General features: G+C 37.7%; 64 protein-coding genes, 1 tRNA gene, 3 pseudogenes and 1 riboswitch. Of the genes and pseudogenes, 46 read left to right on the plus strand and 22 right to left on the minus strand.

Translation table 11 applies throughout. The annotated features are described in order from the left end of the window. The first annotated feature begins 71 nt into the window (after positions 1 to 71). Positions 72 to 207, plus strand: a riboswitch (FMN riboswitch). Positions 208 to 284: 77 nt separating this feature from the next. The 5 genes and pseudogenes from ACQRDX_RS04595 (at position 285) to ACQRDX_RS04615 (ending at position 4466) form a co-directional block, all read left to right on the plus strand. After that, positions 285 to 854, plus strand: coding sequence for an ECF transporter S component (locus ACQRDX_RS04595; protein WP_427894731.1), 570 nt, complete (start codon positions 285 to 287; stop codon positions 852 to 854). Beyond that, entirely contained in the window at positions 844 to 1497 is a 654-nt protein-coding gene (locus tag ACQRDX_RS04600) for a phosphatase PAP2 family protein (RefSeq protein ID WP_354369551.1), read from the plus strand. The genes ACQRDX_RS04595 and ACQRDX_RS04600 overlap by 11 nt, the downstream gene beginning before the upstream one ends. Positions 1498 to 1620: 123 nt before the next feature. Next, on the plus strand, positions 1621 to 2184 hold the full coding sequence (locus tag ACQRDX_RS04605; protein ID WP_354369553.1) for a class I SAM-dependent methyltransferase: 564 nt from the start codon (positions 1621 to 1623) through the stop codon (positions 2182 to 2184). Next, entirely contained in the window at positions 2174 to 2422 is a 249-nt protein-coding gene (locus ACQRDX_RS04610) for a hypothetical protein (protein ID WP_354369555.1), read from the plus strand. Before ACQRDX_RS04605 ends, ACQRDX_RS04610 begins: the two co-directional genes overlap by 11 nt. A 9-nt stretch (positions 2423 to 2431) precedes the next feature. Continuing rightward, positions 2432 to 4466, plus strand: a pseudogene (locus ACQRDX_RS04615) (cation:proton antiporter). 60 nt (positions 4467 to 4526) lie between these two features. Here ACQRDX_RS04615 and ACQRDX_RS04620 read toward each other — a convergent pair. Then, positions 4527 to 5306, minus strand: a complete 780-nt coding sequence (locus ACQRDX_RS04620; protein WP_427894728.1) for an ABC transporter ATP-binding protein — start codon at positions 5304 to 5306, stop codon at positions 4527 to 4529. 124 nt (positions 5307 to 5430) lie between these two features. On the opposite strand from ACQRDX_RS04620, the gene ACQRDX_RS04625 reads away from it, so the two are divergent. The 4 genes from ACQRDX_RS04625 to ACQRDX_RS04640 all read left to right on the plus strand — a co-directional run bounded on the left by ACQRDX_RS04625 (position 5431) and on the right by ACQRDX_RS04640 (position 9550). Next, positions 5431 to 6762: a hemolysin family protein gene (locus tag ACQRDX_RS04625; protein ID WP_427894736.1), complete on the plus strand. Its 1332-nt coding sequence runs from the start codon at positions 5431 to 5433 to the stop codon at positions 6760 to 6762. Positions 6763 to 7103: 341 nt separating this feature from the next. Further along, complete coding sequence (gene pflA / locus ACQRDX_RS04630) at positions 7104 to 7892, plus strand: pyruvate formate-lyase-activating protein (protein ID WP_354369897.1); 789 nt, start codon at positions 7104 to 7106, stop codon at positions 7890 to 7892. Between the two features lie 80 nt (positions 7893 to 7972). After that, a complete protein-coding gene (locus ACQRDX_RS04635; RefSeq protein ID WP_427894725.1) occupies positions 7973 to 8512 on the plus strand; it encodes a hypothetical protein in 540 nt (179 codons plus the stop codon). Between the two features lie 102 nt (positions 8513 to 8614). After that, positions 8615 to 9550, plus strand: coding sequence for a manganese-dependent inorganic pyrophosphatase (locus ACQRDX_RS04640; RefSeq protein WP_427894723.1), 936 nt, complete (start codon positions 8615 to 8617; stop codon positions 9548 to 9550). 195 nt (positions 9551 to 9745) lie between these two features. Here the strand turns inward: ACQRDX_RS04640 and ACQRDX_RS04645 are convergent, their stop codons facing one another. Next, the gene (locus ACQRDX_RS04645; RefSeq protein WP_427894721.1) at positions 9746 to 11194 is read right to left on the minus strand and encodes a UDP-N-acetylmuramoyl-L-alanyl-D-glutamate--L-lysine ligase; all 1449 of its coding nucleotides are present in this window, start codon (positions 11192 to 11194) and stop codon (positions 9746 to 9748) included. A 90-nt stretch (positions 11195 to 11284) separates the two neighbouring features. On the opposite strand from ACQRDX_RS04645, the gene ACQRDX_RS04650 reads away from it, so the two are divergent. The 21 genes and pseudogenes from ACQRDX_RS04650 (at position 11285) to ACQRDX_RS04750 (ending at position 28460) form a co-directional block, all read left to right on the plus strand. After that, entirely contained in the window at positions 11285 to 12946 is a 1662-nt protein-coding gene (locus ACQRDX_RS04650; protein ID WP_427894719.1) for a putative polysaccharide biosynthesis protein, read from the plus strand. Between the two features lie 142 nt (positions 12947 to 13088). Beyond that, positions 13089 to 14183, plus strand: a complete 1095-nt coding sequence (locus tag ACQRDX_RS04655; RefSeq protein WP_427894717.1) for a cystathionine gamma-synthase — start codon at positions 13089 to 13091, stop codon at positions 14181 to 14183. A gap of 1 nt (position 14184) precedes the next feature. After that, positions 14185 to 15345 carry a MalY/PatB family protein gene (locus ACQRDX_RS04660; RefSeq protein WP_427894715.1) on the plus strand — a complete coding sequence of 387 codons (1161 nt, stop codon included), beginning with the start codon at positions 14185 to 14187 and terminating at the stop codon, positions 15343 to 15345. Positions 15346 to 15438: 93 nt separating this feature from the next. Further along, positions 15439 to 16068 carry a uracil phosphoribosyltransferase gene (upp, locus tag ACQRDX_RS04665; RefSeq protein ID WP_354369637.1) on the plus strand — a complete coding sequence of 210 codons (630 nt, stop codon included), beginning with the start codon at positions 15439 to 15441 and terminating at the stop codon, positions 16066 to 16068. A 149-nt stretch (positions 16069 to 16217) separates the two neighbouring features. Next, entirely contained in the window at positions 16218 to 16808 is a 591-nt protein-coding gene (locus tag ACQRDX_RS04670) for an ATP-dependent Clp protease proteolytic subunit (RefSeq protein ID WP_354369638.1), read from the plus strand. A gap of 62 nt (positions 16809 to 16870) precedes the next feature. Beyond that, complete coding sequence (locus ACQRDX_RS04675; RefSeq protein ID WP_427894713.1) at positions 16871 to 17311, plus strand: YlbF family regulator; 441 nt, start codon at positions 16871 to 16873, stop codon at positions 17309 to 17311. Then, the gene (locus ACQRDX_RS04680; RefSeq protein WP_427894735.1) at positions 17311 to 17610 is read left to right on the plus strand and encodes a DUF2129 domain-containing protein; all 300 of its coding nucleotides are present in this window, start codon (positions 17311 to 17313) and stop codon (positions 17608 to 17610) included. The genes ACQRDX_RS04675 and ACQRDX_RS04680 overlap by 1 nt, the downstream gene beginning before the upstream one ends. A gap of 52 nt (positions 17611 to 17662) precedes the next feature. Next, positions 17663 to 18835 (plus strand): ABC transporter substrate-binding protein, encoded by a 1173-nt coding sequence (locus ACQRDX_RS04685; RefSeq protein ID WP_427894711.1) that lies wholly within the window; start codon positions 17663 to 17665, stop codon positions 18833 to 18835. 80 nt (positions 18836 to 18915) lie between these two features. Continuing rightward, entirely contained in the window at positions 18916 to 19785 is an 870-nt protein-coding gene (locus tag ACQRDX_RS04690; RefSeq protein ID WP_427894709.1) for a branched-chain amino acid ABC transporter permease, read from the plus strand. Between the two features lie 3 nt (positions 19786 to 19788). Continuing rightward, complete coding sequence (locus ACQRDX_RS04695; RefSeq protein WP_427894707.1) at positions 19789 to 20742, plus strand: branched-chain amino acid ABC transporter permease; 954 nt, start codon at positions 19789 to 19791, stop codon at positions 20740 to 20742. Continuing rightward, complete coding sequence (locus ACQRDX_RS04700) at positions 20742 to 21506, plus strand: ABC transporter ATP-binding protein (protein WP_354369644.1); 765 nt, start codon at positions 20742 to 20744, stop codon at positions 21504 to 21506. The genes ACQRDX_RS04695 and ACQRDX_RS04700 overlap by 1 nt, the downstream gene beginning before the upstream one ends. Continuing rightward, on the plus strand, positions 21506 to 22216 hold the full coding sequence (locus tag ACQRDX_RS04705) for an ABC transporter ATP-binding protein (protein WP_354369645.1): 711 nt from the start codon (positions 21506 to 21508) through the stop codon (positions 22214 to 22216). The genes ACQRDX_RS04700 and ACQRDX_RS04705 overlap by 1 nt, the downstream gene beginning before the upstream one ends. Positions 22217 to 22408: 192 nt before the next feature. Continuing rightward, positions 22409 to 23068, plus strand: coding sequence for a CBS and ACT domain-containing protein (locus ACQRDX_RS04710; protein WP_354369646.1), 660 nt, complete (start codon positions 22409 to 22411; stop codon positions 23066 to 23068). A 110-nt stretch (positions 23069 to 23178) separates the two neighbouring features. Further along, entirely contained in the window at positions 23179 to 23823 is a 645-nt protein-coding gene (tmk, locus tag ACQRDX_RS04715) for a dTMP kinase (protein WP_427894703.1), read from the plus strand. Continuing rightward, entirely contained in the window at positions 23814 to 24686 is an 873-nt protein-coding gene (locus tag ACQRDX_RS04720) for a DNA polymerase III subunit delta' (protein ID WP_427894702.1), read from the plus strand. The genes tmk and ACQRDX_RS04720 overlap by 10 nt, the downstream gene beginning before the upstream one ends. Continuing rightward, complete coding sequence (locus tag ACQRDX_RS04725; protein WP_354369649.1) at positions 24683 to 25477, plus strand: PSP1 domain-containing protein; 795 nt, start codon at positions 24683 to 24685, stop codon at positions 25475 to 25477. The genes ACQRDX_RS04720 and ACQRDX_RS04725 overlap by 4 nt, the downstream gene beginning before the upstream one ends. Beyond that, positions 25470 to 25790: a DNA replication initiation control protein YabA gene (yabA, locus tag ACQRDX_RS04730; RefSeq protein ID WP_354369650.1), complete on the plus strand. Its 321-nt coding sequence runs from the start codon at positions 25470 to 25472 to the stop codon at positions 25788 to 25790. Before ACQRDX_RS04725 ends, yabA begins: the two co-directional genes overlap by 8 nt. Positions 25791 to 25882: 92 nt before the next feature. After that, positions 25883 to 26599, plus strand: a pseudogene (gene rsmI, locus ACQRDX_RS04735) (16S rRNA (cytidine(1402)-2'-O)-methyltransferase); the annotation flags it as partial. Beyond that, positions 26573 to 26668 (plus strand): annotated as a pseudogene (locus ACQRDX_RS04740) (16S rRNA (cytidine(1402)-2'-O)-methyltransferase); the annotation flags it as partial. The pseudogenes rsmI and ACQRDX_RS04740, both read left to right, overlap by 27 nt. A gap of 198 nt (positions 26669 to 26866) precedes the next feature. Then, positions 26867 to 28108 carry an ammonium transporter gene (locus ACQRDX_RS04745; RefSeq protein ID WP_427894699.1) on the plus strand — a complete coding sequence of 414 codons (1242 nt, stop codon included), beginning with the start codon at positions 26867 to 26869 and terminating at the stop codon, positions 28106 to 28108. Positions 28109 to 28118: 10 nt separating this feature from the next. Further along, the gene (locus tag ACQRDX_RS04750) at positions 28119 to 28460 is read left to right on the plus strand and encodes a P-II family nitrogen regulator (RefSeq protein ID WP_354369653.1); all 342 of its coding nucleotides are present in this window, start codon (positions 28119 to 28121) and stop codon (positions 28458 to 28460) included. 48 nt (positions 28461 to 28508) lie between these two features. Here ACQRDX_RS04750 and ACQRDX_RS04755 read toward each other — a convergent pair whose 3' ends face one another. Beyond that, entirely contained in the window at positions 28509 to 29141 is a 633-nt protein-coding gene (locus ACQRDX_RS04755) for a copper homeostasis protein CutC (RefSeq protein ID WP_427894697.1), read from the minus strand. Between the two features lie 134 nt (positions 29142 to 29275). Between ACQRDX_RS04755 and serC the strand changes: the two genes are divergently transcribed. From serC to ACQRDX_RS04780, 5 genes are read left to right on the plus strand one after another with little or no spacing between them, the layout of a single operon-like run. Further along, positions 29276 to 30367, plus strand: a complete 1092-nt coding sequence (gene serC, locus ACQRDX_RS04760) for a 3-phosphoserine/phosphohydroxythreonine transaminase (RefSeq protein ID WP_427894695.1) — start codon at positions 29276 to 29278, stop codon at positions 30365 to 30367. Next, positions 30367 to 30861, plus strand: a complete 495-nt coding sequence (locus ACQRDX_RS04765; protein ID WP_427894693.1) for an N-acetyltransferase family protein — start codon at positions 30367 to 30369, stop codon at positions 30859 to 30861. Before serC ends, ACQRDX_RS04765 begins: the two co-directional genes overlap by 1 nt. 12 nt (positions 30862 to 30873) lie before the next feature. After that, complete coding sequence (locus ACQRDX_RS04770; RefSeq protein ID WP_427894691.1) at positions 30874 to 32049, plus strand: 3-phosphoglycerate dehydrogenase family protein; 1176 nt, start codon at positions 30874 to 30876, stop codon at positions 32047 to 32049. A gap of 16 nt (positions 32050 to 32065) precedes the next feature. After that, a complete protein-coding gene (locus ACQRDX_RS04775; protein ID WP_427894689.1) occupies positions 32066 to 32563 on the plus strand; it encodes a methylated-DNA--[protein]-cysteine S-methyltransferase in 498 nt (165 codons plus the stop codon). Further along, complete coding sequence (locus ACQRDX_RS04780; protein WP_427894687.1) at positions 32557 to 32910, plus strand: arsenate reductase family protein; 354 nt, start codon at positions 32557 to 32559, stop codon at positions 32908 to 32910. The genes ACQRDX_RS04775 and ACQRDX_RS04780 overlap by 7 nt, the downstream gene beginning before the upstream one ends. A gap of 153 nt (positions 32911 to 33063) precedes the next feature. On the opposite strand, the gene ACQRDX_RS04785 is transcribed toward ACQRDX_RS04780, so the two are convergent. The 4 genes from ACQRDX_RS04785 to tehB all read right to left on the minus strand — a co-directional run bounded on the left by ACQRDX_RS04785 (position 33064) and on the right by tehB (position 36021). Continuing rightward, entirely contained in the window at positions 33064 to 33729 is a 666-nt protein-coding gene (locus ACQRDX_RS04785) for a DNA alkylation repair protein (protein ID WP_427894685.1), read from the minus strand. Between the two features lie 90 nt (positions 33730 to 33819). Then, positions 33820 to 34191 (minus strand): VOC family protein, encoded by a 372-nt coding sequence (locus ACQRDX_RS04790; protein WP_427894683.1) that lies wholly within the window; start codon positions 34189 to 34191, stop codon positions 33820 to 33822. 66 nt (positions 34192 to 34257) lie between these two features. Next, the gene (locus tag ACQRDX_RS04795; protein WP_427894681.1) at positions 34258 to 35085 is read right to left on the minus strand and encodes an exodeoxyribonuclease III; all 828 of its coding nucleotides are present in this window, start codon (positions 35083 to 35085) and stop codon (positions 34258 to 34260) included. Between the two features lie 78 nt (positions 35086 to 35163). Then, positions 35164 to 36021 carry an SAM-dependent methyltransferase TehB gene (gene tehB / locus ACQRDX_RS04800; RefSeq protein ID WP_427894679.1) on the minus strand — a complete coding sequence of 286 codons (858 nt, stop codon included), beginning with the start codon at positions 36019 to 36021 and terminating at the stop codon, positions 35164 to 35166. 81 nt (positions 36022 to 36102) lie between these two features. Here tehB and ACQRDX_RS04805 point away from each other — a divergent pair. From ACQRDX_RS04805 to ACQRDX_RS04815, 3 genes are all read left to right on the plus strand, one after another. Then, positions 36103 to 36192, plus strand: a tRNA-Ser gene (locus ACQRDX_RS04805). Positions 36193 to 36327: 135 nt separating this feature from the next. Beyond that, entirely contained in the window at positions 36328 to 38331 is a 2004-nt protein-coding gene (gene metG, locus ACQRDX_RS04810; RefSeq protein ID WP_427894677.1) for a methionine--tRNA ligase, read from the plus strand. Positions 38332 to 38495: 164 nt separating this feature from the next. Continuing rightward, positions 38496 to 39500, plus strand: a complete 1005-nt coding sequence (locus ACQRDX_RS04815) for a sugar transferase (RefSeq protein ID WP_427894675.1) — start codon at positions 38496 to 38498, stop codon at positions 39498 to 39500. A gap of 764 nt (positions 39501 to 40264) precedes the next feature. Here ACQRDX_RS04815 and ACQRDX_RS04820 read toward each other — a convergent pair. The 14 genes from ACQRDX_RS04820 to ACQRDX_RS04885 all read right to left on the minus strand — a co-directional run bounded on the left by ACQRDX_RS04820 (position 40265) and on the right by ACQRDX_RS04885 (position 47412). Beyond that, on the minus strand, positions 40265 to 40417 hold the full coding sequence (locus ACQRDX_RS04820; protein WP_427897462.1) for a hypothetical protein: 153 nt from the start codon (positions 40415 to 40417) through the stop codon (positions 40265 to 40267). Positions 40418 to 40421: 4 nt separating this feature from the next. Continuing rightward, the gene (locus tag ACQRDX_RS04825) at positions 40422 to 40856 is read right to left on the minus strand and encodes a DUF1492 domain-containing protein (protein ID WP_427894673.1); all 435 of its coding nucleotides are present in this window, start codon (positions 40854 to 40856) and stop codon (positions 40422 to 40424) included. A 410-nt stretch (positions 40857 to 41266) separates the two neighbouring features. Further along, positions 41267 to 41767 carry a hypothetical protein gene (locus tag ACQRDX_RS04830; protein ID WP_427894671.1) on the minus strand — a complete coding sequence of 167 codons (501 nt, stop codon included), beginning with the start codon at positions 41765 to 41767 and terminating at the stop codon, positions 41267 to 41269. A gap of 66 nt (positions 41768 to 41833) precedes the next feature. Beyond that, complete coding sequence (locus ACQRDX_RS04835; protein WP_427894669.1) at positions 41834 to 42664, minus strand: ATP-binding protein; 831 nt, start codon at positions 42662 to 42664, stop codon at positions 41834 to 41836. A 15-nt stretch (positions 42665 to 42679) separates the two neighbouring features. Continuing rightward, positions 42680 to 43498, minus strand: coding sequence for a phage replisome organizer N-terminal domain-containing protein (locus ACQRDX_RS04840; protein ID WP_427894667.1), 819 nt, complete (start codon positions 43496 to 43498; stop codon positions 42680 to 42682). A 17-nt stretch (positions 43499 to 43515) separates the two neighbouring features. Beyond that, entirely contained in the window at positions 43516 to 43794 is a 279-nt protein-coding gene (locus ACQRDX_RS04845; protein ID WP_427894665.1) for an XRE family transcriptional regulator, read from the minus strand. After that, positions 43787 to 44146, minus strand: a complete 360-nt coding sequence (locus ACQRDX_RS04850; protein WP_427894663.1) for a hypothetical protein — start codon at positions 44144 to 44146, stop codon at positions 43787 to 43789. Before ACQRDX_RS04850 ends, ACQRDX_RS04845 begins: the two co-directional genes overlap by 8 nt. After that, positions 44146 to 44379 (minus strand): hypothetical protein, encoded by a 234-nt coding sequence (locus ACQRDX_RS04855; protein ID WP_427894661.1) that lies wholly within the window; start codon positions 44377 to 44379, stop codon positions 44146 to 44148. Before ACQRDX_RS04855 ends, ACQRDX_RS04850 begins: the two co-directional genes overlap by 1 nt. A 196-nt stretch (positions 44380 to 44575) precedes the next feature. Beyond that, entirely contained in the window at positions 44576 to 44734 is a 159-nt protein-coding gene (locus ACQRDX_RS04860; RefSeq protein WP_427894659.1) for a hypothetical protein, read from the minus strand. Next, a complete protein-coding gene (locus tag ACQRDX_RS04865) occupies positions 44731 to 45162 on the minus strand; it encodes a hypothetical protein (protein WP_427894657.1) in 432 nt (143 codons plus the stop codon). Before ACQRDX_RS04865 ends, ACQRDX_RS04860 begins: the two co-directional genes overlap by 4 nt. 323 nt (positions 45163 to 45485) lie before the next feature. Continuing rightward, on the minus strand, positions 45486 to 45776 hold the full coding sequence (locus tag ACQRDX_RS04870; protein ID WP_427894655.1) for a phage antirepressor protein: 291 nt from the start codon (positions 45774 to 45776) through the stop codon (positions 45486 to 45488). Positions 45777 to 45798: 22 nt separating this feature from the next. Then, positions 45799 to 46425, minus strand: a complete 627-nt coding sequence (locus ACQRDX_RS04875) for a Rha family transcriptional regulator (protein ID WP_427894653.1) — start codon at positions 46423 to 46425, stop codon at positions 45799 to 45801. 10 nt (positions 46426 to 46435) lie between these two features. Then, positions 46436 to 47194, minus strand: a complete 759-nt coding sequence (locus tag ACQRDX_RS04880) for a BRO family protein (RefSeq protein WP_427894651.1) — start codon at positions 47192 to 47194, stop codon at positions 46436 to 46438. 17 nt (positions 47195 to 47211) lie between these two features. After that, a complete protein-coding gene (locus tag ACQRDX_RS04885) occupies positions 47212 to 47412 on the minus strand; it encodes a helix-turn-helix transcriptional regulator (RefSeq protein WP_015647585.1) in 201 nt (66 codons plus the stop codon). Positions 47413 to 47616: 204 nt separating this feature from the next. Here ACQRDX_RS04885 and ACQRDX_RS04890 point away from each other — a divergent pair, with 204 nt between their 5' ends. From ACQRDX_RS04890 to ACQRDX_RS04900, 3 genes are all read left to right on the plus strand, one after another. Beyond that, complete coding sequence (locus ACQRDX_RS04890; RefSeq protein WP_427894649.1) at positions 47617 to 48141, plus strand: helix-turn-helix domain-containing protein; 525 nt, start codon at positions 47617 to 47619, stop codon at positions 48139 to 48141. Positions 48142 to 48199: 58 nt separating this feature from the next. Continuing rightward, the gene (locus tag ACQRDX_RS04895) at positions 48200 to 48715 is read left to right on the plus strand and encodes a hypothetical protein (protein WP_427894647.1); all 516 of its coding nucleotides are present in this window, start codon (positions 48200 to 48202) and stop codon (positions 48713 to 48715) included. 67 nt (positions 48716 to 48782) lie between these two features. Next, on the plus strand, positions 48783 to 49190 hold the full coding sequence (locus ACQRDX_RS04900; RefSeq protein ID WP_427894645.1) for an Ltp family lipoprotein: 408 nt from the start codon (positions 48783 to 48785) through the stop codon (positions 49188 to 49190). A gap of 596 nt (positions 49191 to 49786) precedes the next feature. Here ACQRDX_RS04900 and ACQRDX_RS04905 read toward each other — a convergent pair. Next, a complete protein-coding gene (locus ACQRDX_RS04905; RefSeq protein WP_125175730.1) occupies positions 49787 to 49879 on the minus strand; it encodes a type I toxin-antitoxin system Fst family toxin in 93 nt (30 codons plus the stop codon). 242 nt (positions 49880 to 50121) lie between these two features. On the opposite strand from ACQRDX_RS04905, the gene ACQRDX_RS04910 reads away from it, so the two are divergent. The 5 genes from ACQRDX_RS04910 (at position 50122) to ACQRDX_RS04930 (ending at position 53133) form a co-directional block, all read left to right on the plus strand. Further along, positions 50122 to 51267 (plus strand): tyrosine-type recombinase/integrase, encoded by a 1146-nt coding sequence (locus ACQRDX_RS04910; protein ID WP_427894642.1) that lies wholly within the window; start codon positions 50122 to 50124, stop codon positions 51265 to 51267. A 95-nt stretch (positions 51268 to 51362) separates the two neighbouring features. Further along, a complete protein-coding gene (locus ACQRDX_RS04915; protein WP_427894640.1) occupies positions 51363 to 51599 on the plus strand; it encodes a DUF2829 domain-containing protein in 237 nt (78 codons plus the stop codon). Then, on the plus strand, positions 51592 to 52290 hold the full coding sequence (locus tag ACQRDX_RS04920) for a 3-oxoacyl-ACP reductase (RefSeq protein WP_427894638.1): 699 nt from the start codon (positions 51592 to 51594) through the stop codon (positions 52288 to 52290). Before ACQRDX_RS04915 ends, ACQRDX_RS04920 begins: the two co-directional genes overlap by 8 nt. A gap of 9 nt (positions 52291 to 52299) precedes the next feature. Then, complete coding sequence (locus ACQRDX_RS04925; RefSeq protein WP_354368944.1) at positions 52300 to 52932, plus strand: SAP domain-containing protein; 633 nt, start codon at positions 52300 to 52302, stop codon at positions 52930 to 52932. Between the two features lie 36 nt (positions 52933 to 52968). After that, positions 52969 to 53133, plus strand: a complete 165-nt coding sequence (locus tag ACQRDX_RS04930) for a DUF3977 family protein (protein WP_427894636.1) — start codon at positions 52969 to 52971, stop codon at positions 53131 to 53133. The last annotated feature ends 28 nt before the right edge of the window (positions 53134 to 53161 follow it).

A 53161-nucleotide genomic window follows, 5' to 3' on the forward strand; every position in this document is an offset into this window, starting at 1 on the left:
TTAAAAATATAGCAAAAATTACTAATTAAAGATAAATGACTTGTCAAATTTTTATTTTTTTGTTAAGATAAAAGTGTCTTCAGGGCAGGGTGAAAATCCCGACCGGCGGTGACAAGTCTAGGATTACTAGATTTGAAGTCCGTGAGCGCAAGCTGATGTGGTGTAATTCCACAACCGACAGTATAGTCTGGATGGGAGAAGACCAAGTTTTTTGTGCTTGCTTTTTTAGTGTACAAAAATAGTTGGACCTTCTTTCAAATTGTAAAATTTGGAGGAATTTTTTTATGTCTAAGACAAGAAAGTTGGCCTATGTGGCCTTGTTGGGAGCACTTTCTTTTGTGCTCATGCTAGTAGATTTTCCTATTATTCCAGGAGCAGATTTCTTGAAGGTAGAACTTAGTATTTTACCTATTTTAGTAGGATTAACGCTCTTTGGACTTAAAGAAGCCTACGTTATCTTAGTATTGAGAACGCTTTTAAAATTAGTATTAAATAACCAAGGCATCTCGACCCTAATTGGTTTACCGATGAACGTGCTTGCTCTAGGAGTGTTTATCTTATTTTTTTCACTTATATGGAAAAAAGAAAAAACACGCTTACAGTTTGTACTGGCAGGTTTATTAGGAACCTTGAGTTTAACAGGAGTAATGCTTTTGTTAAATTATTTCTATGCGATTCCTTTATATGCGACGTTTGCAAACTTTGATATTGAAAAATTTATTGGTATTGGTCGGTATATGATCGGGATGGTCCTCCCCTTTAATCTGATTCAAGGACTAATTTTTACACTTTCTTTTGCTTTACTTTATCTTTCGCTTAAGCCTTTATTGCTAAAATATTCTTATGAAAAATAAACAACTTTATCTTACAAGAGCTTCCTTTGCTATTTTAGCCTTTGTGATGCTCGGTTATGTCGTTCGATTTTACCCAGAGCAGTTGGTGGTCTTTGATCAACCGATTCAATCTGCTATTCGAGGCTCTCTGCCTGACTTTTTAACCTCGCTGTTTAAAAGTATTACCCTTGTAGGAAATACGTCCACTCAGGTGATTTTAGTCCTAGCAATCTCTGCCTTTCTTTATTTTGTCAAAAAATGGAAAGTTGAAGCTGGGCTGGTTGCCTTAAGTGGCGTTTTAGCTGGTGTGCTCATTGTCGTTTTAAAAAATATTTACGATCGTCCTCGTCCTTCGATAGAACATCTTGTTCATGCAGATGGTTTTTCATTTCCAAGTGGGCACTCTTTAGGAGCCTTCTTGATTTTTGGCAGTCTTCTGATTATTCTTCATCAGCGTTTGGAAAAAAGCTGGCGCAAAACAGTGTTTGAAGCTCTGTTAGTCCTTTTGATTGCTTTTGTTGGTTTGTCACGGATATATTTAGGGGTTCACTATCCAACGGATGTTTTGGCAGGTTTTGTGATGGGGTATGGTGTGTTAAATCTCCTGTATCCTTTTTACGATCAAAAACGGTTTGAATGGCGTTTTCAAGCCAAACAAAAATAAGTCAGACAGGAGAGCTCAATAGATTTTTAAACAAAGGTTGGTACAGCCATCCTTTTTCTTTTGCTTTTTTTCCTTGCTGCAAAGTGCTATAATAATCCCTATGACAGAAAAAGTGAGGACGCTATGATAAAACGACCGATTCATCTTTCCCATGACTTTTTAGCTGAGGTCTTGGACAAAGAAAGTGTCGCAGTAGATGCGACAATGGGAAATGGAAATGATACGCTTTTTTTAGCACAATTAGCTAAAAAAGTCTATGCTTTTGATATTCAACAGCAAGCATTAGAAAGAACAAGGCAACGCTTGAAAGAGGCTGGTATTAGTAATGCAGAGCTTATCTTAGAAGGGCATGAAACCGTTGGGAACTATGTTGATCGTATTCGTGCAGCTATTTTTAATTTAGGCTACCTTCCAAGTGCAGATAAGAGCGTCATTACGGTTCCTAAGACAACCTTGTCTGCGCTTGAACAGATTTTGGAGCGTCTAGAAGTAGGCGGACGAGTAGCTATTATGGTTTATTATGGTCATGAGGGGGGAAGTTATGAAAAAAATGCCCTATTACATTATGTCGAGGATCTGCCGCAAGAATATTTCACTGTAATGGCTTACCAACCTCTTAATCAAATTAACACACCACCTTTTTTAATTATGATTGAAAAATTGAAGGAAACAGAAAATGGAAACTAATGTACTGGAAAAAATTACGCAGATGCGTCAAAAATACATTGAGAATAAACCTAAACATCACGTTGCCCAAGAAAGAGTTGCCTTTCAAGATAAAAAGATTTTAAAAATTCAAAAAAAGTTAGCAGCTTTAGAATTAGAAAAATGTCAGCGGAGATTGGAAGCGCGAGATGTCTCAGTGATTGAGGAAAAAATTAATAAACAAAGGGAACTCTATGGGCATTGTTGCCAAAAACGTTAGGAGGTCTTTATGCATTTTGCCATTATGTTGATCACTTTTTTATTGGCTTTGATTTTGTCCAATGTTATCAACAGGATGCTCCCTAAACTTCCTTTGCCCTTTATTCAGTTAGTTTTTGGACTTTTGTTAGGTTTATTCTACCAAGGCTCTGAGTTTAAACTAGACGGAGAGTTATTTCTAGCATTTGTGATTGCCCCTATTAACTTTAGAGAGGGGCAGGAAAGTGACATTGCTAGCTTTTTAGAGCACCGCTCTATTATATTGTATCTGATTCTCCCTACTGTCTTTGTGACCACACTGGTCCTAGGTTACTTTTCTGGTATCTTTCTTCCTATTGAGATGCCTTTAGCAGCTTGCTTTGCTCTAGGTGCGGCTCTTGGTCCAACAGATGCCGTGGCTTTTATTTCAATGGCAAACCGCTTTAATTTTCCAAAGAGTGTTGAAAATATTTTAAAGTCAGAAGGGCTTTTAAATGATGCGAGCGGCTTAGTTGCTTTTGAGTTTGCTGTGGCAGCCTTACTGACAGGGACTTTTTCTTTAGCACATGCTAGTTTACAACTATTATGGTCGATATTAGGTGGCTTTTTAATTGGTTTTAGCCTATCGTTGTTGAGTCGTTGGAGTTTATCTTTACTTGAAAAATTTGATGCAGCAGATGTTACAGGGGCACTCTTACTGGAGCTGTCTTTACCGCTTTTAGCTTATTTTATCGCTAGTGAAGTCGGTGTCTCAGGTATCATTGCAGTCGTGATAGCAGGGGTGATGCAGGCGAGACGCTTGAAGAAAATAACCTTATTTGATGCTCAAGTTGATAAGGTGTCCCATGTTGTGTGGGATACGGTGATTTTTCTTTTAAACGGCTTGGTTTTTATGGTCTTTGGATTTGAAATGACCCATATTTTGGAACCAGCTTTGACCAGTCCACTTTATAGTAATTGGCACCTATTAGGGATTGTCATTGCAGTGACAGCCTTGTTATTTTTGACTCGATTTTTACTTTTGGGAAAGCAGACGTTTAAAAAATTCGTTTTCATCTTATATTCAAGATATTTTGCTATTAACATTTTCTGGTGTCAAAGGGACAGTGTCTATTGCTACTATTCTTTTATTACCAGAGACAGACTCCCTTCAATACAGTTTAACACTTTTTACTGTTGGTGCCGTTACTCTATTGAGTTTTTTGACAGGCTTAGTTGTTCTTCCCTACTTAGCAGGAGAAGGGAGTGAGGAGGTTAATCATGTGTCTCAAATTTCCATTTTAGCTGATGTTGTTCAAATCTTAGAAGAAGATGTAAAAAATAGCACAGAAAAAGCCGCCTTATATACTGCTATTGACAATTATAAAGACCGTATTGAACGCTTGATTTTGGAACAAGAACCGAGTGAGGTTAAGCGTGAATTAGCCATCATCCAACTATTGATTATCGACATTGAAAGTGATGGCTTAGAGTATGCCTTGTCTAAAGGGCGTATTGACTTGAAAGAATACCGTATCTATCAACGGTATTTAAAAGTGTTAGAAGGTCAGGTTAATAGAGGATTTGTCTCAAATTTTGCATATGGTTTTCGGATATTCTTACGTGTTTTAAGAGCTGTCTTACATGAGGTGACTAGCTTTGGGTATCGCATAAGACAAGTTTTAAAAAAAGAAGAACGACAACGATTTCAGCTGAGTCAAGATAATCGTGACCATCTAGCAGATGTTTATCTACAAAATACGGAGCTTGTGTTAGATGCTTTAGAGGAGCTTGAGGGGGTTTATAGTCCAGCCCTAGTGAATTTCCTTCAAATGTCACGTCTTCAAGAGGCAGAAGTGATGGCATCAGGTGCTTTTGTTGAGAGGGTTTTAACACGAGCAAGACCAAATAATATGGATGAGCTTTTACGAGGATATTACTTAGAGCGAAAACTGATTTCAGAGTATCAAGACAAGGGCATCTTAACAGCAGAGGAAGCCAAACGTCTTAGAAAAAATGTTAATGAACTCGAAAGCTATTCCTTAAATGAGGTTGATCATAACTTTTTAGAACCCGCCCCTATCTAATTTTTATCCCCAACCAAACAGGACTTAACCACTCATTGAAGGAGTGGTTAAGTCCTGTTTTTATTTAGGCTGAATAAAATAGCGTTCATCACCAATTGGAATGAGTTCAACAGCTGTTCCGTAAAGCAGTTTAAGATGTTCAGGTGTCAGCACCTCTTCTTTTTTTCCTGCAGCGACTATTTGACCTTCTCGAAGGAGTAGTAGGTGGCTGATACTGGATGTTATTTCTTCAGCATGGTGAGTGACATAAAGGATGGTTGGGGCATGGGGGAGTTGTTTGATGTTTTCAACTAATTTGAGGAGTTTTTCTCTAGCAAAAAGATCTAGTCCACTGGTAGCTTCATCAAGGATGATGATGTCAGGGTTTTCCATGAGACTTCTTGCAATAAGTAAAAGTTGTTTCTCTCCTTGAGAGAGTGTGAAGTACCTGCGTCCGATAAGATGTGCGCCACCTAAGTGTTCTAACATGTTCTTGGCTTCGTTTAATTCTTTACTACCATAGGCTTTATATAAGATACTACTTTTATATTTTCCAGTTAGGACAATGTGTTCAGCAGGCATGTTTTTAGGAAGTCGTTCTGCAATAAAAGAGCCGACAATACCAATCTTTTGGCGGATGGGTGTAATATCGCCCTGTCCAAATTTGGCACCCAACACACAAACGTCTCCTCTACTTTGAAAAAATTCTGCCATCAATAACTTTAACAGCGTTGTTTTCCCAGAACCATTTAAACCTAAGATGGCCCAAGCCTCTCCTTTTTTGACCTCCCAATTAAGATTGTCCAGTAAGGTTTTTCCTTGCTTGATGACGCTGACATTTTCTAGTGAAATTAAAGTCATAGACTCCCCCCTCTCTTTTGCTTTCATTATATCATATTCTTAAAGGTCTTTTAAAAGATTAGTCAAAAGTTGAGAATTGTGCTATAATTGAAGGACTATATTAAATTTGAGGAGAATGATAACAATGGAAGACCCTGGTAGTCAGTCCTTACTGTTACAATTTTTATTACTTTTAGTTTTAACCCTTTTAAATGCCTTTTTTTCAGCTAGCGAGATGGCGATGGTATCCTTAAACCGCTCGAGAGTAGAACAAAAAGCAGCAGAAGGTGATAAAAAATTTATCCGTCTATTAAGTGTTCTTGAAAATCCTAACAACTTTTTATCCACTATTCAAGTTGGAATTACCCTGATAACCCTTTTATCAGGGGCTAGTTTAGCTGATACACTTGGTAAGGAGATTGCTAAGTATCTAGGAAATTCAGCGACAGCTCAGACAGCAAGTAGCATGATTTCTCTGGCGTTTTTGACTTATATTTCTATCGTTTTGGGTGAGTTATATCCTAAACGTATTGCAATGAATTTGAAAGAGAATTTAGCAGTTGTTTCGGCTCCAGTTATCATTATTTTAGGAAAAATTGTTAGCCCCTTTGTCTGGTTGCTATCTGTTTCAACCAACCTTTTGAGTCGCATTACCCCTATGACTTTTGATGATGCGGATGAAAAAATGACGCGTGATGAAATTGCTTATATGTTGACCAATAGCGAGGAAACACTAGATGCTGAAGAAATTGATATGCTACAAGGTGTCTTCTCCTTAGATGAACTGTTAGCGCGTGAGGTAATGGTTCCAAGAACTGATGCATTTATGGTTGATATCAATGATGAACCTAATGCTATTATTGAAGCTATTTTAAAAGAAAATTTCTCTCGTATCCCTGTTTATGATGATGACAGAGATAAGGTAATCGGTGTTCTTCATACGAAAAAACTGTTACACGAAGGGTTTAATCAGGGGTTTGATAAGCTTTCTATTCGAAAAATTATGCAGGAACCTCTTTTTGTTCCAGAAACCATCTTCGTAGATGATTTATTAAAAGCTTTGCGCAAAACACATAATCAGATGGCCATACTAAAAGATGAGTATGGTGGTGTGGCAGGGATTGTCACTTTAGAGGATCTTCTAGAAGAGATTGTTGGTGAGATTGATGACGAGACTGACAAGTCTGAACTAGAGGTGCGTGAAATTGGTGATCATACTTACATTGTCTTAGGGAGTATGACTCTTAATGATTTTAATGAATACTTTGAAACAGAAATTGAAAATGTTGAAGTTGATACGATAGCAGGTTATTATTTAACAGAAGTCGGTGCTATTCCCAGTCAAGAAGAAAAACATAGTGTTGACATTGACTCTAATGGAAAACATCTAACCTTGGTTAATGATAAAGTGAAGGATGGACGGATTGTTAAATTAAAATTGATCATCACAGAAGAAACAACTATTGAAGAAGAATAAGGTTAGGTGTCCCATCTAACCTTATTTTTATAAATATGTGGTAAACACCAGCAGTAAGGCAAACAAATAGCAGGTGATAGGGCTTTTCCATGCAGTTTTTTAACAATAAAAAACTAGAACAGCGATGCGACTGTCCTAGTTCTGGTTGATGAGAACCCTATCCCAATGGTTGCATTCATTAGAATAGGGTTAATTATATTATACACTAAATTTCATGTGATTTATTAAAAATTTTACATTTTATAGAAATTTTTTTATATTTTTTGAAAACCTTGTCAGTGTACTTTTTAGTAAAAGATGGTATAATACTACTATTAAAACGGTTACAAAAAGGGGAGCTTATGACAGATATAGACTATGGTCAGGTAACAGGTTTGGTTCATTCCACAGAAAGTTTTGGATCAGTGGATGGGCCTGGGGTACGCTTTATTATTTTTTTACAGGGCTGTAAAATGCGATGTCAATATTGTCATAATCCAGACACTTGGGCTATGGAATCAAACAAGGCCAAGGAGCGCACAGTGGATGATGTCTTGGCTGAGGCGCTTCGTTTTAAGGGGTTCTGGGGGAAAAAAGGAGGCATCACTGTCAGTGGTGGTGAGGCCCTTTTACAAATTGATTTTTTAATTGCCTTGTTTACCAAGGCACAAGAACTTGGTATTCACTGCACCTTAGATACTTGTGCTCTTCCTTTTAGAAATAATCCAGACTATTTAGTGAAATTTGATCGTTTAATGGCTGTTACAGACTTAGTTTTACTGGACATCAAGGAAATTAACAATAAGCAACATAAAAAGGTGACAGGTCAAAGTAATCAGACCATTTTAGATTGTGCCAAGTACCTATCTGATATTGGGAAACCAGTATGGATTCGCCATGTCTTAGTTCCTGGCTTGACGGATATTGATGAGGATTTGCTGGAATTAGGAAAATTTGTTAAAACCTTAAAAAATGTGGATAAGTTTGAGATTCTTCCTTATCATACTATGGGAGAATTTAAGTGGAGAGAGATGGGAGTGCCTTATCCATTAGAGGGAGTGAAACCGCCGACAGCTGAGCGCGTTAAAAATGCGAAAAATCTTATGGAGACAGAGTCTTATCAAGATTATTTGAAGAGGGTTAAAGCCTAGTACCTGTCTATTTCTTTACCTCATTTACTTTCTTGTAATTTCTTGCTATACTGATAAAGATAAGTGAGAAAGGAGAAGAGATGTTTACCGTTGTAAAAATGACCTCAGATAGTGTCTATTTGAGAAGCTCCGATGGAAGTATAAGAAAAGTTTTTCGTGAAACCTTGGATTTTAAGCCTGTCCTTGGAGATGAGGTAGAATTGTACACAATAGAAGACGAACTGTTGGTCGTAAAGGCTGGTGCTTTTTCTCCTTCTTCTAGTGAACGTGAGTTAAAAATGGGGTTGATTAGGGGAATTCTAGACTTATTTTTAGAAACACTAGCAATCCAAAATAATCATCTGTCTAACGTCAAAAAGGTATTATCTCAATTATGGGTTACTATTTTTATGACTTGGAGTTTAGTTGGGGTCATGCTTCTTAGTCTCCTTTTATTACTCGAATCCATCATTGTTTTGTGTTATCAGCTGCTTGTTAAAGCTTTTAGAAGTCTTAATTTGAGAGAAAAATTTAGAAACTTATCTCAAATGAGAAATGCTAACACTGATAGGATAAAAAAGGCAACTTTAGTTGAAGTGGAGCCTATTCCATCATCACAAGAAAAAAAAGACAACACTTGAAAAAGCATCAGTCGATCTGGTGCTTTTTTGTATGAGAAACGGTGGAAAAAACTTAACAGTTCTGTTAAAATAAGAAGGAAAAAGATTTATGAGGTAAAAGACATGTCTAAAATTTTAGTTTTTGGTCACCAAAATCCTGACACAGATGCTATTGCATCATCATATGGTTGGGCTTATCTTGAACGCACAGCTTGGGGACGTGAGGCAGAGGCAGTAGCATTAGGTACGCCAAATGAAGAAACAGCTTTTGTTTTGGATTATTTTGGTGTTGAGGCTCCTCGTGTAGTGACATCCGCTAAAGCAGAAGGAGTTTCTCAAGTAATCTTGACTGACCACAATGAGTTTCAGCAATCTATTGCTGATATCCGTGAGGTTGAGGTTGCAGCAGTTATTGACCATCACCGTGTAGCTAATTTTGAAACAGCTAATCCGCTTTATATGCGTTTAGAACCAGTTGGTTCAGCATCATCTATCGTTTACCGTGCTTCAAAAGAAGCAGGCGTTGAGCTTCCACGCGAGGTTGCAGGCTTACTCTTATCTGGTTTGATTTCAGATACGCTATTGTTGAAATCACCAACTACTCATGCATCAGATCCACAAGTAGCTAAAGAGCTTGCTGAGATTGCTGGTGTTAACCTTGAGGAGTACGGTATTGCTATGCTGAAAGCTGGGACAAACCTTGCAAGCAAATCAGCAGAAGAGTTGATTGATATTGATGCTAAAACGTTCGAATTAAATGGTAATGCTGTCCGTGTCGCTCAAGTTAATACTGTTGATATTGCAGAAGTTCTTGAACGTCAAGCTGAGATTGAAGCAGCTATGGTAGCAGCTTCAGAGGTAAACGGCTATTCAGACTTTGTTTTGATGATTACAGATATCATTAATTCAAACTCAGAAATCCTAGCACTTGGTCAAAATATGGATAAGGTTGAAGCTGCGTTTAACTTTAAGCTTGAAAACAACCATGCCTTCCTTGAAGGTGCAGTTTCTCGTAAGAAACAAGTTGTACCACAATTAACAGAGAGTTTTAATGCTTAATCTTAAAAAATGGAGTGGGCTATTTCCACTGCCATTACATTAAGCTGTTAACCAATAAAAAACTATTCCCACATTATACATGTGGGAATAGTTTTTTATGCTCGCTTTCTATTCAAATTATTTTTGCCAGGGAGAGGTTATTGTTGTTTAGCCTTGAATTGACTTGATGGCTTTGTGTCATCACTATTTCATTTGTTATGATAAATAACGTTTGGCAACAGCAATGTCGCCGTCGTAATTGGCATGCTTTCCTTTAATAATCTGATAAGCATCTGCGCCTTTTCCGGCAATGATAACGGCATCTTGCTCTGTTTTAGTTTGAGCTAGGGCTGTTTTTATTGCTTCTTCACGGTCTATTATGATAGTTACAGGTCGGTGGATGTGGCTTTGGATTTCTTGAGAAATGGTTAAAGGATTTTCAAAGTTAGGGTCATCTGCAGATAAGATAACCTTTAGTTCAGGGTATTGATTAATAATTTTGCCAAAATCTTTTCGACGGCTTTCTCCCTTATTTCCAGGTGCACCTAGGATGAGGGTGATTTGTCCTGTCTGATGCTCTTTGACGACTTTGATGAGATTATCAAGGCTGACACCATTATGAGCATAGTCAACAAAGACTTTAGCACCATTGGCTTGAGTTAACACTTCCATTCTTCCTGGGACAGTTGTTTCAGCGATTCCATTTTGGATAGCATGGTGTGATGCTCCTAAGCGCAAGCATGCTAAGGCTGCTGCGAGGGCATTTTCTTGGTTAAAACGTCCAATGAGTTGGATGTGATAGTGCCCAGCTAGCTTCCCCTCGACATCAAATGTAAAGGCTTTTGAGTGTGAAATAGGGTTTTCAGAGAATTTTCCATAGAAGTCATGATCTTTTGTCGCAACTTCCTCTTTTAAGAGATCAAAATGGTCCATCTCACTATTAATAATCACTGCTCGGCTATTTTTCATTAGGAGGCGTTTATGGTAAAAATAATCCTCAAAAGTGGGGTGTTCAATAGGCCCAATGTGATCGGGACTAATATTTAAGAAAACACCGACATCAAAGGTTAAGCCATAAACCCGTTTTACGAGATAAGCTTGACTGGAAACTTCCATGATCAGATGTGTCATTCCATTTTTGACAGCTTCAGCCATCATGGCAAAGAGGTCCAAGCTTTCAGGTGTTGTGAGACTTGATTTAAAGAATGTTTTTCCATCAAGCGTGGTGTTCATGGTAGAGAGCATAGCTGGTTTATGTTCTTGCTTTAAAATCTGGTAGGCAAAATAAGCAGCAGTCGTTTTACCTTTTGTACCTGTAAATGCCAAAAGTTTTAATTGCTCTTGAGGATTACCATAAAAAGCCATGGCAACCAAACTCATCGCCTGCTTCACATCGTTAACAAGAATAACGGGAATATCAACTTCATAATCTTTTTCAGAAATATAATAGGTTAAACCAGAGCTGATTGCTTTATCTAAAAATTCTTTTTTAAAATGAGCACCCTTGACAAAAAATAGTGTTTTTTGATCTATTACTCGGCTGTCATAACTTAATTGCTCAAAACAAATATCAGAAGCATGGTAATGATAGTATCCGTTAAAAAGAATTTCTCGAAAATTCTGGTCATTTTTTAAAATGTCTAAAACATGTTCAATTGTAATCATAGTAATATTTTAGACCTTATGTTCCTGTTTTACAAGTCAAAAGGAAAAGTTTATAATAAATTTGATTGAAAAAATTCTAGGAAGTAACTAATGGATAAAGAAACTACTCGTTCGTCGCTGTCTCAGTCGGCTCTTAGTCAAGAAGAAAAAATGTTACGCGGGACAGCATGGTCAACCATGAGTAATATTGTCAGCCGCCTATTAGGCGCCCTTTATATCATTCCTTGGTATATGTGGATGGGAGAGCATCGGGCAGAAGCTAATGGTTTATTTAATATGGGCTATAGTATCTATGCCTTGTTTTTATTGATTTCAACAGCAGGTATTCCAGTTGCGATCGCTAAGCAGATTGCAAAATACAATGCCTTAGGAAAAGAAAGCCATAATATCTATCTGATGCGGCACTTTATGCGTTTCATGTTGATACTAGGCATTATTGGTGCTTCTGTGATGTATTTTGGTGCAGGGATTTTTGCAGGCATGTCAGGTTCGGGTGCAGAACTCATTCCTGTGATAAAGAGTCTGTCACTGTCTGTTTTAATTTTTCCTGTCATGAGTGTAATCCGCGGATTTTTCCAAGGGTACAATGATTTAAAGCCCTTTTCTATTAGTCAAATTGCCGAGCAGATTATTCGGATTATTTGGATGCTATTAGCGACCTTTTTCATTATGAAAATGGGATCAGGTGATTATGTTGCAGCTGTGATTCAATCAACTTTTGCGGCTTTTATTGGGATGTTGGCTAGTATGCTGGTCCTGGGTTATTATTTATGGCAAATGGGTGTATTAGGGAAGTTCTTTTCAGAATTGGATATTGATGAAGAGATTGATTCTCTCCAAATTCTCATTGAGACAACGAAAGAAGCCATTCCTTTTATTGTAACAGGAGCTGCAGTTTCTATTTTTAGCTTGATTGATCAGGCAACTTTTATCAATAGCATGAAGTGGTTCACAAATTTTTCCGAGAAACAATTGGTCACCATGTACACGTATTTCTATGCTAATCCTAACAAGATTGTCATGATTTTGATTTCTGTTGCTTCCTCTATCGGTGGTGTGGGAATTGCATTGATTACCGAAAATTTTGTGAAAAAAGATAAAAGAGCGATTGCTCGTATGATTTTGAATAACGTTCAAATGTTAATGATCTTTATGATACCAGCTCTTACAGGTTCCGTGTTATTAGCTGAGCCACTCTATACAGTCTTTTATGGGCAGTCAGAGACACTTGCGATTCATCTCTTTATTGCTGTTTTGCTACAAACTTTAGTGGTAAGTTTTTACACCATGTTATCTCCGATGTTATTAGCCCTTTTTGAGAGACGTCGTGCGATTCGATATTTTTTAATTGGTTTAGCTGTTAAAGTGGTTTTACAGATTCCTCTTATTTATCTTTTTCACTCTTATGGACCAGTGCTTAGCACCACTATTGGTTTATTAGTTCCTGTCGTTTTAATGTATCAACGGATCCGTCAAGTGACTCACTTTAATCCTAAAATTATGGTAAAAAATGCTCTACTTATTGTACTGATGACAGGGATTATGGCGATTTTTGTGATATTAACAAAATTTATCTTAGGCTTTATTTTTGTTCCAAACGGCTATGTCCAAAGCGCCATTTATTTAGTAATTGTTGGATTTGTTGGTGTAGCGGTATATGGTTATTTAGCCTTATTGACCCGTAGTCTTGATAAATTAATCGGAAGTCGTGCACAACGTCTGCGCCAAATGTTAAAAATAGAGTCTGTTTAAAAATCTAGATTAATATCTAGATTTTTTTTGATACGTTATAAGTAAAAACTATAGCTAACTATCAATAAATGATATACAAGAAAAACGTTATAATGGCTGTTTAAGTGGTAGAATAATAAGAAAACAATATCAGGGGGAAATCATGACAAAATCTTATAAATTAGACACTATCTTAGCGCAGGCTGGTATTAAATCAGATGAAGCGACTGGAGCGTTAACAACTCCCTTACATTTTTCAACCACCTATCAGCATCCAGAATTTGGTCAATCTACAGGATATGACTATACTCGTACGAAAAATCCAACTCGAACGCAATTAGAAGAAACTTTAGCTGCTATTGAACAGGCAGAATTTGCCTTAGCAACAAGTTCAGGGATGAGTGCAATTGTACTTGCCATGGAAATTTTTCCTGTAGGAAGTAAGGTCTTGGCGGCCAGAGATCTCTACGGTGGGTCATTTAGATGGTTTAATGAGAAAGAAAAAGAAGGACGCTTTTCTTTTGTTTATGCCAATACAGAAGACGAACTTATTGAGCAGCTAGATGATACGATTGACCTTGTTTATTTAGAGACACCAACTAATCCCTTGATGGTAGAGTTTGATATTGAAAGTATCGCCAATAAAGCTCATCAACTAGGAGCTAAAGTGATTGTGGATAATACCTTTTATAGCCCTGTTTATCTTAATCCTATTCCTTTAGGAGCAGATATCGTGGTGCATTCTGCTACGAAATACCTTTCAGGCCATAATGATGTTTTGGCTGGGGTTGTCTTAACCAGTGATCAAGAGCTTTATGATAAACTTTTCTTTAATTTGAATACAACAGGAGCTGTTCTATCCCCATTTGACAGTTACCTTTTGATTCGAGGGTTAAAAACATTGAAGCTACGCATGGGAAAATCAACAGAGAATGCCAAAGCTGTAGTAGAAGCCTTGCGACAGTCTCCAGCAGTTAAAGAGGTACTTTATACAGGAAAAGGTGGCATGGTTTCCTTTAAAGTTAAGAACCAAGAAAATATTCCACAAATCATCAATACTTTGGAAGTTTTCACTTTTGCAGAAAGCTTAGGAGGGGTTGAAAGTTTGATTACTTACCCTGCTACACAGACCCACTTTGATATTCCAGCTGAGGTTCGTCATGCCTATGGTTTGACAGATGATCTCTTACGCTTATCAGTTGGAATTGAAGATGCAGAGGATCTGATAACAGATTTAAAGACAGCTTTGGAGGGATAAGATGACAAAATATGACTTTATCACTGTACCTGAGCGTTTATCAACTAATGCTGTCAAGTGGCAGGCGACAAAAGAAGATAAAAATTTGTTGCCACTTTGGATTGCTGACATGGATTTTGTGACCTTTCCAGAAATGACCAAAGCTTTAGAAGAATTTGCAAGGCATGGTGTTTATGGCTACAATGCGACACCAGATAGCCTGTTAGATAAAATTGTTAATTGGGAAAAGGAGCAGCACGGTTACTTTATCTCAAAAGAAGATATCACCTTGATTGAGGGAGTTGTTCCTGCTATTTCGGTAGCCCTACAAGCTTTTTCAAAAGAAGGAGATGCTGTGTTGATTAATACACCTGTATATCCCCCTTTTGCCCGAACAATTACCTTAAATCAGAGAAAACTGGTTAATAATTCTTTAATTGAAAAAAATGGCCACTTTGAAATTGACTTTGAGCAGCTGGAAAAAGATATTGTTGAGCATCAAGTTAAAATCTATCTTTTTTGTAGCCCTCATAATCCAGGTGGTCGTGTTTGGTCTAAAGATGAACTTGAAAAAATTGGAAAACTTTGCCAAAAATATCATGTTATCTTACTTTCAGATGAAATTCATCAAGATTTGGCTTTGTACGGGAATCAACATCATAGCTTTAATACCGTTTCGGAAGATTTTTCGGATTTTTCAGTGATTTTAAGTAGTGCTACTAAAACTTTCAATATTGCAGGAACAAAAAATAGTTTTGTCTTGATTAAAAATCCAGGGCTTCGCGCAGCTTTTCGTAAAATTCAGCTAAGAAATAATCAGCATGAAATTTCAAGCCTAGGTTTGATAGCTACGGAGACTGCCCTAACTTATGGAAAACCGTGGCTAGAGGAGCTCAAAGGTGTTCTAGAGGATAATATCAACTACATTGCTGACTTTTTGAGTAAAGAAGTACCACGAATAAAATTTTTAAAACCAGAAGGAACTTATTTGATTTGGCTTGATTTTTCTGACTATGGCTTATCTCATTCGGAATTGTTTGAGAAACTAGAAAAAGAGGCTGGTTTAATCTTAAATGATGGTTTAACTTTTGGTCGCGAAGGGAAATTACATGCTAGACTAAATGCAGCAGCACCTAGGTCTATCATTGTGGAGGCCTGTCGCCGTTTAGCTGAAACTTTTTAAAATCTTTTCTTTCTAGATGAAAACTCCCTTGAAGTTTGGTATAATAAGGAGAAAAAAATTTAGAAAGTAGGAAGCTCGAAAGAGCGATATTATATGGGAAAATTTCAAGTTATTTCGCATCCACTAATCCAGCATAAACTCTCTATTTTGCGTCGTACTAGTACCTCGACAAAAGATTTTCGTGAGCTTGTTAATGAAATTGCTATGTTAATGGGGTATGAGGTCTCACGTGATTTGCCACTAGAGGACGTTGAGATTGAGACACCGATTGTAAAAACTGTTCAAAAGCAGTTAGCGGGTAAAAAATTAGCAATCGTTCCAATTTTGCGTGCAGGTATTGGTATGGTTGATGGCTTACTTAGCCTTGTTCCAGCTGCTAAGGTTGGTCATATTGGGATGTATCGTGATGAGGAGACTCTTGAACCCGTTGAATATCTAGTGAAATTGCCAGAAGATATCGATCAACGTCAAATTTTTCTTGTAGATCCTATGTTAGCAACTGGGGGCTCTGCTATTTTAGCAGTTGATTCTCTTAAAAAACGTGGTGCAGCGAATATTAAGTTTGTCTGCTTAGTTGCGGCACCAGAAGGGGTTAAGAAATTACAAGATGCCCATCCAGATATTGACATCTACACAGCGGCGTTGGATGAAAAGCTCAATGAAAATGGTTATATAGTTCCAGGACTTGGAGATGCTGGTGATCGTTTGTTTGGGACAAAATAAGTTTTATCAAAGGTTGAGAGCGTTCTTTCAACCTTTTGCTTTTTCTAAAAAATAGTAAATTTTTTATTTGACCAAGATTGACCAAAAAGCTATAATGGTAATATCTTAATTGATAGAAGTAGGAACTTCTAAGAAAAAGGAGAAATTCTATGATTCCAGTAGTTATTGAACAAACTAGCCGTGGTGAACGCTCGTATGATATTTACTCACGTTTGCTAAAAGATCGTATTATTATGCTGACAGGGCCAGTTGAGGATAATATGGCAAATTCTATTATTGCTCAGCTCTTATTCCTTGATGCTCAGGATAATACAAAGGATATTTATCTTTATGTCAATACGCCAGGTGGCTCCGTATCGGCAGGACTTGCAATTGTAGATACGATGAACTTTATTAAATCTGATGTCCAAACTATTGTAATGGGTGTTGCAGCTTCTATGGGAACCATCATTGCCTCATCAGGTACTAAAGGAAAACGTTTCATGTTACCCAATGCTGAGTACATGATTCACCAGCCGATGGGCGGAACAGGTGGTGGCACTCAACAAACAGATATGGCTATCGCTGCAGAGCATCTTTTAAAAACACGTCAAAACTTAGAACAAATCTTAGCTGATAATTCAGGGAAAACAATTGAACAAGTTCATAAGGATGCGGAACGTGATTACTGGATGAGTGCGCAAGAAACATTAGAATATGGCTTTATTGATGATATTATGGCTAATAATGATTTAAAATAAAATCAAAAAGGTGGAAGTGGAGCAACCTAGTCTCCACTTCTTTTTTTTGATATAATCTTTATATGCTAGAAATAAATCAAGAATTAATAGAGATTGACGATGCGATTGATGCTTTAGTAGCGTCCATTTTGGAAACAAAAGAGGTCAAAAATTATAAAAACGTAAAAACTCGTTTTCAGGAGAATACTTCTTTACAAGAAAGGTTGCAACTGTTTTCTGCTTTAAATCAAGATTTTGAAAATCAAAAGGCTTATTTGCCTTACAGAGAAGACTTAAAGGTCTTAAAAAAAGAGTGGTTATTACAAAAAAGGCAACTTGATTTGGATCCCTTAGTTCAAGAAATGCGACAGGCAGAGCATGATTTACAAGCACTCTTATCAACAGTTAGTCATTATTTAGCCAAAAGTGTATCGGAGGATATTTTTGTAGATGAAGCCCTGCCTTTGTCGCCTCATAGACGTCCTCATGCTAAAGGCCATCATATTAGAGAAAGGAATAGCTAATCGTGGACAAAAAAGATCGGATAGGTGTGGCGGTCTATCTTTACTACAATCGTGATGCTAGAAAAGTGTCTAAATTCGGTGATGTTCATTACCATTCTAGACGATTGCGTTATCTTGTGTTGTATATTGATGTGGCTGACTTAGACGAAGTTGTGAGTTATTTGGAAAAACAGAAGTTTGTTAAAGATATTAAAGTGTCGTCCTACAAAGTGATTGATCAAAATTTTGTAGGGAATCTTCATCAAGAAGAACTGGATATCGAAAAAAATAGTCCCAATAGCTTGACAATTATCAGATAATTCAGTATTCTTATTAACGTATATTTTTAGATAACTTTAAGGAGATATAGAGATGAAAAAGAAATTAACATTAGCAGCTCTTGCTTTTGCGAGTACAGCTGTTCTTGCAGCCTGTGGGGCAGCGCCTAGTGGCTCATCTTCATCGACTGGTACAGAAGTTGGAGATACGATTAAAGTTGGTTTGAACTTTGAGTTGAGTGGAGCAGTTGCGGCTTATGGTCAAGTTCAAAAAAATGCTGCGGAGCTTGCCGTTGATGAAATCAATAAAGCAGGTGGTGTAGATGGAAAAGAGCTTGAAATTGTTTCAAAAGATAACAAGTCTGAAAACAATGAAGCGGCATCTGTTGCTAGCAGCTTAGTCACTCAAAATAAGGTTAATGTGATGATTGGACCTGCAACTTCTGGTGCCACAGCAGCAGCAACACCGGCAGCAACAAAAGCAGCAGTCCCTCTTGTGACACCTTCTGGTACACAAGACAACCTAACTTATGCAGATGGAAAAGTAAAAGAGTACGTTTTCCGTACGACTTTCCAAGATAGTTTCCAAGGTCAAGTCTTGGCACAATATGCTACAGAAAACCTTTCAGCTAAAAAAGTTGTCCTTTATTATGATAACTCAAGTGACTATGCCAAAGGTATCGCCAATGAGTTTAAAAACCAATATAAAGGGGAAATTGTTGTAGAAGAAACTTTCCAAGCAGGTGATAAAGACTTCCAAGCTGCTTTAACAAAAATCAAAGATAAAGAGTTTGATGCGATCATTATGCCTGGTTACTACACTGAAACAGGTTTAATTACAAAACAAGCGCGTGACATGGGGATTGATAAACCAATTCTTGGACCTGACGGCTTTAGCGATGAAAAATTCATTGAAAATGCTACAGCAGCAGGAACAAACAATGTTTATTATGTTTCTGGTTACTCAACAAAAGTTGATTTATCTGATAAAGCTGCTAAATTTGTAGAGTCATATAAAGCAAAATATGGTGAAGAACCAAACATGTTTGCTGCACTTGCTTATGATTCTGTTTACATGGTAGCAGAAGCTGCAGAGAATGCTGAAAACTCAAGCGAAATTGCTAAGAACTTTGCTAAGATTAAGGATTTTGATGGGGTAACAGGTAAAACAACAATTGATGAAAAACACAATCCTGTTAAGTCAGCAATTATGATTGGTCTCAAAGACGGTAAAGAAGATTCTGCAACTGTCGTTGAGGTTAAATAATATATCTAAAAATTACAGTATCTGGGAAAGGAAAGCTCCTTTTCCAGATATTATTATGTTATAGAAAGTTTGGTGAAAACATGCTTCAACAACTTGTCAATGGCTTAATTCTAGGAAGTGTTTATGCCCTCTTAGCATTAGGTTATACAATGGTTTATGGTATTATCAAGCTCATAAACTTTGCTCATGGTGATTTATACATGATGGGTGCGTTTATTGGTTATTATTTGATTAATGCCTTTAAGATGAACTTTTTTGTGGCTTTAGTCTTAACAATGGCCTTGACAGCACTTTTAGGTGTTGTCATTGAGTTTTTAGCCTATCGTCCACTGAGAAATTCAACGCGTATTGCAGCCTTGATTACAGCAATTGGGGTATCTTTCCTTTTAGAGTATGGAATGGTTTATTTTGTAGGTGCTAATACACGTGCCTTTCCGCAAGCCCTTGAAACAGTCCGTTATCATTTAGGACCTGTAACGGTAACTAACGTCCAGTTGACGATTTTGGCCGTTTCAATTGTCTTGATGCTTGGTTTGAACTTTATTGTTAAGCAAACAAAGATGGGAAAAGCCATGCGTGCGGTGTCTGTTGATAGTGATGCGGCACAGTTGATGGGGATTAATGTTAACCGTACAATCAGCTTTACTTTTGCTTTGGGATCAGCTTTAGCAGGGGCTGCGGGATGCTTGATTGGTCTTTATTACAATGCGATTGATCCTCTTATGGGGATGACACCAGGTATTAAAGCCTTTGTCGCTGCTGTATTAGGTGGTATTGGAATTATTCCAGGAGCTGCTATCGGTGGTTTTGTTATTGGACTTTTAGAAACTTTCTCTGTTTCAATTGGTTTATCAAGTTTCAAAGACGCGATTGTTTATGCTATTTTGATCATCATTCTTCTCGTTCGTCCAGCGGGTATCCTTGGTAAAAATGTGAAAGAGAAGGTGTAAGTAATGAAGAAAAATTTAAAAGTTAATTTAACTTGGTTAGCACTTATTCTAGCTACTTATGGTATTATTTATGCTTTAGCGATGGCTGGTGTTATTAATCTTTATTATGTACAAATTTTGATGCAGATCGGGATTAATATCATTATGGCTGTGGGAATTAACCTTGTTTTAGGTTTTTCAGGGCAATTTTCACTAGGTCAAGCTGGCTTTATGGCAATTGGGGCATATGCAACGGCTATTCTAACAACCTCAAATCCTACCTTTGCAGGATTTTACCTCTCTATGCTTGTGGGCGCTGTTTTGGCGGCTATTATTGCACTTATTGTAGGTATTCCAACTCTTCGTTTGAAGGGAGATTATCTTGCTATTGCTACACTTGGTGTTGCTGAGATTATTCGTATGGCCATTGTCAATGGTGGCGACTTGACAAACGGTGCGGCTGGTCTAACAGGGATTCTAGAATATACGACTTGGCCAGTTGTTTTTATCTTTGTTGTTTTAACAACTGTTTTAACCATCAATTTCTTGCGTAGCCCAATCGGACGTGAGGTGATTGCTGTTCGTGAAGATGAAATCGCAGCAGAGTCAATGGGTGTTAATACCACCAAGGTTAAGGTAATGGCTTTTGTTTTGGCGGCTATCACAGCTAGTATCGCAGGATCCTTACAAGTTGGTTATATCGGAACAGTCATGCCTAAAGACTTTACAATCATGAAATCAATTGAATTCTTGATTATTGCGGTATTTGGTGGACTTGGTTCAATGACAGGTACTATTGTTGCAGCAATTGTCCTAGGTGTTCTAAATATGTTCTTGCAAAATGTCTCTGATCTTCGTATGATTATTTACTCATTAGCATTAATTCTTGTTATGGTATTCCGACCAGGTGGTTTACTTGGAACAAAAGAGTTCAGTTTAATGAAATTCTTTAAAAAAGATAAGGAGGGCAAAAACTAATGGCACTTCTTGAAGTTAAAAATTTAACCAAAAACTTCGGTGGCTTGACTGCCGTAGGTGATGTGACAATGGAATTAAACGAGGGGGAGTTAGTAGGGCTTATTGGTCCTAATGGAGCTGGTAAGACAACTCTTTTCAACCTCTTGACAGGTGTTTATGAGCCAAGTGAGGGAACTGTTACGCTTGATGGTACTGTTTTAAATGGTAAAGCACCCTATACTATCGCCTCACTAGGTTTATCACGTACCTTCCAAAACATTCGCTTGTTTAAGGATATGACGGTACTTGATAATGTTTTGATTGGACTTGGAAATAATCGTAAACCACATATTTTAGCGAGTTTTTTACGTTTGCCAAAATTTTATCAAAATGAAGAAGAATTGCGTCAAAAAGCTTTGGACCTTTTGGCAATCTTTGATTTAGATGGTGATGCTGAGACATTAGCTAAAAATCTTCCTTATGGGCAACAACGTCGCTTGGAAATTGTTCGTGCCCTTGCAACAGAACCTAAAATCCTGTTTCTAGATGAGCCAGCGGCAGGGATGAACCCTCAAGAGACAGCAGAATTAACAGGTCTGATTCGAAAAATTAAAGAAGAGTTTGGAATTACCATTATTTTGATTGAACACGATATGAGCTTGGTAATGGAAGTTACAGAACGCATCTATGTTCTGGAATATGGTCGCTTAATTGCCCATGGAACACCAGATGAAATCAAAAACAATAAACGTGTTATTGAAGCTTATCTTGGAGGTGAGGCATAATGGCGATGTTGAAAGTAGATAACCTATCTGTAAAATATGGTGTGATTGAAGCAGTCAAAGATGTTAGCTTTGAGGTTAATGAAGGTGAAGTTGTCACTCTTATTGGGGCTAATGGTGCTGGTAAAACCTCTATTTTACGGACTATTTCAGGTCTTGTTCGTCCCTCGGCTGGAAAAATTGAATTTTTAGGACAAGAAATCCAAAAAGTTCCTGCTCGTAAAATTGTGGCAGATGGTTTATCACAAGTTCCCGAAGGACGTCATGTTTTTGCTGGTTTAACAGTGATGGAAAACTTAGAGATGGGAGCTTTCTTACGTAATAACCGTGAAGAAAATCAAGCTAATCTAAAGAAAATCTTTGCACGTTTTCCACGTCTAGAAGAGCGTAAAAATCAAGATGCAGCAACCCTCTCAGGTGGGGAGCAACAGATGCTTGCCATGGGGCGTGCGCTGATGAGCCAACCTAAACTTTTGTTGTTAGATGAACCGTCTATGGGACTTGCCCCAATCTTTATCCAAGAAATCTTTGATATTATTCAAGATATTCAAAAGCAAGGGACAACTGTTCTATTGATTGAGCAAAATGCCAATAAAGCATTATCTATTGCTGATCGTGGTTATGTTCTTGAAACTGGTAAGATTGTTCTTTCTGGTACAGGTCAAGAACTTTTAACATCAGATGAGGTTCGTAAAGCCTATCTAGGTGGTTAATGATTAGAAAAAAGGAGCAGTTAGTGGCTCCTTTTTTGCTATTATTTTCTTTTATCTAGCTTTAGCTCAGTTCTTGATGGCAGAAGAGGAAAGAAACAAGGTTTGATTTAGCCAAAATATTTTCATAAAGTTTTCGTAAACGATTACAAAATGTGATATAATAAAAGTATCAAAAAGATGGAGGCTAGAGAAATGTCAGTAAAAGATTTTATGACTAAAAAAGTCGTGTATGTATCTCCAGATACAACAGTTGCCCATGTTTCAGAAATTATGCGTGAGCAAGGGCTTCGTCGTTTACCTGTTATTGAAAATGATAAGTTAGTTGGTTTGGTAACAGAAGGTACTATCGCTGAGGCTAGCCCATCTAAAGCGACAAGTTTGTCTATTTATGAGATGAATTATTTGCTTAATAAGACAAAAATTCGTGATGTCATGATTAAAGATGTTGTCACAGTTTCTAAATATGCTAGCTTAGAAGATGCGATTTATCTAATGATTAAACATAGTATTGGTGTCTTGCCTGTTATGGATAATGATATGGTCTCAGGAATTATCACTGATAAAGATGTTTTTCGTGCCTTTTTACAAATTTCAGGATACGGTGAAGAAGGAGCTCGCCTTCATGTCTTGGCTGATGATAAGGTTGGTGTTTTAGGAGATCTTTTACGTATTATTGTAGAGGAAAACTTGAACATCAAGAGTACCCTACATCTACCTCGAAAATCAGGTAAGATTGCAATTGAGGTACAGTTAGAAGGTGACGTTGATTTAGAAGCTTTAAAAGCTAAAATCGAAGCTAAGGGCTTTGAAGTTGAGGCTATTGAGAGAACAAAAGCAAAAGTTGGTTTTTAAAAGAATGAAGGAGTGATAGTGGGATGGATTTTTCAAATAGCCCCTACTTTCACTCCCTTTTCTTGTAAAATTTTGGTAAAATAGGACTATTAACATGATTGAGGAAGAGGATGAAAAAAGGTAGTTTAATCTCATTTGAAGGGCCAGATGGTGCAGGAAAGACCAGTGTTTTACAAGCCATCCTGCCACTTTTAGAACAACAAGAGAAACTTGAAGTTATTTCAACAAGAGAACCAGGTGGTGTTAGGATCGCAGAGGCTATTCGGAATGTGATTCTAGATGTCGAACATACGGCTATGGATGATAAAACAGAGCTTTTATTATATATTGCTGCCCGTCGTCAACACTTAGTTGAAAAAGTTTTACCTGCTTTATCAAGAGGGGCTATTGTTTTAGTGGACCGATTTATTGATAGCTCAATGGCTTATCAGGGTTATGGGCGAGGCTTGGATAAGGAAAGTATTAATTGGTTGAATACTTATGCGACAGATGGTTTGAAACCTCATTTAACGCTTTTGTTTGATGTCCCTTCTGAAGTAGGATTGAGCCGTATCAAGCAAGCAGATGAACGTGAGGTGAATCGTTTAGATTTAGAGGCGCTTTCGATGCATCAAAAAGTACGACAGGGCTATCTTGAGCTCGCTAAAGATGATTCTCGTATCGTCATCATTGATGCGAGTAAGCCTTTATCAGAAGTTGTTTCAGAAGCTTATCAGACAATCCTTTCTTATCTTGAGGAAACAGGATGTCATTAAAACAATTACAACCTAAGCTTTTTAAACAGTTTCAACAAATCATTCAGTCCGACCAGATCAGCCATGCCTATCTCTTTTCAGGTGGATTTGGTAATCTTGATATGGCGATTTATTTGGCACAGAGCCGTTTTTGTCAAGATAAAATTGATAAATTACCTTGTCAGCGTTGCCGTTCGTGTCGCTTGATTACAAGCGAAGACTTCTCTGATGTTAAAATAATTCGACCAGTCAATCAAGTCATTAAGACTGATACTATTAGGCAACTCTTGCAAGAATTTTCTAAATCTGGCTACGAGAGTTCTTCTCAATTTTTTATTATCCAAGATGCTGATAAAATGCACCTTAATGCCAGTAATAGTCTCTTAAAGTTAATGGAGGAGCCTATTGCACAATCTTACCTTGTCTTATTGACAGATGATGAAAATAAGATTTTGCCGACCATCAGAAGTCGTTGCCAAGAGTTCCATTTTCTAAAAAATCGATCGCTCTTGGTTGGAGAATTAGAAAATAAGGGCTTTTTAAAGACGGAAGCCGAGATTTTAGCTGAACTTGTTTCTAATTGGGAGGATGTCGAACTTTTGTCTTCCAACCATAAAATCTTAGAACTGATTAAAGTTTGTCAACGCTGGGTAAATCTTTTATCGCTTGATGACTCACAAGCTTATCTTGAAGTGTCAAGGTTGGTCACTCTGGCTAGTGATAAGGGAGAACAAGAGTTGGTCTTTAAAATTTTGCCTATTATTTTTAATCAGTCTAGAAGTACGGCGAGTTTAAATTATTTATCTCGGTTGGTTGAAGCTTACAGAATGTGGCAACATCACGTTAATTTTCAAAATGTATTGGAGTATATGGTGTTAGTATGACAGTTATACTAGGTGTAAAATACCAAAATAAAGGAAGTTTATCCCTTGTTCAAACAGATAAAACATATGTTAAAGATACTTGGCTAGTTGTTGATACAGAAAAAGGTGCTGATTTAGCCAAAGTGGTTGTAGAAGCTGAGCAACTGACGCATTCTTTTCCTACTACTGAACAGGTACTTCGACTTGCGACCTCAGAAGATTTTAAACAAGCCGAACAAAACAAAAGTAGAATTGAAAAAGAGCTTCCCTTGGTAAAGCAGTTGGTGAGCGATCATCAACTAGGTATGAAAATTATCGACATGGCTTATCCCTTGGATTGTAGTCAAGTCTTGATTACCTTTACAGCTGAAAAGCGTGTAGATTTTCGTCAATTATTAAGAGAACTAGCTGCTCTTTTGAAAACAAGAATTGAGTTGAGACAATTAACTAACCGTGAAGAAAGTAAAGTTTATGGTGGTTTAGGCCCCTGTGGTCGTCCTCTTTGCTGTTCGACTTTTTTAGGAGAATTTCCACCTGTTTCCATTAAAATGGCAAAAAATCAACACCTCTCCTTAAATTCTGGGAAGATGAATGGTCATTGTGGGCGTTTGATGTGTTGCCTTAGCTTTGAAGATGACTTTTATCAGGAGGCGCGTGATAAATTCCCTGATTATGGTGAGAAAATAAAGACAGATATTGGTGTTGGTGAAGTTGTCGGCATGGATATTTTATCAGAAACAGTTCAATTAAAATTTGAGGATAGACAGGGGAGTTTAACCTACTCATTGGAGGACATAATAGTTAATGGATAAAAAAGATTTGTTTGATTTTTTTGATGGTTTTTCCTTAACCTTGGCTAAGAACTTAGAAGAAATCGAAGATATAAAAAAATATATTCAAGATTTAGTGGAAGAAAATACGACACTACGTTTAGAAAATAATAAATTAAGGGAACGTCTAGCACAAATTCAAGAAACAAAACCAGGCAAATCCCTCTTTCAAGGTCGAGAACATTTGGAAGGAATTTATGAAGATGGCTTTCATATCTGTAATGATGCTTACGGACAACGTCGAGAAAGTGAAGAAGATTGTATGATGTGCACTGAATTGCTATTTCGAGAGTAGGAGCGAAGATGAGAGTACAAAAAAGTTTTAAAGGTCAATCCTCTTATGGCACTCTTTATTTGGTGCCCACTCCTATTGGGAATTTACAAGACATGACCTTTCGTGCAGTGGAGATTTTGAAAAGTGTTGATCTGATTGCAGCAGAAGACACAAGAAATACGGGTCAATTGCTAAAACATTTTGAAATTGCTACTCGACAGATCAGTTTTCATGAGCACAATGCATTTGATAAAATTCCTGATTTACTTGCGTTTTTAAAATCTGGGCAGGATTTAGCTCAGGTTTCAGATGCAGGTCTGCCCTCTATCTCAGATCCTGGTCATGACTTGGTTAAAGCTGCCATTGAAGAGGAGATTTCAGTGGTTGCCTTACCTGGTGCTTCAGCTGGTATTACAGCCTTGATTGCCAGTGGACTTGCACCACAACCACATGTTTTTTACGGTTTTTTACCAAGAAAGCGTGGGCAACAACAACGATTTTTTGAATCTAAGTTACACTATCCTGAAACGCAGATTTTTTATGAATCTCCCTATCGTGTCGTAGATACTTTGGAAATGATTTTATCCGTTTATGGCGATCGCCAAGTGGTGCTTGTTCGTGAGTTGACTAAGCTTTATGAAGAGTATCAACGAGGAAAAATTACAGAGCTTCTTTCTTATCTTGAGGAACATCCGCTAAAGGGGGAGTGTCTCCTTATTGTTAGTGGTTATGCTGAGGAGTATGCTACAAGTACACTTGAGGGAGATCTGGATTATCTTAAAAAAATTCAAATGTTAATTGATGATGGCATAAAACCTAACCAAGCTATTAAAGCTATTGCTAAAGAATATAGTTTGAATCGTCAAGAACTTTATCAGCAATTCCATCAATTAAAATAAGATGTATTAATATATAAACAGCTCTATCCTTTGTAAAATAAGGGATAGAGCTATTTTTTTATTCTTTATTAGCTAACATATTATGATATAAATACAGAATTTTCTGTCAATTGTGGGTTTACAAGAGAAAAATGGAGTGTTATATTATATAACATATTTAACATCTTTCATTGCTTTTCTGAAAAAAGGAGTTTGCTTATGACATTAGATCATTCTAGTATTGCTTTTATTTTATTGTGTTCGGGCTTAGTTTTTTTGATGACCCCCGCTTTGGCATTTTTTTATGGTGGATTAGAGAGACGAAAAAATGTTATTTCAACCATGATGATGTCCATTGTGTCTCTTGCTATTGCAAGTTTGATGTGGGTAACAGTCGGCTATTCTCTATCTTTTTCTGGAGATGGTTCTATTATAGGAGATTTAGGGCATTTCTTTTTTAAAGGGGTAAGTGATACGACTAGTACAAGACATCTTACGATTCCAGATTCTTTATTTGCTCTGTTCCAAATGATGTTTTCTATCATTACAGTAGGGATTTTAACAGGATCAGTTGTAGGAAGGATGCGATTTAAACCACTCTTGTTCTTTATTGTTTTTTGGCTACTTTTAGTATATTATCCGTTTGCTCATATGGTTTGGGATGAGGGCTTACTAGCACAATGGGGGACTATTGATTTTGCTGGTGGTGATGTTGTCCATATCACTTCAGGTGTTAGCGGTTTGGTGTTGGCTTTAATTCTAGGTAAAAGACGTGATTTTGATCGTTTAGAGTATCGACCTCACAATGTTCCTTTTGTATTATTGGGAGCAGGATTACTTTGGTTTGGTTGGTTTGGATTTAATGCGGGATCAGCCTTAGCTGCTGATAGCTTAGCGGTTCATGCCATGCTAACAACTCATCTATCTGCAGCTGCAGCTATGTTTTCATGGATTTTGTTAGAGTATAAAGAAAATGGTAAACCTTCCTTGGTGGGAGCTTCAACAGGCTTAGTGGCAGGGTTGGTTGCTATCACTCCAGGAGCAGGTTTTGTATCAACTTGGAGTGCTTTATTAATTGGCTTGATGGTTAGCCCAGTTTGTTATTACGCGATTGGAATGGTCAAACATCGTTTAGGTTATGATGATGCTTTAGATGCTTTTGGCTGTCACGGGGTTGGTGGTATTTTTGGTGGTATTGTGACAGGAATTTTTACCACACCAGACTTAGCGCTTGATAAGGGCAATATTGGACTGATTTATGGTAACCCTAGATTGTTTTTAGTTACTTTAGGAGCGATTGTATTTACTATCGTGTGGTCAGCTGGAATGACCTTTATCATTATTAAAGTCGTTGGATTATTTACCCCTCTTCGTGTTTCTGATAAAGAAGAGGCGATTGGCCTCGATGATACAGAGCATGGGGAAACAGCTTATCCAACCTTTATGGGATTAGATTCGTAGGAGGATGAAGATGAAAAAAGTCGAAGCGATTATTAGACCTGAGAAATTAGAGGATTTAAAGACAACTTTGAGTAAGGCGGGGCTAGCAAAAGGAATGACAATCTCACAAGTCTTAGGCTATGGAAATCAAAAAGGTTTTGTAGAAATTGTTCGCGGGCAACGTGTAACTCCAACCATGTTGGCTAAGGTCAAAGTTGAGATCATTGTGAAAGATCATGCTGTAGATGATTTAGTGGAGTTGATTATTGCTACTGTACGAACAGGTGAAGTGGGAGATGGCAAAATCTTCATTCAACCTATCGATGATGTTGTTCGGATTCGTACAGGTGAGCGTGGTGGAGATGCTATTTAAAGAAGTTAAAACAGCTTAGTCCTGTCTAAAATAGGACTAAGCTGTTTTTTATACGATTTTGGTACCATGTACATAAGGGGTCTTGATGTCTTGTGATAAGTGTGAGCAGTTTTCTTTTGTGACTCCTCCAGCTAAAACAATTTCAATACGTCCATCAGCATGCTGGATTAATTTTTTTAAATGTTCACTATTTTCAGAGATGGGATTATCAGAAGCATCGCCATGGATAAGAAGGCGATGGAAGCCAAGGTCAATAAGATGATCCATAGCCTGAAATTGCTCATTTTTTGCAATCCTGTCAAAAGCTCTGTGGAAAGTTAAGGTCAATCCTTGAGTAGCAGGAAGGAGATACTCGAGACCTTCAAGATCTAATTGATGATCGCTGGTTAGGAGTCCTAAGACCAGCCCATCACTCTCTAATTCAACAGCTCTCAAGATATCTTCTTCCATGACTTTTAACTCTAAACTGTTGTAAACAAAGTTTCCTCCACGCGGTCTAATCATGGTTGATAGGGTGATGCCTTTTTCATGAAGATAAGCTGCGGCTTCTTTAATGGTACCATAACTTGGAGTGGTTCCGCCAACAGCTAGATTATCACATAGTTCAACACGGCTAACCTCTTTAGGATCTAGCTTTGCTAGGTCGGTCAAGTTTTCGGCACAAAATTCCTTAATTAACATGGTTTTCTCCTTTTATTTTTTATTATACCATTTTTGCCAATTCCTTTCTTTTTAATAGGTTGAGCCTGTGTAATAAGTTGCCAAAATTCTGAAAATTATGCTATAATGAAAGGACTTTATTTGGAGGTAAACTAATGACAATTTACAATTTTTCTGCAGGACCAGCTGTCTTGCCTAAACCAGTTCTTGAAAAAGCTCAAGCTGAATTTTTGGATTACGCTCATTCAGGGATGAGTGTGATGGAATTGTCCCACCGCTCCAAAGAATTTGATGCTATTATCAAAGATGCTGAAAGTCTCTTGCGTGACTTGATGGGGATTCCAGATAATTACAAGGTCCTTTTTTTACAAGGTGGGGCTTCTACTCAATTCTCGATGATTCCACTCAATTTAGCTAAAGGACGTAAGGCTTATTATGTGGTTGCTGGTTCTTGGGGAAAAAAAGCTTATACAGAAGCTGTTAAGTTGTCTAAAACCATTCCTTTTGAGCCTATCTTACTGGCATCATCAGAAGAAACAGTTTATGATCATATCCCAGAAATTGATGCCTCAAAAATTGATGCTGATGCAGCATATGTCCACCTGACAACTAATAATACCATTGAAGGAACAGCTATTTATGAGCTACCTGAGACTAACGGTGTTCCCATTATCGCTGATATGAGCTCAAATATCTTAGCGGTTGATTACAATGTTGCTGATTTTGGTATGATTTATGCAGGAGCACAAAAAAATATTGGTCCTGCAGGTGTGACGATTGTTATTATTCGTGAGGATTTGTTAAATGATGAGCCTGCCTTGTCTAGTATGTTGGACTATCGTATTCAAGCAGATAACGACTCGCTTTACAACACACCGCCAACTTTTGGTATTTATATGGCGAAATTAGTCTTTGAGTATGTTAAATCACTTGGTGGTGTTGCTGAGATGGAAAAACAAAACCGTCAAAAATCAAACTTATTGTATGATTTTATCGCTCGATCAGACTTCTACACTAGCCCAGTTAAAGAGATAAAAGATCGCTCAGTTGCTAATATCCCATTTGTCACTCCAAGCAAAGACTTGGATGCTAAGTTTAATGCACAAGCAGACGAAGCTGGCTTTAAAAATATTAAAGGACACCGTTCAGTCGGTGGCATGCGTGCTAGCCTTTACAATGCCTTCCCACTTGAAGGAGTGCAGGCACTTTTAGACTTTATGGCTAAATTTGAAGAGGAAAACAAGTAATGGAATTTCGTCTTGCTCATCCAAACGAGGTTGATACCATTATGATGATGATTCATCAAGCCAGAGAACACATTGCCTCTTATGGAAGTGATCAGTGGCAAAATGGTTATCCGAGTCAAGAAACCATAATGGAAGATATTCTAGAAGGGTATGGTTATGTGGCGGTTATTGAAGGTCAGCTTGCAGCTTATGTTGCTATGATAAAGGGATTTGAGCCAGCCTATGATGCCATTTATGATGGCGCATGGACCCATCCAGAAAATCATGACTACATCACTTTTCATCGTGTGGTGGTTCATCAAGATTTTCGCGGACAGCAAGTCGTTCAGACTTTACTAGAAGGCTTAATTGAGACACGTCAATCTAATGAATTTCGTGCAGACACTCATCCCAAAAACATGGCCATGCAACATATCTTAAAAAAATTGGGATTTGAACAATGTGGTAAGGTGACCTTTGAAGGGGAGCGACTAGCTTATCAAAAATTAAAGTAAGGAATCAGTAAAATGGTATTTAGCGTTAAAACATTTAATAATATTAACCAAATTGGGTTAAAAGAATTGGGCAATAAGTTTCAGATTGACGGAGATAAGGCAGAAAATCCAGATGCTTTTATTATTCGCAGTCAAAATCTTCATGAGACAGTTTTTCCTTCCAACTTAAAAGCTATTGCGCGTGCGGGGGCTGGTGTCAATAATATTCCAATTGAGCAAGCAAGCGCACAAGGGATTGTTGTTTTTAACACTCCAGGAGCCAATGCCAATGCTGTAAAAGAAGCTGTTTTAGCCTCAATTCTACTTTCAGCGCGTGATTATATTTCAGCTAATCAATGGACCAACACCTTGACGGGTGATGATGTGCCAAAGCAAATCGAAGCAGGTAAAAAGCAATTTGCAGGAACTGAGATTGCGGGTAAAACTTTAGGGGTTATTGGTCTTGGTGCAATTGGTGGTCGGATTGCTAATGATGCACGTCGTTTAGGAATGAATGTTCTTGGCTATGACCCTTATGTTTCTATTGAAACGGCTTGGAATATTTCTAGTCATGTTAAGCGTGTGGCTGATTTGAAAGAAATCTTTGAGCAATCTGATTACATTACTGTTCATGTTCCTCTGACACCTGATACTAAGCATACTTTCAATGCTGATAGCTTTGCTTTAATGCAAAAAGGCACAACAATTATTAACTTTGCGCGTGCAGAGTTGGTTGATAATCAAGCACTTTTTGAGGCGATTGAGGCTGGAGTGGTGAAAAACTATGTGACAGACTTTGGAACAGAGGAGTTATTGAATAAAGAGCATGTTACGGTATTTCCTCATGTGGGTGGTTCGACCGAAGAAGCTGAGCTGAATTGTGCTATTATGGCAGGAAAAACCATCCGTCGTTTCATGGAGACAGGTGAAATCATCAATTCTGTCAACTTCCCTAATGTTGTTCAAGGTCTTTCTGCACCTTATCGTATTACCTTGATTAATAAAAATGTGCCAAATATTGTAGCAAGTATCTCAACTGCTGTGTCAGACTTGGGCATCAATATTGATAATATTATCAACAAATCTAAAGGGGATTATGCTTATACCTTACTTGATTTGGATGAAACAGATGAAACTAAAGTAGCTGAGCTTGTTAATAAGTTTGAAACTAGCGATAATATTGTAAAAGTACGCTTAATTAAAAACTGAACAGAAGTAGGTACAGATGACACTCTATAAACAAGTTTATACGAGTCCTTTAGGAAAATTGTCTCTGGTGGCTTCAGATACTGCCTTACGTGGGATTTGGTTTGAAGATCAAAAATATTTTGAAAGAGGTCTTGAAAAAAGGCCTCTTTTAGAGACACATCCGATTTTGGAAGAAACCAAGCGGTTATTGGATCGCTATTTTCAAGGGGAAGCCATTGTCTATACCGACCTTCCCTTATCTCCTCTTGGGACACCTTTTCAACAAAAAGTCTGGTCTGTTTTATTGATGATCCCCTTTGGTGAGGTGATCACTTATGGTGATTTGGCAAAAGAGCTGGATTGCGCATCAGCCCAAGCAGTTGGGAATGCTGTTGGTAAAAATCCTATTAGTCTCCTCATTCCTTGTCACAGGGTTTTATCAAGATATGGAAAGTTGACTGGCTATGCTGGTGGTTTAGACAGAAAATTATGGTTATTAAACCATGAAGCACAAATAAAGGAGAAATCATGTTAGTATTTTATGAATACCCTAAATGCTCGACCTGTCGTAAGGCAAAAGCAGAGCTAAAAGAATTGGGATTAGACTTTGAGGCTATTGATATTAAAGCTACTCCTCCAAATGTGGAGAGTTTAAAGATGTTTTTTAAAAATTCCGATTTAGACTTAAAAAAATTCTTTAATACTAGTGGTCAGCGTTATCGTGAGCTAGGTTTAAAAGATAAGTTGCCTAGTTTGAGTCTTGACGAAGCCTTTTCTCTTCTTGCACAAGACGGTATGCTGATTAAACGGCCTATTCTGATTAAAGACGATTCCATTTTACAAATTGGATATCGAACAGCTTATAAAGAATTGAATCTTTGAGGAACATCATCTGATTGTTTTACTTAAAAGGTCTAATCTATAAAGAACTGTCTTCTTTGTAGCTATAGATAATATGATGAATAAAGTGAAAAATAGCTTGTAAAGTCAGATTTATAGAGAAGGTGATAGACTGCCATCAAGGAAGTTAATTTTTCAGATATATTTTGAAGCTTCTCTGATACTCAAAGGGGCTAATTGATCTTGATAGCGCCCTAAAAAATCACTTACCCAATTAGGATGGCTCTTGGAATAGTCTCTTAAAGCCCAACCGATAGCTTTATTGATAAAAAATTGATCAGATCCCAGATTGCGAGAAAGAATCTTTTCAAGAAGGATGGGGTCGGTCTTGTCTTTATAGCCTAATTGATGGAGAATAGCAATGCGTCTGATCCAAAAATCAGTATCTTGTGCCCAAGCCAGCATGGTGTTTTTAAATTGAGGTTCCTTTATGACCAGATAGCCAATAGTGCGTGCAAGATGGTCGATACTATCCCACCACTGTTTATCTCTGGCAAATTTTTCTAGCTTTTCTAAATCTTCTGTTGTCAAATAGGTTTTTAAGGAGCGGATATAGTCTAAAACAAAGTATTGCATTTCTCTCTCCTCTTCGCACCAAGCTTGATTTAAAAACTCCCAATCGATCTGTTTCTCTTTTTTATCGGCTTGGAGAAAGGGTTTGAAACAGTCACGTCTTTTTGTAGCAGGGATGCCGTAAAAAGAAAAGTGCTGTCGCATATAAGCTGACATTTTTTGGGCTTCATGTGGATTTTGTAATAAATTTAATTGTTGTTTTAGGATGTGGAGTTTAGAAGAAGTCATGTGCTTTTTTACCTCATTAAAATATGTTATCATCCTTGAAATTTAAGGATGAAAAAAGAGATTGGAGTGTCAATCCCAATCTCTTTGCGTTTACGGTTTCGTAACAGCGATATAGTTGCCTTCGTTGTCTGCAAAAGTAAAGTGAACCATTCCTTGGTATTCCATGATAGGGTTGGTCGTAACCCCCGCAGCTGTTAATTTGTCATACTCAGCTTCAAGATCGTCTGCTTCAAAAAGTAGAGATGGGAAGCCAACATTCATACCAGGGTTAGCTTTTGCGACCCATTCTTTGTCGTGAATGCCAAACTTTGTAGCAGAGTCTGTTGAAGGTGCAATTTCATAAGAAACAGCTTCACCGAAATCTTCAGTTTTTAAAAGGACAAATCCCATTTTTTCTGTCCAAAATTCCATGGCAGCTTTAGTATCTGTTACATATAACATCGTTGTTGATTTTGTAATCATGCTTATTCTCCCTTTTGTAGAAAATTCATTATAGTAGTAAAGAGGTGGATTGGCAATTGCTTTGTTTTAGAGGTTAATTTCTAGAAGGATAGGGGTGTGATCTTGGCGGTCACCAGAGTGAATCATGTCTGATTTTGTGACTTGAGATTTTAGACGTTCACTGACAAGCCAGTAGTCAATTCTCCATCCAGTGTTGTTGATTTTGCTCGTCTTACTACGTTGAGCCCACCAAGTATAGGCATCTTTAACATCTCCGTGGATATGGCGGAAAGTATCGGTGAAACCTTTTGCTAATAAATTGGTAAAGCCCTGACGCTCTTCATCAGTGAAGCCAGGTGAGCGACGATTAGAAGTAGGATTGGCAAGGTCGATTTCTTTGTGGGCAACATTATAGTCACCTGTTGCTAAAACAGGTTTTTGCTGATCAAGTTGTGCAAGGTAGTCGGCATACTTTTCATCCCAAACTTGACGTTCAGAAAGGCGTTTTAAACCATCTCCAGCATTTGGAGTATAGACTTGTGTGACAAAAAAATCTTCAAATTCAAGTGTAATGATGCGACCTTCGGAGTCCATAGTGGATGGTGCATCGATTTCTGGGAAGCTGATCACAGGATCAAGCTCTGCTTTATACAAAAACATGGTGCCAGCATAACCTTTACGAGCAGGTTCTACTGATGAGCGCCAAGTATTTTTATAGTTTGGAAAATAATGCTCAAGAATTTCTAAGTGTTTTTTTGTAGGCCCTTTGGCAGATAGTTTAGTTTCTTGAATAGCAATAATATCAGCATCTTCTGAAACCAGTGTTTCAATCACAGCACGTGACAAGAGAGCACGCGCAGAATCACTGGTTAAAGCAGCGTTTAGGGAATCAATATTCCAAGAAATGAGTTTCATAACAATATCCTTTACTATAAGTAGTCCTTTCATTTTATCAAAAAAAAGCCTGTCAGGAAACTGACAGGGCTTGAGGGGTTATTTTATTTTTTTGGCGAGTAAGGTGGCAAACTTCATACGAATAGGATTACCAAATAAATCTAGGCGGTGAAGGTTGCCAAGATTTTCATTATATTTGATGATTTCCCAGTCTTTATAATAGTGCTTTAATTCTCCTTCTTTGAAAGTAAAGGAAAAAGGCATGGGACAAGGATAATCCTTGGTATCCATTGCTGACACAATCAAGTGATGGCCACCTATTTTAGTTTGTTCCTGCATATTCTTAATGATAGAAGGGATGCGATCTGGATCTAAAAACATAAAAACCACGGTCGAGATGATGCTGTCATAGCTTTCTGTCAGTTTAGCACTATTAATGTCATAAGAGTTTACCGTAATGGCTAAATCCTCAGCTTCAGCAATCGTTTTGAGGTGTTCCAGACCATCTTGATTGAGATCAAGAGCAGTGACCTTACTACCTTTGTTGGCTAGAAACAGACTATTTCGACCATGTCCGCAACCCAGATCAAGTACATTTTCTTTGGCTAAGATTGGAGCAGCTTCCTTGACCTCAGAGTGAGGCTGGGTTTGATACTTTTTACTGATGTAGTCCTCATCTTGGCAGTAGAAGCTCAGACTCAGCTGTGTGTCATCTGTTAAGGCGGCCAATTTATACCAGGTCTGAGGAGAAATGAAAGGGACTTCTGAATCAGGAGTAAAGAGATGTCTTTCGACACTATTTCCCTCTTCATCAAGAAAGTCACATTGTAACTCGCCTGACAAGATAGTCAGTTTTGACCAAGTTCCTTCGGTTGTTTGGTATTTTTCAAGTAGAGCCTTTGGGATGGTTTTTCTTTCCCAAGTTGGTAGAGTATCGTATAAACGTAATGCTGTCATGGTTGTCTCCTTATCTTCTTATATTTTATCAAAAAAGCCTTGCAATATGATAAAAAATGAGATAAAATAAGAAAGTATTTTGGAGGATTACCCAAGTCCGGCTGAAGGGAACGGTCTTGAAAACCGTCAGGCGTGTAAAAGCGTGCGTGGGTTCGAATCCCACATCCTCCTTTGATGATTAAAAAAGCTGAGTATAGAATTTGCTCAGCTTTTTTCTATCTCAAACTAGCTCCCCATAGCATAAAATATGATATAATGAAGTGTTACTAGAAAACACCTTTCATTAGGGTGACATAGGAGAAGAAAATGACAAAACAACCATTTTACATTACAACACCAATCTATTATCCATCCGGTAAGTTGCATATTGGCTCTGCTTATACCACTGTTGCTTGCGATGTATTAGCACGCTACAAACGAATGATGGGGCATGAGGTTTTTTACTTAACAGGTCTTGATGAGCATGGTCAAAAAATTCAACAAAAGGCAGAGGAAGCAGGCATCACACCTCAAGCCTATGTTGATGGGATGGCAGTAGGTGTCAAAGAGCTTTGGCAATTGCTTGATATTTCATATGACAAATTTATCCGTACCACAGATGATTATCATGAAGAAGTGGTGGCGGCTGTTTTTGAAAAATTGTTAGCACAAGATGACATCTACCTAGGAGAGTATGCGGGTTGGTATTCTGTTTCTGATGAGGAATTTTTCACAGAAAGTCAACTAGAGGAAGTTTTCCGTGATGAAAATGGTCAAGTCATTGGTGGGATTGCACCATCAGGACATGAGGTAGAGTGGGTTTCAGAGGAATCTTATTTCTTACGCCTTAGCAAGTACCAAGATAAGCTTGTTGCGTTCTTTAATGCCCATCCAGACTTCATCCATCCAGATGGTCGTATGAATGAAATCATGAAAAACTTTATCGAGCCTGGTTTAGAAGATCTTGCGGTTTCACGGACATCCTTTACCTGGGGAGTACCTGTTCCATCCAATCCCAAGCATGTGGTTTATGTTTGGATTGATGCTCTACTAAACTATGTGACTGCTCTAGGATATGCTCAGGAAAATCATGCCAACTACGATAAGTTCTGGAATGGCACAGTTTATCATATGGTCGGAAAAGATATTCTGCGTTTCCACTCGATTTACTGGCCGATTATGCTCATGATGTTGGATATGAAGCTTCCTGAGCGTTTAGTGGCTCATGGTTGGTTTGTCATGAAAGATGGTAAAATGTCCAAATCTAAAGGGAATGTCGTTTACCCAGAGATGCTGGTGGAGCGCTATGGTTTAGATCCACTACGTTATTACCTCATGCGAAGTTTACCTGTTGGTTCTGATGGGACGTTTACCCCAGAGGATTATGTCGGTCGTATTAACTATGAGTTAGCTAATGACCTTGGAAACTTGCTCAATCGTACAGTTGCCATGATTAACAAGTATTTCGATGGCCAAGTCCCAACATTTGTATCTAATGTCACAGATTTTGACGCTGACTTGTCAGCAGTAGTGGCTGACAACTTGGCAAGTTACCACAAGTACATGGAAGCTGTGGATTACCCACGTGCTTTGGAAGCGGTGTGGAATATCATTTCACGCACTAACAAATATATTGATGAAACAGCGCCGTGGATTTTGGCAAAAGATGAAGCAGATCGTGACCAGTTAGCAGCTGTAATGGCGCATTTAACAGCGAGTCTGCGTGTAGTAGCCTATCTCATCCAGCCATTTATGATGACAACTTCTAATGCTATTATGGAGCAGCTCGGTTTGGGTGCGACATTTGACCTTGAAAACCTTGACTTTGCAGGTCTTCCAGCAGGATTGACAGTGGTCGCAAAAGGGACACCAATTTTCCCACGTCTTGATATGGAAGAAGAGATTGCCTATATCAAGTCTCAAATGGGTGGTGGCTCTGCTATTTCTCAAGAGGAAGAAAAAGAGTGGAACCCAGCTGATGTGGAACTCAAAAACGAGAAAGCTGCGATCAAGTTCGAGGACTTCGATAAGGTGGAAATCCGTGTAGCAGAAGTCAAGGAAGTCTCAAAAGTAGAGGGATCTGACAAGTTGCTCAAGTTCCGTCTGGACGCAGGTGATGGGGAAGATCGTCAGATTTTATCTGGTATCGCTAAATACTATCCAAACGAACAGGACTTGGTCGGCAAGAAAGTTCAAATCGTTGCCAACCTTAAGCCGCGTAAAATGATGGGCTTACTTAGCCAGGGCATGATCCTCTCAGCCGAGCATGACGGCAACTTGACCCTCTTAACAGTCGATCCATCTGTGCCAAATGGCAGTCAGATTGGGTAAGATAAAAGCTGATAAAAGGCGGAGCGTGGCTCTGTCTTTTTTCTTGCTCAAGGCTGACTTTGGTCTTCTTGCTTATTCAAAGGGGATATGGTAGAATTTTACCAGCTAAGAAAGATTTTATAGGGTTATTGAGATAAACAGGAAAAAATTAGAAAGTTAAAGACATGAGAGTACACATTACAAATTTATATGGGCAAGCATCAACTAGCGTTGCCTTAATTGCGCAAAATATGGTAGCTAAAATTGCTAAGGAATTAGGTTATTATGAAATTGGTATTTATAGCTATCCTATTCATGTAGACTCACCATCTGAATTAGCTAAGCGTTTGGATGGGATGTTAGCAGCTGTTGGAAATGATGACATTGTTATTATTCAATCCCCATCTTGGAATACAACAGAGTTTGATAGTAAGTTTGTAGACAGGTTAAGACTTTATTCTAATTTAAAAATCGCTATCTTTATTCATGATATTGTCCCTTTGATGTTTGTTCCAAACGAGTATTTAATTGAGGAGACAATTGCCATTTATAATAAAGCGGATCTTTTGATTGTTCCCTCTCAATCAATGTTAGATGAGTTGAGAAGACGAGGACTGAGAGTGGAGAAAATTATTATTCAAGGTATGTGGGACCACCCAACAAGCCTGAATTTGCCAGAGCCATCAATTAGTTCTAATATCCAATTTGCGGGTAGTCCCAGTCGTTTTCGTTTTATTGATAATTGGACCTACCCTAATAAGTTATTAGTTTACAGTGATGGTGAAATGTCATTGGATAAAAATATTGAATACTTGGGTTGGAAAGATAATGTAGATTTGTTACAAAATTTATCACAACGTGGAGGTTTTGGTTTAGTATGGTCGGAACCTGGAGGTGTAGATGGAAAATATTATGAGATGAATGTTTCTTATAAATTGAGCACCTATTTAGTAGCAGGACTTCCTGTCATTGTACAAGACACTTTGTCTAATCATAGCATTATTGCCAAAAATGGTTTGGGGTTAGTTGTGAGCTCTTTAGAAGAAGCAAATGAACGCTTACAATCGTTAACAGCTGATGATTATAAATTTTTTGTGCAAAATGTTAAAAAATTTAGGGAGCTTCTTATAAATGGCTATTTTACTAAAAAACTTTTGATTGATTCTGTTTTTCAATTGTTACAGGAATAGAGCTTGATATTCTTTATCTAAATTATATTCGGAAACTAGCATTTATTAATAAAGAGTAAATTGAGACAAACCATAGAGGAGAAAATCATGACATTTGAAGAGATTTTGGAAAATGTCTAGGAACGGCTTGAAATAGGCGTTTATAGCCTCTAAATTTGTGGACTTTTTGAAAAATCATAGTCACAAATGACCTTTAATATTCTCCCAAAGTCCACAAAAAGGGGAGTAAAAAAAAGACCTAAAATAGGTCAATAATTTACGAGTTCAGCAGGCAAGAACTAGCGTAGTCATCAGCTACGCTTTTTTAGTTGCTTTTGCTTATCTGATAGGTTTATTATATCAAAAAAGATTAGAGAAACCGACCGCCAATGGGCGAACGACCTCTCTAACCTTAATTAAGTTATACAACAACAGCAACTAAATATCAAGGAGTAACATATGATTTTTTGGCAGTTAACGTTATCACAAAATCGGTAAACATAAAATCAATAAGCTACGAGAAAGCAAAAAGACATGACACAATAAAATAAAAGTTATACAAAGTAAGTAAGGAATAGTAGTAGAGAAATCGGGAACTACGCACCCGTCAGGGTATCTGAAAAGTGGGGAAATCCCGTCCCACCTATTCAGGCACTTAGATTTTATCTAGGTGCTTTTTTGTTGTTCCTTGATATTTAGTTGCTGTTGCTGTATAATTTAATTAAAGGTAGAGGCCTTCTAACGCCCATGAAGCAGTTTTTACTGTGGAGGCGGTGGGAGCGTCTCTATTTTTCTTTTTTACCAAAAATACCAACAATTTTTTCCTTATCCTTAATGGTGGATTTCTGCAAACCTCTTCTGTCTTGTTGATACACTAAATCTAATTGCCTCAATATCTCTTCGTGAGATAATGAGGTTTTAGTTATATCAAAAATAATATTTTCAGCTTGTTTTTTTGCTTTCCTCTGTTAGAATTTCAGCAAGATTTTTCAATGCTGCTCTTCTCGTGCGATAAATAAAGCTTTGTCCACGATCAATCCGATCTGTGATGTCACATGTTCTCAAATGGTTTACAAATAACAGTCTCAAGATCGTTCGCTCCATTGGATTTTTCAATAAGTTTATCAGATTGACTAGCTTCCTACGTTTGTCGAGACACTGATTATGCGCGTGAGCAATCTTCTCTTTTTCTTCTAACTGTTTGATTAAAGCTAATTCATGGCTATTATATTTACTAGATGAGACTTTAGGGCTTGTCGGATTAACTACCTGATGACAACCGTCACTGAGATGATCCAATTCCATCCGTAAAGATACCAACTCGTGATCTAAATCGCGTATCTGCTTCAGCAATTCTATAACTTCATCTGACGTCATAACGGCTCCTTTTGTGGTATAATTCTAGTAGCGATAACATTTAACACAAAAGAGCGGAAATGCTCTTTTTTATGTTTTCAATGTGATTAAGTTGAGTTTGTTGGTCTTCCTCTGGAAGAGTGGCGATCAGGTAGAGGGCGTTGTCACTCAAATTAGGCAACGTTGCCCATTTTGGACTAAGTTCATCAAGAGAATGATTTAGCATATTTATTTCGTCAATCCCCTCTTTGGTTTTTGTTTATTCTTTAAAATCAATTCTAAGGGATTTTTTAGCTATTCTCAGCGCGTTTGAAACATGTTTAGTATAATTATATCAAATGATATAAAAACAGCTCAAAAACGATTTTAGGGCTGTTTTTATATTATTCCAATTTCGGAAGAATATTTATTTGTTTTGTAAATGCACCCTGTTATTTTAGTCCACCCAGCCAATACCTCATCCCTTTATCTAAGTAGTTTATAAATTTTATACGATGCTTATAATAGGTCTTAACCCTCATTCTTTTAGGACGGCTGGGGAAGTTATCATAATCGACGTAGCCTTTTTTAGGATAGTAACTAGGATCTATCTTTCGAGCTTCTTTAAAAGCTAAGGTAAAGTAGTACTGACAATCTGTTTTGCTATGGTTTAATGTGTTTTTATGTACTTTTTGACACGTCCCGCAACTGAAATAAAAATACTGTTTAAACAGTTTCCTGCACTGCCTGCCACAATCAGGACAAAGGAAAAAGTAGCGGACACCTCCAAAAGTCCCCGATATGCTAGCTAGATCTAGCTGTTGGAATCCATAGGTAACAGTTAGATTATTAAGGTCAATAGTGATAGTCTGACCTCTAAATTGTCCACATTCTTTTGATACTCCTTTTTCTTTAAGTGGTTTGACTAGGCTTTCTACAGTTAATTCAATCATCTCACCCTACCTTTCTAGAGATAACCCAAATTTATTGGCTAAACAATATTCAAAAAAACTAGACCGTTAAAATGCCCGTCTGCGTTTACTGATAGCATCTTCTGGAAATTTAAAAACTTGTGAGGGGATACCCCTCTGATCATCTTTTTCCACCCCTTTTAAAATTCTATCTAGTAAACGTGGGGTATAATTCTGAGCCAACTCTCCACTTGTTGCATTGGTTGTGATGATGGTCTTATCTCTGTTATCCAATATATCCGTTAGAACTTGCTGTTTCCATTCGTTGTTAGCATTCTCTACACCTAAATCATCGAGGAACAAAAAATCAACCCTAGTCAATAATTCAACGGCTCGATGCTCAGTGAAATCATTTCGATGATTAAAACTGTCTTGGATTTTGCTGAATAGACGCGACACGGGAATAAAAATAACACTCTTTGGCTCGTTTATCTTTTTGAAATCCTCGTTTAATTGTTTAGCTATACTAACTGCTAAATGGCTTTTCCCAACCCCAGCCTTACCTGAAAAGATAGTATTACCTAAACCACCTTTGAAATAGTGTCGGTGCATTCTCTTTGCAAAGTTTAAGGCTCTTTGATCTAACTCATTTTCTACTGCGAAATTCGTAAAATCTGCCCTCTCCATTTCCTTGGATAAAATGCTGTCACGCTGGAACACTTTGTAGGAGTGTAGGTCTAATCTGTTTTTCAATCCTCTAGCCACTCCCTGTTCTTCTTGTTTATTGATTTGATCTTTTTGACAGGATAGGCAAAACGGCTTGGTTAGTCCGTTTGGGGTTTTCCGTTGATAATATTCTTGCTGATGTTGTTGGCAAATTTCCCCTGTTGAAACTAAAATACCTTTGCGGATCATGTCAGTAATGCTTAAAAAATCCATTTCTACCTCTCTATCTTAAAAACCTAGATTTTCATCAATCGTTGAGGTGGTCTGTTTCTGTGCTTTATAGCTGATTTTATTTTTCTTAATCTGTTCGATGGTATTTAATCCTTGTCCTCTCCAACGCTCAAGGATAGAACGTGTATATCTAATAGATCTACCGCTGTTTAATATTGTTTCATCAAGTGCATACAGGACGAGATCTTGACCATGTGTTTTCAGTAAGTCCTCAACCTCCTGTACAATCGTCCCATTGATTGCCATTTCACCAAAAGCAGATTTTAACTTTTCAAAGATGGGATTTTTACCAGCTCCAGCAACTGCATTTTTTTCTTCTTGCTCTAGCTGTAGCTCTATATCTATCTCTATACTCTTACTCTTACTCTTATATTCGGGGACATTTCGGGGACAATGATGGGACATCTTTGGGACATCTATGGGACAATGTCCCATTTGTTCCGTTTGCTTATCGTTTAAGATTTTATATTTTGCTCTCTGTTTTCGTTTTCTTCGGGCATCATAAGTGTCTGTGCCTATCATCTCTTGAATTTGAGACATGAAAAGCTCGCCTGTTTCTTTTTTCTCAATAAGTTCAATTTCTTCAAAAATTTTCATAGCCGTTTCAACTATTACAACATCTGTACCGGTCATTTTGGCAATAGCTGTTGTGTCATAAGGTATTAACTTTGTTCCGACATACCTAATCAATAACCCCTCATCTTCTAATGACTTCAAACATAATTTTAAGTACAAAATAATAAAGTCTTTCCCGAACTCTTGCTCCTCAAGGTATTTTATTGTGTCATCGTCAAAAAAATCTTTATTGATTTTCATGTATATAGTAAGTTTTGTTATCTGCCATTATCCACCCCCAAAAATATTAAAATATCATCAATTTTATAAAAGACTTTGCGTGTATCCTCGATAGGAGGGGAGTAGCGCTGTAGTCCAGCACGCTCCCAACGTTGCAAAGTTTTATAATCTACGTCCAGTTCATCTTTTATCTGTTTGGGAGTGATTAAGCCTGTGATACGTGGTTTTGGTTTCTGATATTCCTTTAGAAAGCTAGATAATAGCTTTAATACCCCACGTTTTAGGCTATTTTCGCTCTCTTTGCTTAAGCTAAACATTCAACTCAGCCCCTTTCAGTAGTTCCTTATAGCTATCAAGATCAGCATTTAACAAAACACTCAGGCGTTTTTGCTCTTCTTGTACTTGGTTGTAAAAGGCTCTTGCCCCATCTAGTAACTCAGCCTTATCTGCTGGGATAAAGTACCCTCGGTTAAATCCGTGTCTTACACCGATGATAGGAACGCCGTAGCGCGTGATCAAGCGACTGATGATGTTTTGCACTGTCCGTTCTTCTAACTTCAAAATAAGGGCTATCTCAGCCCCTGTGGTTGAGTTGTCAGCTCCTGTCTTTATCAGATTAAGCACTCGTTTATAATTCTCTGGTAGCGGTGGTAGTGGCGATGCTGTCATTATTGCTCCTCTCTTTTCTTGCTAATCGTGATAATTTGACCATTTTCCCACATACTTGAGAAAATGGTTAAAATTTCCAATACGCGTTCTAACTGATTTTGTTCCTCGATACTGTAACAGTCAAATTTATCTTCTAGGGCGAAATCTAGCATGATTTCAAAAGCTTCATCTACCCATTCACCAAAACGCTCAGCCTGTTCTTTAGCAAGATTAAAGTTCGTTTTCTCTGCCATCTTTACACCCCCTAGTTATACAACCTATCTTCAAACGTAATATAAGCCTTGTCACGCTCGTTTAACAGGTCGCTAGTATTATTTATCACATCATCATGTAAAAGCTCTATATGGCTTTCCTGTTGGCTCTCAACGTGCCATATGTAATAAAGCACGCGCAATAGTAGTCCTATCAAAATAAAAGTTTGTGGTATTGTCAGATTGATTTCTTCAAACATTCCTCTACCTCTTTCTTATAACGTTCTATCTCATCGTTGGTCAGATAATCTGCGACAAATAGGGTATTTAACTCCTTACAAAAGAATGCCTCAGCATCTAAATTAACTTGTGGTTTAAAGGTTGCTGTGATTATCATTTTGAAATACCTCTTTTTTTAAAGTCTTGTTTGATAAGGTTGAGTAAATATTGTTCTATATTCCCTTCTGGTGCTGTTGCACAATTCCCTTTTAAAACTTCGCGAGAAACTTTATCCAAGGTATCGAATAAAATATAATTAGGTTTTCTTTTAAGTATTTCTCCTATTTTTTCATCATGGCGCTTCATCTCTCCCAGTAAGTATTCAACATTACTTTTCACAATCTCTTCATGACTTGCTTCAGCTTTTTTATAGGCTTCTGATAACTGATGAAACTCTATCCAAAGAGATGTTATAGCTGTTCTACAGTCCTCAGCAATTTCAGTAGCTCCATTGTGTCCTTTTGCGATATGCCACTCGCTCAGAATGTCTAATTTTTCTTCTGCAACTTGTAACTGGTCTTCAAATTTTTTAAAATAGTCTTTCATTGTTTTCCCTCTTGTTTAATAATTTTGTCTGTGTAGTGACCTGATTCTTTATTTACCTGTTTCTTTACTGTACGAGATAACGTATTTCAAACGCTGGGCGATTGCCCTAAGTTGGCCGGCTGTTTGAAATAGTGTGCTAGTTTTAAGAGTTAGTGCTCCCAATGTCTAGTCAAGATACCTAAATCATGGTATAATCTAAGTATCGAATATTTACTAAAATCCCTTTAATAACGGCTTGCCTGCCTATTAATTGTATTTTAGTTAGTTGGTTAAAGGCTTGGAAGTTTGGTCGCTCTCAAAGCCTTTTTTGTTACTCTTTAATCTCAATTTTCTTTCTTGATACGATCTAAACGTGATTGCTCACGTTGTCTGTCATAGACTAATGTTTTGTCATCGAGCATGATGGAGACACTCTCTAAGACGTTAAAAATCTCTTGGCTTAAACCTTGGTATCTTTCGCGTGCATTAGCTGGAATACATTTATCAAAATCTTGGATCATTTCTGCATAATCTACAGCATCATTAATCCAGTCTTTCAGCTCTTTAAATGTCATAGCGGTATAATCTGGTTTAGGTTCTCTTGCTCGTTCTAATTTGATAATCTTGTTTGTCATAAACGTTCTCCTTTAGTATTTCTCACGCGCCCTGTGGTGCGTTTTTTCTTGGTCTAAATACCATTTCCTTAATGTCCTGATAAGTCATGTTCAAGTTAATTAAAGCAATAGCCATGTCTTCTAGTGCTTGGTATCTGATCAGTTCTTGACTGGTTAGGTTGTCAATACCTGTCTTACCGCCACGTTTTGCCACTAGCTGGCGTTTGTTCATCCCAGTAGTACCCTTTAGTAAAAGGTTTGTAACAGTGCTGTGCGCATGTTTTGGGGCTTGTTCCCAGTTCTCAATGCTATCATACAAGGTTTTGCGCTTGGGCTTTTCTAGAGCTCTCTGATAGCGAAACTCTGCCACCTCGTCACGCATCTCAAAGAATGCTTTGACTAGATGTTCTTTAAAGTTTGCGACTTGCTCGGTATTCTTTAAGAATGTGATCAGCAAAGTAGCCTGTTGTTCGTTTAAGATATAATCTTTTGACTGTTGCCCACTCTCCATAACTTGGATTTTAAATCCAACCTTACCGAAACGTTCAAAGCGTTCAAGATTTTTTCTGATTATGCGTGTAACAGTGTGATGCTGTACTCCAGCACATTCTGCGATAATCTCGCTTGTGGTGTACGGCTCTTTTCGTCCGTCCATGTTAACAATGTTCATAGCTTGCCTCCTAGTCTTCCATAAGCTCAGCAATTCTAAATGTTTTAATCAAACCTTGTTTTATGTCTGCCATATTATCCATATTCTGCAACTCTGCTAACCTACTCTTGATATAAGCTAGGTCTGAGTTCAGCTCGATAGCTGTTTGCTGTTGGTCTTGGATTAGTTCACCTTCCATGTAATAGCCTTTTAAGCGGATTTCTTTTAAGATGTGTTTGACTGTTTTTCTAAATTCTTTTGCCTTGGGCTTACTTGACCGCATAAGGACTTCATATAGACCGTGTTCAGTTAAGAACCATACTTGCTGACCACTACGGAAATTTTCCGTAGTACCTTCTAAAGGCGTTCCCTTCAGCTTTTCATCTTCATCTACTTTTCTTAACATAGATTGAACGTCATAATAACCTTTGCTGGTTTTACTATAATCAATCATTTCAGCAACTGCCCTAGCTAAAAATAGCGGTTCTTGTGTACTGCCGTAAATATCTAACGGCTGACCGTGGAATGTCGTAGTAGTTACAATTTGCATGATTTGCCCTGTGTTGTCGTTTACTGCTTCAAAAATGTTTACTTGTGTCACCCTGTTACTTCTGACCTCTCTATAAAGTTTGTTCAGCTTCTGCCTGCTCTTTGGGCTAGGGATGTTCTTCCCCTGCCACCATTTGCCAACCGTCCTAGGGTCTATTCCGATACGTTGGCCAATAGCAACCAAGTTTAGCCCGTGAATGGTTCGCATTTCTTCAATGACTTTAGAATAGTTTCGCCTCATTGTTTGCCTGCCCCTTTCTAGCTGTAAAATAGTTCATCGATGGTGATGTCTGGCTTAACCTCTGCGACAATGGTCTTGATTGCTTTCTTTTCCTTGTCATTGAATGGCGTTTTGCCTGTTTCTTTATTGTTGTATGACTGTAAAGAAATATCAAGCTTGTCCGCCATAGCTTGCTGGGTTAGTCCTAACATGACCCGATAGCCTTTGAGTTTGCTCATGCCGTTCTCCTTTCTTTGAAAAATCCCCCTCCATAGATTGAAAGTGTGAAAGGTCTTGGAGGGAGGTAGCACATTTTTGTTGTGCTTGATTTGAATAATACACAATAATTTTATTCTTGTCAACTGTTTTTTGATAAAATACACAAAAAAAGTGTACTTTTTTCAAATTATGATATATAATCACTTTTGAAAGGTCGTGAAATTATGAATAGATTGAAAGAATTAAGGCAAGAAAAAAAGCTATCTCAGAAAGAGTTAGCTAAAAAAATTGGCGTACATTATAGAACTTTACAAAATTGGGAAAATGGAGAAAGCCAAATCAAACCAGACAAAGCCCAGGCACTCGCTGACTATTTTGGGGTGCCTGTCGGGTATCTGTTGGGATTTTTGATAGATGATGTCTCCGAGAGAGAAATCGAACTCCATAACGAAGTAATCTCTGGCGTAAGAAAAACAGCTTATATTGGATTTTTAGATTTTCTCGCGACAACGGGCCTCGTATTATCAAATCATCAAATTAACGCCATCTTTAACCAAATGTATTACTCATCAGAAATAAACGAGGAATATCGATATCTTGAAAAAGATATGGGCAAAATTGATACCTTGTTTTCAATTACGAGGAATTATATACCTCAAGAGGCTGTTTTGAGATTCACGAATCACATATATACTTCAGAAATAGTAAATGAGCAAATAGAAAAAGTAGAGAAAATTCTAGAGGATTAACCCTTCCTATACGCAATAGAACTCCCACGCGCCACAAACACTCAAAGGAGATGATATTATGAAGAAAATAAAATTAGTTGCAGGAATCCTATTAATCTTAGCCCTTTTTAAACTCATGTTTGGCCCTTCAGATTCTGAAACCACAACTGAATCATCACAAAGATCCACTCAAAGTTCTACGACCAAACAGAGTTCTACAACTACAGAAACGGATCAAAGTTCTGAAAAGGTTAGCTATGATGTAGCTGAAATGAATACTAAGATTACAGAATCATTCAATGAGTCTGTGCAATTCAATCAAGAGGGGCATGATGGCTACGAGTGGTCAGCATACATCTATGAAATTAAGTTGAAAGATAATGGGGCTATCAATGCTATCGTAAATGATAACTTTTCAACATTGTCTGACACTGATAAAACCGAGGTGTTAAATAGCGTGAGTAGAGCTGTTAATATGGTTGTATTCTTAAAGACAGGAGAAGATAAGTCTTACTTTATTACAGCTTATGATCAGTCAGGGAATAAAGTGGCTCAATCTCATATGTTTGATGTACTAAAATATGATTTTGAGTAAAATTCAAACTAACTCACGCTCCACAAACACTCATCGACAATTACCCTTATCACATAGGAGATAGAATATGAAAAAGAAAACCGCTATTGTAGTTGCAACAGCCTTGTTGTTTGTTGCTAGTCCAGTTGCAGAAATAATTATTTCCCCTCGAACTAATACAGTATATGCCGTATCTAAAGAGTATGAAAATGCCCTTGAATATGCTGGATATTTCAAAGATGCTAACTTATCAAAAAAAGCATTTTATGAAGCGCTGCAAGATGAGGGTGGTTTTGAGAAAAAAGCAGTAGATTATGCTGTTAAAAAACTCAAAATTAGCTGGAAAAAGAACGCGTTAGCAGCTGCTAAGAGTTTACAGGATTTTGGATTATCAAAAGCAAAAATTAAAGAAAGTTTACTTAGCGATGGCGATGGTGGTGGATTCACTAAATCAGAAGTTAACTATGCTATGAAGCATTTAGAGGATGAAGACTAGATAAAGGATGTTACCAATCGTAACTCCTTTATTGGTAGTAGCCGTCATCATGCACTGATCTTCAGTTCGTTCAGCATTGAATGAACTGCGAAACTTCTCAACGTTGAAGAATTTGAAAATTCCTGATATCGGAGAATATGAAACAGACTGTAAATCTGACAACGTTGTCAGATTTGGTAGCTCATCCCTAAATGTTGCCACGTGTCAACATTTGATAGTTCGTCCCTAAATGGTGTAACGTTGCCCAATTTGAAAATGATCTGGCTATCTCCTTCGCGGTCTGTGTAGAGTTAAAAAAGTCAAGTTTTTTCAAGTTGGATATTTTAGCAATCGGCGCGTGATACTATCATCATCTAACAATCGCTAAAGCAATGTAATTCCGTGTTATTCTGATACTTTGCTACGTTTTAACGCTTCTAGGGTGGTCTATGACCATCAAACGAAAGATGAAACCATTTGACAACTTAATAAAGGGGTGCTATACTTGGGGTAACGATGATAAGTAGTTCCAAAAGAACACAAAAAACCCCCAACGTTGCAGCGTTGAGGGTTTTCTTTTGGCTCTAGCTCTTTCAAGATATGCTATGCCCTAGAGGTTATTTGTTGCGTGAGTTGAGCCAATACTCAAACAATGCTGTTAGGATAGATACCAGCAATGGAGCAACAAACGTGATGATAAGTAATTCCATTAGAACACTTCACCCCCTTTCTATCCCAAAGGGGCGGTACTATCATATCAAAACATTTTAATCCCTGTCAAACGCTCTAAATCGCCCATATTTGCCTTTTATGCTCGACTGGTATAATTTACCCTACCAAACCAAAATAAACAAAAATAGGGCTATTCTCGTAAGCCCTCGCATGATATAAACCCAATTCAATCTAAAATCTTTTTAATAACGGCTTGCCTGCTGATAGAAAGGTTCATATCATGAAAATTACAGAAGTCAAAAAGAAAAACGGTGCGATCGTGTACCGTGCTAGTGTTTATCTGGGAGTTGATCAGGTAACTGGAAAGAAAGCTAAAACTAGCGTGACGGGTAGGACAAGAAAAGAGGTCAAGCAGAAAGCAAAGCACGCGCAAGATGATTTTATCTCTAATGGCTACACGGTGACAAAAGTAGTACCTGTTAAAAATTATCAGCAACTAGCTGAATTATGGTTAGAGAGTTACCAGCTTACAGTAAAGCCTCAAACATTTATAGCCACAAAGAGAATGCTCTATAATCACTTAATCCCTGTCTTTGGTGCTTTGAAATTAAACAAGCTATCTGTTAGCTATATTCAAAGCTTTATCAATGACTTATCAACTCAGCTAGTTCATTATGCTGTGATTCACTCGATCAACAGGCGTGTTTTACAATATGGCGTATCTCTCCAGCTCTTGCCATTCAATCCAGCTAGAGATGTCATCTTGCCAAAAGTACCGAAACGTGAGAATAAAGCTATCAAGTTCATAGCTCCAGATGACTTAAAAGCATTGATGGCTTACATGGAAAAACTAGCCAATAAGAAATTTAGCTATTTCTTTGATTATGTCTTATACAGTGTCTTACTTGCTACTGGTTGTCGTTTTGGTGAAGTAGTGGCTCTAGAGTGGCCAGATATTGATCTAGAGAACGGAACTATCAGTATCACCAAGAATTACAGTAGGTTGTTAGACTTGGTGGGTACGCCAAAGAGCAAAGCAGGAGTTAGGACAATCAGCATAGACAAGAAAACGGTCAATATGCTAAGATTATACAAGAATAGGCAACGACAATTGTTTTTAGAGACTGGGGCGCGTGCTTCGTCTGTGGTGTTTGCGACACCTACGAAGGAATATCAAAATGCTGCGACTAGACAAGAGGCTTTGGATAGGCGATTAAAAGAAATAGGTTGCCCTCGCTTTACTTTCCACGCTTTCCGTCATACTCACGCTAGTTTATTGCTAAATGCTGGCATCAGCTATAAAGAATTACAATACCGTTTAGGTCATGCTACCTTAGCCATGACCATGGATATTTATAGTCACCTATCTGCTGATAAAGAAAAAGAGGCTGTTTCTTATTATGAAAAAGCCATAAATTCTTTATAAGTCCACAAAAAGGTGAACAAATTTAAATTTTAGAACTCATAGGCTGATTAAAAATCCTATTAAATCAACGTTTATAGACAATAAAGGAGAAAATCATGACATTTGAAGAGATATTGCCAGGCTTAAAAGTTAAGAAAAAGTATGTGCGTACAGGTTGGGGTGGTGCTGAAAACTATGTTCAGCTCTTTGATACAATTGAAGTAAATGGTCAGAAGTTGGAAGTCACGCCTTATTTTTTGATTAATGTTTCAGGTGATGGGGAAGGTTTTTCGATGTGGAGTCCCACTCCGTGTGATGTTTTGGCGACAGACTGGGTTGAAGTTCATGACTAAAAAGGTATTGGTTACAGGTGTGTCATCGGGGATAGGTCTAGCGCAAGCTAGGATTTTTCTACAAGAGGGCTATACGGTGTATGGTGTAGATCGCTCAGATTGTCCAGTGTTAAAGGGAAAGTTTCACTTTTTGAAACTTGATTTACTAGAAGATCTAGAGCCGCTTTTTAACTTTATTGCAGAGGTTGATATTCTTTGTTTAACAGCTGGTGTGCTTGATGATTTTAAACCTCATTTAGAGGTTAGTGAAGAAGAGTTTGAAGCCGTTTTTTTAACGAATTTTTTTGCGACAACCAAGATTTGTCGTTATTATTTGGAAAAAATGGTGGAGAAAAAAGATGGCATTATCATTACGATGTGTTCTATCGCCTCTTTTTTAGCGGGCGGTGGAGGATCTGCTTATACAGCATCAAAGCATGCTTTAGCAGGTTTCACGCGTCAATTGGCACTAGATTATGCTAAAGATCACATTCAAGTTTTTGGAATTGCTCCAGGTGCTGTCAAAACTGCTATGACACAAGCAGATTTTGAGCCTGGAGGCTTAGCAGATTGGGTTGCTAGTGAAACGCCTATCGGACGTTGGAGCTTACCTGAGGAAGTTGCAGAGTTAACTTTGTTTTTGGCATCTGGAAAGGCGGCATCTATGCAAGGAGAAATTGTTAAAATGGATGGCGGATGGAGTTTGAAATAGGAGTATGATATGGCAGAATTTACCGAAAAGATGACCATTGCCGAATTTAGAGAACAGTACTGGTACAAAACTGAGTTAGAAGACATTTGTCGTCAACACCACTTGCCAGCCTATGGCACCAAGGCAGAGCTGACAGCTTATATCCTAGAGTATTTGTCAGGGAAAGCACCAGAGGAAATTCGTCCTGTTAGACGAAACAAACGTTTGAAAAAAACTTTGAGTGCATCTGAAATGACTTTGAATACTAAGCTATTGGATTCAGGATTTTCATTCAATGATGAGGCTAGACAATTTTTCCAAAACTACTTTGGCCTTGATAAATTTTCATTCAAAAAAGCAATGGCGATTAAAATGAGAGAGGTTGAGGCGAGTCAGGATTATTCGGCAACTATCGCTGATTTGATAGCAGTCTTAGAAGTACCGCAAGTGCCCTCGCCTGATAATGCCGAAGAAAAGACCTATCAGTGGAACCGATTTGTGAAAAATTTTAACCAAGACCCTTTGAGTAAACAGTTCTATCCACCAATGAAGGTTGCCTCTATTTTATGGCGGCAGGTTAGGGATTCAAGACGTGAAAAAGTCTATCAATCAAGTCTTTTAGAAGAATATGCCGAAGAAATCGCACCCTTTTTGAAAGGGTGAGTTCTTAGATTATGATGTCAAGAAGCGGAGTCTATAATGAAAAAATTTATCGAATTTGGGTATGGTAATACATGGTGGTTACGCACAGAATTTGAACATGCGGATGGCAGTGAATTTGAAATGAGAGGGATTGTTGGCAAAATCAAACCGATGTCACTATATGTGAGAGTTTGGCTAGGTGTACCTTTGTCAATGATGTGAGACCTAAAATGTTATTTTGAAGCTATCC

The organism is Streptococcus sp. SGI.013 (assembly GCF_050315295.1).
Lineage (GTDB): Bacteria > Bacillota > Bacilli > Lactobacillales > Streptococcaceae > Streptococcus > Streptococcus porcorum.

What these genes read in the sequence shown, in the direction of transcription:
- ACQRDX_RS04930 (WP_427894636.1), top strand. Translation starts at nt 52,969, where the DNA reads ATGAAAAAATTTATCGAATTTGGGTATGGTAATACATGGTGGTTACGC.
- ACQRDX_RS04660 (WP_427894715.1), top strand. Translation starts at nt 14,185, where the DNA reads ATGACAAAATATGACTTTATCACTGTACCTGAGCGTTTATCAACTAAT.
- ACQRDX_RS04890 (WP_427894649.1), top strand. Translation starts at nt 47,617, where the DNA reads ATGAATAGATTGAAAGAATTAAGGCAAGAAAAAAAGCTATCTCAGAAA.
- ACQRDX_RS04745 (WP_427894699.1), top strand. Translation starts at nt 26,867, where the DNA reads ATGACATTAGATCATTCTAGTATTGCTTTTATTTTATTGTGTTCGGGC.
- ACQRDX_RS04610 (WP_354369555.1), top strand. Translation starts at nt 2,174, where the DNA reads ATGGAAACTAATGTACTGGAAAAAATTACGCAGATGCGTCAAAAATAC.
- ACQRDX_RS04885 (WP_015647585.1), bottom strand. Translation starts at nt 47,412, where the DNA reads ATGAGCAAACTCAAAGGCTATCGGGTCATGTTAGGACTAACCCAGCAA.
- ACQRDX_RS04860 (WP_427894659.1), bottom strand. Translation starts at nt 44,734, where the DNA reads ATGATAATCACAGCAACCTTTAAACCACAAGTTAATTTAGATGCTGAG.
- ACQRDX_RS04905 (WP_125175730.1), bottom strand. Translation starts at nt 49,879, where the DNA reads ATGGAATTACTTATCATCACGTTTGTTGCTCCATTGCTGGTATCTATC.
- ACQRDX_RS04690 (WP_427894709.1), top strand. Translation starts at nt 18,916, where the DNA reads ATGCTTCAACAACTTGTCAATGGCTTAATTCTAGGAAGTGTTTATGCC.
- ACQRDX_RS04725 (WP_354369649.1), top strand. Translation starts at nt 24,683, where the DNA reads ATGACAGTTATACTAGGTGTAAAATACCAAAATAAAGGAAGTTTATCC.
- ACQRDX_RS04775 (WP_427894689.1), top strand. Translation starts at nt 32,066, where the DNA reads ATGACACTCTATAAACAAGTTTATACGAGTCCTTTAGGAAAATTGTCT.
- ACQRDX_RS04755 (WP_427894697.1), bottom strand. Translation starts at nt 29,141, where the DNA reads ATGTTAATTAAGGAATTTTGTGCCGAAAACTTGACCGACCTAGCAAAG.
- ACQRDX_RS04770 (WP_427894691.1), top strand. Translation starts at nt 30,874, where the DNA reads ATGGTATTTAGCGTTAAAACATTTAATAATATTAACCAAATTGGGTTA.
- ACQRDX_RS04850 (WP_427894663.1), bottom strand. Translation starts at nt 44,146, where the DNA reads ATGACAGCATCGCCACTACCACCGCTACCAGAGAATTATAAACGAGTG.
- ACQRDX_RS04835 (WP_427894669.1), bottom strand. Translation starts at nt 42,664, where the DNA reads ATGGATTTTTTAAGCATTACTGACATGATCCGCAAAGGTATTTTAGTT.
- ACQRDX_RS04845 (WP_427894665.1), bottom strand. Translation starts at nt 43,794, where the DNA reads ATGTTTAGCTTAAGCAAAGAGAGCGAAAATAGCCTAAAACGTGGGGTA.
- ACQRDX_RS04620 (WP_427894728.1), bottom strand. Translation starts at nt 5,306, where the DNA reads ATGACTTTAATTTCACTAGAAAATGTCAGCGTCATCAAGCAAGGAAAA.
- ACQRDX_RS04670 (WP_354369638.1), top strand. Translation starts at nt 16,218, where the DNA reads ATGATTCCAGTAGTTATTGAACAAACTAGCCGTGGTGAACGCTCGTAT.
- ACQRDX_RS04880 (WP_427894651.1), bottom strand. Translation starts at nt 47,194, where the DNA reads ATGAGGCGAAACTATTCTAAAGTCATTGAAGAAATGCGAACCATTCAC.
- ACQRDX_RS04795 (WP_427894681.1), bottom strand. Translation starts at nt 35,085, where the DNA reads ATGAAACTCATTTCTTGGAATATTGATTCCCTAAACGCTGCTTTAACC.
- ACQRDX_RS04635 (WP_427894725.1), top strand. Translation starts at nt 7,973, where the DNA reads ATGTTTACCGTTGTAAAAATGACCTCAGATAGTGTCTATTTGAGAAGC.
- serC (WP_427894695.1), top strand. Translation starts at nt 29,276, where the DNA reads ATGACAATTTACAATTTTTCTGCAGGACCAGCTGTCTTGCCTAAACCA.
- ACQRDX_RS04720 (WP_427894702.1), top strand. Translation starts at nt 23,814, where the DNA reads ATGTCATTAAAACAATTACAACCTAAGCTTTTTAAACAGTTTCAACAA.
- ACQRDX_RS04875 (WP_427894653.1), bottom strand. Translation starts at nt 46,425, where the DNA reads ATGAACATTGTTAACATGGACGGACGAAAAGAGCCGTACACCACAAGC.
- ACQRDX_RS04655 (WP_427894717.1), top strand. Translation starts at nt 13,089, where the DNA reads ATGACAAAATCTTATAAATTAGACACTATCTTAGCGCAGGCTGGTATT.
- ACQRDX_RS04605 (WP_354369553.1), top strand. Translation starts at nt 1,621, where the DNA reads ATGATAAAACGACCGATTCATCTTTCCCATGACTTTTTAGCTGAGGTC.
- ACQRDX_RS04685 (WP_427894711.1), top strand. Translation starts at nt 17,663, where the DNA reads ATGAAAAAGAAATTAACATTAGCAGCTCTTGCTTTTGCGAGTACAGCT.
- metG (WP_427894677.1), top strand. Translation starts at nt 36,328, where the DNA reads ATGACAAAACAACCATTTTACATTACAACACCAATCTATTATCCATCC.
- tehB (WP_427894679.1), bottom strand. Translation starts at nt 36,021, where the DNA reads ATGACAGCATTACGTTTATACGATACTCTACCAACTTGGGAAAGAAAA.
- ACQRDX_RS04870 (WP_427894655.1), bottom strand. Translation starts at nt 45,776, where the DNA reads ATGACAAACAAGATTATCAAATTAGAACGAGCAAGAGAACCTAAACCA.
- ACQRDX_RS04910 (WP_427894642.1), top strand. Translation starts at nt 50,122, where the DNA reads ATGAAAATTACAGAAGTCAAAAAGAAAAACGGTGCGATCGTGTACCGT.
- ACQRDX_RS04915 (WP_427894640.1), top strand. Translation starts at nt 51,363, where the DNA reads ATGACATTTGAAGAGATATTGCCAGGCTTAAAAGTTAAGAAAAAGTAT.
- ACQRDX_RS04650 (WP_427894719.1), top strand. Translation starts at nt 11,285, where the DNA reads ATGGATAAAGAAACTACTCGTTCGTCGCTGTCTCAGTCGGCTCTTAGT.
- ACQRDX_RS04830 (WP_427894671.1), bottom strand. Translation starts at nt 41,767, where the DNA reads ATGATTGAATTAACTGTAGAAAGCCTAGTCAAACCACTTAAAGAAAAA.
- ACQRDX_RS04595 (WP_427894731.1), top strand. Translation starts at nt 285, where the DNA reads ATGTCTAAGACAAGAAAGTTGGCCTATGTGGCCTTGTTGGGAGCACTT.
- ACQRDX_RS04765 (WP_427894693.1), top strand. Translation starts at nt 30,367, where the DNA reads ATGGAATTTCGTCTTGCTCATCCAAACGAGGTTGATACCATTATGATG.
- ACQRDX_RS04855 (WP_427894661.1), bottom strand. Translation starts at nt 44,379, where the DNA reads ATGGCAGAGAAAACGAACTTTAATCTTGCTAAAGAACAGGCTGAGCGT.
- ACQRDX_RS04710 (WP_354369646.1), top strand. Translation starts at nt 22,409, where the DNA reads ATGTCAGTAAAAGATTTTATGACTAAAAAAGTCGTGTATGTATCTCCA.
- tmk (WP_427894703.1), top strand. Translation starts at nt 23,179, where the DNA reads ATGAAAAAAGGTAGTTTAATCTCATTTGAAGGGCCAGATGGTGCAGGA.
- ACQRDX_RS04790 (WP_427894683.1), bottom strand. Translation starts at nt 34,191, where the DNA reads ATGATTACAAAATCAACAACGATGTTATATGTAACAGATACTAAAGCT.
- yabA (WP_354369650.1), top strand. Translation starts at nt 25,470, where the DNA reads ATGGATAAAAAAGATTTGTTTGATTTTTTTGATGGTTTTTCCTTAACC.
- ACQRDX_RS04640 (WP_427894723.1), top strand. Translation starts at nt 8,615, where the DNA reads ATGTCTAAAATTTTAGTTTTTGGTCACCAAAATCCTGACACAGATGCT.
- ACQRDX_RS04625 (WP_427894736.1), top strand. Translation starts at nt 5,431, where the DNA reads ATGGAAGACCCTGGTAGTCAGTCCTTACTGTTACAATTTTTATTACTT.
- ACQRDX_RS04750 (WP_354369653.1), top strand. Translation starts at nt 28,119, where the DNA reads ATGAAAAAAGTCGAAGCGATTATTAGACCTGAGAAATTAGAGGATTTA.
- ACQRDX_RS04780 (WP_427894687.1), top strand. Translation starts at nt 32,557, where the DNA reads ATGTTAGTATTTTATGAATACCCTAAATGCTCGACCTGTCGTAAGGCA.
- ACQRDX_RS04705 (WP_354369645.1), top strand. Translation starts at nt 21,506, where the DNA reads ATGGCGATGTTGAAAGTAGATAACCTATCTGTAAAATATGGTGTGATT.
- ACQRDX_RS04840 (WP_427894667.1), bottom strand. Translation starts at nt 43,498, where the DNA reads ATGAAAATCAATAAAGATTTTTTTGACGATGACACAATAAAATACCTT.
- ACQRDX_RS04900 (WP_427894645.1), top strand. Translation starts at nt 48,783, where the DNA reads ATGAAAAAGAAAACCGCTATTGTAGTTGCAACAGCCTTGTTGTTTGTT.
- ACQRDX_RS04920 (WP_427894638.1), top strand. Translation starts at nt 51,592, where the DNA reads ATGACTAAAAAGGTATTGGTTACAGGTGTGTCATCGGGGATAGGTCTA.
- ACQRDX_RS04645 (WP_427894721.1), bottom strand. Translation starts at nt 11,194, where the DNA reads ATGATTACAATTGAACATGTTTTAGACATTTTAAAAAATGACCAGAAT.
- ACQRDX_RS04600 (WP_354369551.1), top strand. Translation starts at nt 844, where the DNA reads ATGAAAAATAAACAACTTTATCTTACAAGAGCTTCCTTTGCTATTTTA.
- ACQRDX_RS04700 (WP_354369644.1), top strand. Translation starts at nt 20,742, where the DNA reads ATGGCACTTCTTGAAGTTAAAAATTTAACCAAAAACTTCGGTGGCTTG.
- upp (WP_354369637.1), top strand. Translation starts at nt 15,439, where the DNA reads ATGGGAAAATTTCAAGTTATTTCGCATCCACTAATCCAGCATAAACTC.
- ACQRDX_RS04815 (WP_427894675.1), top strand. Translation starts at nt 38,496, where the DNA reads ATGAGAGTACACATTACAAATTTATATGGGCAAGCATCAACTAGCGTT.
- ACQRDX_RS04785 (WP_427894685.1), bottom strand. Translation starts at nt 33,729, where the DNA reads ATGACTTCTTCTAAACTCCACATCCTAAAACAACAATTAAATTTATTA.
- ACQRDX_RS04865 (WP_427894657.1), bottom strand. Translation starts at nt 45,162, where the DNA reads ATGAAAGACTATTTTAAAAAATTTGAAGACCAGTTACAAGTTGCAGAA.
- ACQRDX_RS04825 (WP_427894673.1), bottom strand. Translation starts at nt 40,856, where the DNA reads ATGACGTCAGATGAAGTTATAGAATTGCTGAAGCAGATACGCGATTTA.
- ACQRDX_RS04895 (WP_427894647.1), top strand. Translation starts at nt 48,200, where the DNA reads ATGAAGAAAATAAAATTAGTTGCAGGAATCCTATTAATCTTAGCCCTT.
- ACQRDX_RS04695 (WP_427894707.1), top strand. Translation starts at nt 19,789, where the DNA reads ATGAAGAAAAATTTAAAAGTTAATTTAACTTGGTTAGCACTTATTCTA.
- pflA (WP_354369897.1), top strand. Translation starts at nt 7,104, where the DNA reads ATGACAGATATAGACTATGGTCAGGTAACAGGTTTGGTTCATTCCACA.
- ACQRDX_RS04675 (WP_427894713.1), top strand. Translation starts at nt 16,871, where the DNA reads ATGCTAGAAATAAATCAAGAATTAATAGAGATTGACGATGCGATTGAT.
- ACQRDX_RS04925 (WP_354368944.1), top strand. Translation starts at nt 52,300, where the DNA reads ATGGCAGAATTTACCGAAAAGATGACCATTGCCGAATTTAGAGAACAG.